The 50941-nt window shown below is 61.7% G+C and carries 37 protein-coding genes (1 of these 37 running past the window's edge); 25 read left to right on the forward strand and 12 right to left on the reverse strand.

The genetic code is table 11. From position 1 onward, the window contains the following. The 4 genes from ACTJKX_RS28515 to ACTJKX_RS28530 form a co-directional block, all read left to right on the forward strand. Positions 1-2932: the 3' portion of an amino acid adenylation domain-containing protein gene (locus ACTJKX_RS28515; protein ID WP_440727305.1), read on the forward strand. It extends 5126 nt beyond the left edge of the window; 2932 of the gene's 8058 nt are visible here — the last part of the coding sequence; the start codon falls outside the window, past its left edge; the stop codon is at positions 2930-2932. Between the two features lie 5 nt (positions 2933-2937). Next, positions 2938-5394: a condensation domain-containing protein gene (locus ACTJKX_RS28520; protein WP_440727306.1), complete on the forward strand. Its 2457-nt coding sequence runs from the start codon at positions 2938-2940 to the stop codon at positions 5392-5394. Between the two features lie 62 nt (positions 5395-5456). Beyond that, on the forward strand, positions 5457-6503 hold the full coding sequence (locus tag ACTJKX_RS28525; protein WP_440727307.1) for an alpha/beta hydrolase: 1047 nt from the start codon (positions 5457-5459) through the stop codon (positions 6501-6503). Between the two features lie 873 nt (positions 6504-7376). Next, the gene (locus tag ACTJKX_RS28530) at positions 7377-8081 is read left to right on the forward strand and encodes a response regulator transcription factor (protein WP_311935170.1); all 705 of its coding nucleotides are present in this window, start codon (positions 7377-7379) and stop codon (positions 8079-8081) included. Positions 8082-8446: 365 nt separating this feature from the next. Here the strand turns inward: ACTJKX_RS28530 and ACTJKX_RS28535 are convergent, their stop codons facing one another. Both ACTJKX_RS28535 and ACTJKX_RS28540 read right to left on the reverse strand, forming a co-directional pair. Then, positions 8447-10669, reverse strand: a complete 2223-nt coding sequence (locus ACTJKX_RS28535; RefSeq protein ID WP_440727308.1) for an EAL domain-containing protein — start codon at positions 10667-10669, stop codon at positions 8447-8449. A 223-nt stretch (positions 10670-10892) separates the two neighbouring features. Beyond that, entirely contained in the window at positions 10893-11681 is a 789-nt protein-coding gene (locus tag ACTJKX_RS28540; protein WP_311935165.1) for a response regulator transcription factor, read from the reverse strand. A 600-nt stretch (positions 11682-12281) separates the two neighbouring features. Between ACTJKX_RS28540 and ACTJKX_RS28545 the strand changes: the two genes are divergently transcribed. The 3 genes from ACTJKX_RS28545 (at position 12282) to ACTJKX_RS28555 (ending at position 19756) form a co-directional block, all read left to right on the forward strand. After that, the gene (locus ACTJKX_RS28545; RefSeq protein WP_367623083.1) at positions 12282-13439 is read left to right on the forward strand and encodes a helix-turn-helix domain-containing protein; all 1158 of its coding nucleotides are present in this window, start codon (positions 12282-12284) and stop codon (positions 13437-13439) included. Positions 13440-13631: 192 nt separating this feature from the next. Continuing rightward, the gene (locus ACTJKX_RS28550; protein ID WP_440727309.1) at positions 13632-18785 is read left to right on the forward strand and encodes a PAS domain S-box protein; all 5154 of its coding nucleotides are present in this window, start codon (positions 13632-13634) and stop codon (positions 18783-18785) included. Then, positions 18782-19756: a diguanylate cyclase domain-containing protein gene (locus tag ACTJKX_RS28555; RefSeq protein WP_440727310.1), complete on the forward strand. Its 975-nt coding sequence runs from the start codon at positions 18782-18784 to the stop codon at positions 19754-19756. Before ACTJKX_RS28550 ends, ACTJKX_RS28555 begins: the two co-directional genes overlap by 4 nt. Positions 19757-19914: 158 nt before the next feature. Here ACTJKX_RS28555 and ACTJKX_RS28560 read toward each other — a convergent pair whose 3' ends face one another. The 4 genes from ACTJKX_RS28560 to ACTJKX_RS28575 all read right to left on the reverse strand — a co-directional run bounded on the left by ACTJKX_RS28560 (position 19915) and on the right by ACTJKX_RS28575 (position 25278). Next, positions 19915-20637: a response regulator transcription factor gene (locus tag ACTJKX_RS28560; RefSeq protein WP_311935158.1), complete on the reverse strand. Its 723-nt coding sequence runs from the start codon at positions 20635-20637 to the stop codon at positions 19915-19917. Positions 20638-21308: 671 nt separating this feature from the next. Continuing rightward, positions 21309-23003 carry a tyrosine-protein kinase domain-containing protein gene (locus ACTJKX_RS28565; protein WP_311935156.1) on the reverse strand — a complete coding sequence of 565 codons (1695 nt, stop codon included), beginning with the start codon at positions 23001-23003 and terminating at the stop codon, positions 21309-21311. A 341-nt stretch (positions 23004-23344) separates the two neighbouring features. Next, positions 23345-24502: a glycosyltransferase family 4 protein gene (locus tag ACTJKX_RS28570; protein WP_440727311.1), complete on the reverse strand. Its 1158-nt coding sequence runs from the start codon at positions 24500-24502 to the stop codon at positions 23345-23347. 164 nt (positions 24503-24666) lie between these two features. Continuing rightward, the gene (locus ACTJKX_RS28575; RefSeq protein ID WP_376717656.1) at positions 24667-25278 is read right to left on the reverse strand and encodes a sugar transferase; all 612 of its coding nucleotides are present in this window, start codon (positions 25276-25278) and stop codon (positions 24667-24669) included. 944 nt (positions 25279-26222) lie between these two features. Between ACTJKX_RS28575 and ACTJKX_RS28580 the strand changes: the two genes are divergently transcribed. Both ACTJKX_RS28580 and ACTJKX_RS28585 read left to right on the forward strand, forming a co-directional pair. Next, complete coding sequence (locus tag ACTJKX_RS28580) at positions 26223-27326, forward strand: glycosyltransferase (protein ID WP_311935145.1); 1104 nt, start codon at positions 26223-26225, stop codon at positions 27324-27326. A 192-nt stretch (positions 27327-27518) separates the two neighbouring features. Then, positions 27519-28763: a polysaccharide biosynthesis/export family protein gene (locus tag ACTJKX_RS28585; protein ID WP_440727312.1), complete on the forward strand. Its 1245-nt coding sequence runs from the start codon at positions 27519-27521 to the stop codon at positions 28761-28763. Between the two features lie 47 nt (positions 28764-28810). On the opposite strand, the gene ACTJKX_RS28590 is transcribed toward ACTJKX_RS28585, so the two are convergent. Then, positions 28811-29566, reverse strand: a complete 756-nt coding sequence (locus ACTJKX_RS28590) for a 2OG-Fe(II) oxygenase (protein ID WP_440727313.1) — start codon at positions 29564-29566, stop codon at positions 28811-28813. A 173-nt stretch (positions 29567-29739) separates the two neighbouring features. After that, positions 29740-30048: a hypothetical protein gene (locus tag ACTJKX_RS28595; protein ID WP_068295966.1), complete on the reverse strand. Its 309-nt coding sequence runs from the start codon at positions 30046-30048 to the stop codon at positions 29740-29742. A gap of 498 nt (positions 30049-30546) precedes the next feature. On the opposite strand from ACTJKX_RS28595, the gene ACTJKX_RS28600 reads away from it, so the two are divergent. After that, on the forward strand, positions 30547-31380 hold the full coding sequence (locus ACTJKX_RS28600; RefSeq protein WP_440727314.1) for an aldo/keto reductase: 834 nt from the start codon (positions 30547-30549) through the stop codon (positions 31378-31380). Between the two features lie 5 nt (positions 31381-31385). On the opposite strand, the gene ACTJKX_RS28605 is transcribed toward ACTJKX_RS28600, so the two are convergent. Continuing rightward, the gene (locus ACTJKX_RS28605; RefSeq protein ID WP_440727315.1) at positions 31386-32303 is read right to left on the reverse strand and encodes a carbon-nitrogen hydrolase family protein; all 918 of its coding nucleotides are present in this window, start codon (positions 32301-32303) and stop codon (positions 31386-31388) included. A gap of 21 nt (positions 32304-32324) precedes the next feature. Next, a complete protein-coding gene (locus ACTJKX_RS28610; RefSeq protein WP_311935134.1) occupies positions 32325-32882 on the reverse strand; it encodes an Lrp/AsnC family transcriptional regulator in 558 nt (185 codons plus the stop codon). A 257-nt stretch (positions 32883-33139) separates the two neighbouring features. Between ACTJKX_RS28610 and ACTJKX_RS28615 the strand changes: the two genes are divergently transcribed. From ACTJKX_RS28615 to ACTJKX_RS28660, 10 genes are all read left to right on the forward strand, one after another. Then, the gene (locus ACTJKX_RS28615; RefSeq protein ID WP_311935132.1) at positions 33140-34636 is read left to right on the forward strand and encodes an APC family permease; all 1497 of its coding nucleotides are present in this window, start codon (positions 33140-33142) and stop codon (positions 34634-34636) included. Continuing rightward, the gene (locus tag ACTJKX_RS28620) at positions 34633-35514 is read left to right on the forward strand and encodes a universal stress protein (protein WP_440727316.1); all 882 of its coding nucleotides are present in this window, start codon (positions 34633-34635) and stop codon (positions 35512-35514) included. The genes ACTJKX_RS28615 and ACTJKX_RS28620 overlap by 4 nt, the downstream gene beginning before the upstream one ends. Positions 35515-35619: 105 nt before the next feature. Continuing rightward, a complete protein-coding gene (speB, locus tag ACTJKX_RS28625; protein ID WP_440727317.1) occupies positions 35620-36579 on the forward strand; it encodes an agmatinase in 960 nt (319 codons plus the stop codon). 109 nt (positions 36580-36688) lie between these two features. Next, positions 36689-38311: a 5-guanidino-2-oxopentanoate decarboxylase gene (locus ACTJKX_RS28630; protein ID WP_440727318.1), complete on the forward strand. Its 1623-nt coding sequence runs from the start codon at positions 36689-36691 to the stop codon at positions 38309-38311. An 8-nt stretch (positions 38312-38319) separates the two neighbouring features. After that, positions 38320-39765, forward strand: coding sequence for an aldehyde dehydrogenase family protein (locus ACTJKX_RS28635; RefSeq protein WP_440727319.1), 1446 nt, complete (start codon positions 38320-38322; stop codon positions 39763-39765). Positions 39766-39855: 90 nt separating this feature from the next. Beyond that, complete coding sequence (locus tag ACTJKX_RS28640; protein WP_415082298.1) at positions 39856-41310, forward strand: biotin carboxylase; 1455 nt, start codon at positions 39856-39858, stop codon at positions 41308-41310. A gap of 8 nt (positions 41311-41318) precedes the next feature. Then, on the forward strand, positions 41319-42335 hold the full coding sequence (locus tag ACTJKX_RS28645; RefSeq protein WP_311935120.1) for a C45 family peptidase: 1017 nt from the start codon (positions 41319-41321) through the stop codon (positions 42333-42335). 89 nt (positions 42336-42424) lie between these two features. After that, complete coding sequence (locus ACTJKX_RS28650; RefSeq protein ID WP_440727320.1) at positions 42425-43672, forward strand: D-amino acid dehydrogenase; 1248 nt, start codon at positions 42425-42427, stop codon at positions 43670-43672. Between the two features lie 4 nt (positions 43673-43676). Continuing rightward, positions 43677-45461, forward strand: coding sequence for an alanine racemase (locus ACTJKX_RS28655; protein ID WP_311935114.1), 1785 nt, complete (start codon positions 43677-43679; stop codon positions 45459-45461). 25 nt (positions 45462-45486) lie between these two features. Next, a complete protein-coding gene (locus tag ACTJKX_RS28660; protein ID WP_440727321.1) occupies positions 45487-45831 on the forward strand; it encodes a RidA family protein in 345 nt (114 codons plus the stop codon). Positions 45832-45897: 66 nt separating this feature from the next. Here ACTJKX_RS28660 and ACTJKX_RS28665 read toward each other — a convergent pair whose 3' ends face one another. Continuing rightward, positions 45898-46380 (reverse strand): Lrp/AsnC family transcriptional regulator, encoded by a 483-nt coding sequence (locus ACTJKX_RS28665; protein ID WP_415082293.1) that lies wholly within the window; start codon positions 46378-46380, stop codon positions 45898-45900. A gap of 128 nt (positions 46381-46508) precedes the next feature. On the opposite strand from ACTJKX_RS28665, the gene ACTJKX_RS28670 reads away from it, so the two are divergent. The 3 genes from ACTJKX_RS28670 to ACTJKX_RS28680 all read left to right on the forward strand — a co-directional run bounded on the left by ACTJKX_RS28670 (position 46509) and on the right by ACTJKX_RS28680 (position 48890). Next, a complete protein-coding gene (locus tag ACTJKX_RS28670) occupies positions 46509-46925 on the forward strand; it encodes a DUF2000 domain-containing protein (RefSeq protein WP_311935109.1) in 417 nt (138 codons plus the stop codon). 388 nt (positions 46926-47313) lie between these two features. Then, positions 47314-48000: a class I SAM-dependent methyltransferase gene (locus tag ACTJKX_RS28675; RefSeq protein WP_367623072.1), complete on the forward strand. Its 687-nt coding sequence runs from the start codon at positions 47314-47316 to the stop codon at positions 47998-48000. A 71-nt stretch (positions 48001-48071) separates the two neighbouring features. Further along, on the forward strand, positions 48072-48890 hold the full coding sequence (locus ACTJKX_RS28680) for an enoyl-CoA hydratase (protein WP_394308334.1): 819 nt from the start codon (positions 48072-48074) through the stop codon (positions 48888-48890). A 78-nt stretch (positions 48891-48968) separates the two neighbouring features. Here ACTJKX_RS28680 and ACTJKX_RS28685 read toward each other — a convergent pair whose 3' ends face one another. After that, positions 48969-49313, reverse strand: a complete 345-nt coding sequence (locus ACTJKX_RS28685; protein WP_311935103.1) for a DMT family transporter — start codon at positions 49311-49313, stop codon at positions 48969-48971. Positions 49314-50051: 738 nt separating this feature from the next. Here ACTJKX_RS28685 and ACTJKX_RS28690 point away from each other — a divergent pair. Further along, positions 50052-50360 carry a glutathione S-transferase N-terminal domain-containing protein gene (locus tag ACTJKX_RS28690; RefSeq protein ID WP_440727322.1) on the forward strand — a complete coding sequence of 103 codons (309 nt, stop codon included), beginning with the start codon at positions 50052-50054 and terminating at the stop codon, positions 50358-50360. Between the two features lie 23 nt (positions 50361-50383). Beyond that, positions 50384-50758: an IS630 transposase-related protein gene (locus ACTJKX_RS28695; RefSeq protein WP_440726361.1), complete on the forward strand. Its 375-nt coding sequence runs from the start codon at positions 50384-50386 to the stop codon at positions 50756-50758. Positions 50759-50941: the final 183 nt, after the last annotated feature.

Consider the following 50941-nt stretch of genomic DNA (forward strand, 5'->3'; position numbering starts at 1 on the left):
GGAGGCCTCGCCGCAACAGGCGCTGAAGATGCGGATCGAACAGGATGCCAGGAGAGCTTTCGACCTGGTCGGCGGCCCGCTGGTGCGCGGCGAACTGGTTCGGCTCTCGCCGGATCGGCACGTCCTCGTCTTTACCGCCCATCACATCGTCTGCGACGGCTGGTCGATCAATGTGCTGATCGGCGAACTCTCGGAATTCTATCGAGCCAAAGTCGAGAACAGCCAGCCCGTACTGGCCGAACCGCTCCCCTTCAGCTGCTACGCCCAGACCGTGCAGGAAGTGGCTGATGACGAAGCCTATTGGGTCGGGCAGTTCCGCACCGCGCCGCCGCCTCTCGAGCTGCCCTGTGATCGCGCGCGGCCGCCGATCAAGACCTTCAACGGTGGATCGGTCCAGTTCGCCATCGAAAGGCCGCTCTATGAGGCGGTCCGCAAGGCTGGAGCCAAACGCGGCAGCACCTTGTTTGCTACCTTGCTCGCTGCCTTCGAGATCCTGATGGGCCGTCTTGCCGGCCAGAATGAAGTGGTGGTCGGCATACCGGCCGCTGGCCAATCGCTGATCGAGGACGACAGGGCACTGGTCGGCCATTGCGTCAATCTGCTGCCGCTGCATGCGAGCTGGCAGGACGGCATGAGCTTTGCCGATTTTCTGGCCGTCACCAAGCAGAGCGTGCTGGAGGCCTATGACCATCGCAGCTGCACGCTCGGCACGATCCTGCGCAAGCTGACGCTCCCGCGCGATGCCAGCCGGCTGCCGCTCGCCGAAGTCCAGTTCAACGTGGAGCGCCTGGGCGGAGACTTGGCGTTTCCTGGGCTGACGACCGAAGTCGTTCCCAACCCCAAGCGCTTCTCCACCTTCGATCTCTTTGCGAATGTGACGGAATCCGCCAACGGCTTGCGCATCGATTGCGACTACAATGCCGATCTCTTCGACGAGGCGACGGTCCGCCGCTGGCTGGGGCATTACCGTGCCTTGCTGCAGGCGATCGCCGATGACGTGACCACGCCGATCGAGCGTTTGTCATTGCTGGCCGCCGGCGATGTGCCGGCCACCCTGGCCGGACCGTCCTTGCCTGCGCCTTCCGATCCGAACCTGCTCACCATTCATGGTCTGATCGAAGCCCAGTCAGTGGCCAATCCGGGGGGCGTCGCCGCGCTCTTCGAGGATCAGCAACTCACCTATGGCGAACTCGACCGGCGCGCCGGCCAGCTCGCTGCGCATTTGCATGATCGCGGTCTTGGCAAGGGCGCACGCATTGCCGTGCTGGTCGATCGCTCGCTGGACATGCTCGTCTCACTGCTGGCCGTGCTGAAGGCAGGCTGTGCCTATGTTCCGCTCGCGACCAATCACCCGACAGCCCGGCTCAATGGCATTCTGGCTGAAGCTGAAGTCGCCGCTGTGGTGACCCAGGCAGCCTATGAAGACATTGCTTCGGCTGCGGCCGTGACGGTCCTGGTCGATCGCGACCGTGACGCGATTGCCGCACGCCAGCCCTTGCCCGCATCGGTGGCCAGGGCGACCGGCGAGGATCTCGCCTATGTCATCTTCACTTCCGGCTCGACGGGCAAGCCCAAAGGGGTCGAAGTGACGCATGGCTGCGTCGCCAATTTCCTGGCCTCGATGCGCCAGGTGCCGGGCTTCACCGCCGAAGACCGGCTGCTGGCCGTCACCACGATCTCCTTCGACATCGCAGCGCTCGAGCTCTATCTGCCGCTGGCTTGCGGGGGCAGCGTGGTCATCGCACCCCAGAGCGAGACGGCCGATGGCCAGGCCCTGCTCAAGCGTCTGGAAGGCTGCGGCGCCACCGTGATGCAGGCAACGCCGATCACCTGGGTGATCCTGCTGGAATCCGGTTTCAAGCCTTCGCCGAAGCTGAAGATGCTCTGCGGCGGCGAAGCGATGCCGCGCAGCCTGGCGGATCAATTGGTCCAGAATGATGGCGAGCTGTGGAACATGTATGGACCGACCGAGACGACGATCTGGTCGTCGGTCGCCCATATCCGTCCGGGCCCGGATCCGATCACGGTCGGCCACCCCATCGCCAACACGCAGTTCCACGTGCTCGACAAGTTCGATCGCGTGCAGCCGCTCGGCGTGGTGGGCGAACTCCATATCGGCGGCGACGGCGTCGCCCGTGGCTATTTCCACCGGCCCGACCTGACTGCCGAAAAGTTCATTGCGGACAGTGTTTCGGGCACGCCCGGCGCGCGGCTCTATCGTACGGGAGATCTCGCCCGCCTCATGCCGGGTGGCCGCCTTCAGCTTCTGGGGCGCAACGACCATCAGGTGAAGCTGCGAGGCTTTCGCATCGAGCTCGGCGAGATCGAGGCCGCGCTCGGCAAGGCTGGCCTCGACGTCAATGCGGTGATCCTGCGCGAAGACAATCCAGGGGATCCCAGGCTCGTGGCTTATTACGAGGCGCCTGCCTCGAGCGCACCCAGCATCGAGGCTCTTCGCAATGCCCTCGGCCGGGACCTGCCTGATTATATGATACCCAGTCAGTGGGTCCGCCTTGACGCCATGCCGCGTGGGTCGAGTGGCAAGCTCGACCGCCGTTCCCTGCCCAAGCCGAGCGAGACATCCGCGAACGAGTTGTCGGGCACTTATGTCGCGCCCGGCAATCAAGCCGAAACGATCCTGGCGGACATTTGTGCCGAGGTTCTTGGACAGGGGAGAATCAGTGTGGCGGACGATCTGCTCATGCTTGGCGCGGATTCGATCCATATCTTCCAGATCGTGGCGCGTGCGAACCAGGCCGGGCTGAACCTGTCGGCCAAGACCCTGCTGCAGCAGCGCAGTATCGCCAAGGCGGCAGCCACGCTCGCGGGGGTGTCGCCGGCCGCGGAACCTTCCGAGCTCCCGCAGCTCGTTCGTGTTGCCAGGAGCAGCCGCCGTGTTGCCGCCAGCGCTCTGCAGTCTCCGGAACGGTGAAGCCGATGGCAGGTTCTGAAACAGGCAACGACATCGGTATCGGCGCCCAGGAGGCCGACACGGACCTCTATGCCTTTCCTTGTTCGCTGGCCCAGGCCCGCTTCTGGATCCTGGACCAGATCACCCCGGAAGACCCGGCGCTGAACGTTGCAGTGCGTTGGCGCCTGCGCGGCCGGCTCGACGTCGCCGTGCTCCAGCAGGCGCTGAATGCGGTGATCGACCGTCACGAGATCTTGCGCACCAGCTATCGCGACGTCGATGGAGAGCCCGAACAACTCGTTCATCCCGACGCATCGATCCAGCTTCCGGTCATCGATCTGACCTTGCTGCCGGAAGCGAGCCGTCACGAGGAAAGAGAGCGCATCAGCCAGATCGAGGCACGCAAGCCTTTCGACCTTACGCGGGTGCCCAATCTTCGTGCGACCCTGCTGAAAGTCGGGGCCGAGGAGCACATCATCCTGGTTACCGTCCACCACATCGCCTGTGACGGCTGGTCGGTGGGGATCATCGCACGTGACATGATGGAGTTCTACCAGGCCCGGCTGCGGCAGCGCGCGCCCAAACTGGCCGATCTTCCTCTGCAATATGCCGACTTCGCGGCGTGGCAGAGCGAATGGATGAAAGCGGACGCGCTCAAAAACGAGCGGGCTTATTGGACCTCGCAACTGGCCGGATTCAAGCGCTTCGATCTTTCTTCCGACAAGCCGCGCGGGGGAACGGGGGCTGCGCCGGCGCTCATTGTGGGGCGTCAGTTGCCCCGCACATTGACCGATGCGATGTCCGCCCTGGCAACGGCGGAGGGCTGCACGTTCTTCATGGTCGGGGCAGCCGCGTTGATGTGTCTCCTGCATCGCCACAGCGGTTCCGAGGACATTACGGTCGGTACGCAAATCGCCGGGCGAGATCGGGTCGAGCTCAACAACATTGTCGGCCCCTTCATCAATACCGTGCCCCTGCGCAGCAGGATCACCGGAAATCCGAGCTTCCGGCAATTGCTGGCCCAGATGCATGACGTCATCGAGGGCGCGCTGCTCAACCAGCATATGCCGATCGAAGACATCATCGCCATTGCCAAACCGGTGCGCGAGCCCGGTCGCAATCCGCTATTCTCCGTCAACCTGATCTGCCAGCGTTCGTTCATACCCACCGATGAGCGCCCGGAACTCAGCCTGATCGACATGCCGTCCGTTTCGCCGGGCGCGCTTTATGATCTGAACTTCTTCTTCGTCGAGCGCCCCGATGGCTGGCGCATGTCCTGCGAATACGACACCTCGCTCTATAACAAGGAGACTGTGGAGGGGTATCTCGCCCAGTTGCAGGACCTGCTCGACGGCCTCGTTGCCGATCTGGACCGGCCGGTTGGCGAGGGGGCCAGCCCGGCGCCCGTTCGCGCGCCTGCCCCGCAGCTGGCATCTGCGCGCGCACCCGGGCTTCCCGATGGTCATGTGCGCGTGGAAGCCGAGCTTGCGGACATCTGGGTCAACATCCTCAAGGTGCCGATCCTCAATTTGAAGGACAATTTCTTCGCGCTTGGCGGGCATTCACTCTCGGCGTTCCGCATGCTTTCGCGGGTCGAGAAGGTCTTCGGCAAACGCATTTCCTTTGACGAATTGCACAGCCACCCCACCATCGGCGAGTTGGCCAAACTTCTGGGCGGGCCCGTTATCACGGAGGCGAAGGGGGCCGTGGTCATGCAGCCGCATGGCGCGAGCACGCCCATCTTCGCTTTGCACGACACCTTCATTTACCAGGAACTGGTCAACCATCTGGGGGAGGATCAGCCCTTCATTTCGGTCCCGTTGCCGGCCTTCGTCGAGGGAGGCGCGGAAACCAGCCGGGCGGAGATGGTGGAGCACTGCGTGCGCATCATCGAAGAAGTGCGCCCGCACGGCCCCTACATCCTGCTCGGCTTTTGCGCCGCGGCTCGGCTCAATGTCGCCGTCGCCCGGCGTTTGATCGAGAGGGGGCACACAATCGAACTGTTCGTGACGCTCGATGCCTGGGCTCCCGGCTATTCGAAGCGTCAGTCGCGGCTGAAGGGAATGCTGGGACGATACTCCTATCAGATCCAGTCAGGGCTCTACTATGCTCGTTGCCTCTTCGGTGGTGCGGAACAGCGCCGACACGCCTTGAGGCGCATTCGCCTCTTCCTGAAAGCGGTGTTCGGCCGGAAATCGTTCGAGGATGGGCCGGATGACGATGCACGGATCGGCCATTGGGTGGTCGAGGCCGGCAGGGACGAAGGTGGCACGCCGCTTCCCATGCCGATCCTCGCCTTCCACAACGAGAACATGCCGCTCGGCTATTTCCTCGACAGGACCATGGGTTGGAATGCCCTGACATCGAAGGGCGTCACCATGGTTTCGGTGGCAGCGACCCATGAGGAGCTTATTCGCCGCACGGCCTCCAGGACGATCGGCGACGTCATCAACGCAACACTCAAACAGCTCTCCGGCCGCTGAGGATCTCCATGCCAGCCTCTCTCATCCGATCGCCGGTATGGTCGAGCAGAAGAAAGGGGCTCGTGGGAGTGCTTTGCCTTGGGGCGGCATTGCTCGCGGTCGGTCTCGGTGTCGCAAGCCTCGCGCGGGCCGGCGATCCCGAGGTTGCAGTTACGCTGGTGCCATTGTCGGGGTTGTGTGGCGACAAATCCGCCGCTCTGCCGCGCGATGTCGCTGATCGCCTTGCTGTCAGGGCCTGGTATGCCAAGCAGGCCGCCGGCGCCGGGGCTATGCCTCGATCGCCCGTCATATTCTTCAATGCCGGCTGGGGGGGCAGTGTCGAGGGCCATATGAACCAGATCGACGCCCTGGTTCACCGCGGCTATGTGGTGATCGGAGTCGATCAGAAAGATCCCGAAGCCTACAGGCAGTTCGTCGATTTTTCGGGCGAGGAGGCATTCGTACGCACCCGGGCGGCCGTCAACCTCAAAGCCGGTGCCTTTGCCAAGGACAATAGCATCGTCCTCGACATCCTGCGGGCAGCTGCCCCCTGTGCTGAGGACGGCGATGTCGCCTCCGTGCTGAGGAGGCTCGATTTCGAGCGGGTCGGCATCATGGGCTATTCGTTTGGTGGTGCAGTCGCCGCGGAAACCAGCAGGCAGGACCCGCGTTTCAAGGCGGCAGTCAATCTCGATGGCTGGTTGTTCGGGGATGTCGGCAGGCTCGGCTTGAGCCGGCCTTTTCTCGAAATCAGTGACGATAGCCCGTTGCCTACGGCAGCCGACCTCAATTCGAGCGATACCGTGCTGCGCATGACGTCCAAATTGACGGACGAAGACTACACGCATGTTCTGGCCAATATGGAACGATATGGCGGATATTTCCTCGTCATGGCGGGGAGTCGGCACCAGAGCTTCGTCGACGTCTCCCAACGATCGTTCCTGGCACGGCTGGCGTCAGTCTTGCCGAGCGCCAGAAACACGGTTGCGGCCGTGAACACCTATGCCGGCGCCTTTCTGGACCAGTATGTCGCCGGTGAAAATTCCGATCTCGGCAAGCTCATCGCTTCACGGGATAGTCGCGTCAAGATTGTATTCGCCAAGGCACCGGTGATGGAGGTGACGCAATGAGAGAGCGGCCAGCCATACCTCGCCGGGGCCACGATCGATGCGCGGATGTGATTCGCAGTTCGCGTTCGCGGGTCACGAAATCGCCACGAAGCGACATGTTCCGGTCCGAGGGCGCCTCTGCTGTCGACGGCAGGCGCGCCGATGTCGGAAATGGAGGATATCATATTCCCCAAAGTCTGTGGTTGGCGGGGGCAAACAAACGAGCAAAGCCTGGAAGCTCCTGCGGCGATTCTGGAAGGTTTTTCTTCTAACCTGTTGAAAGGAAAGAGCGTTTCTCAATGGTGTGCGACACGGGTCTGTAGATCGAGCCCGTTCGTATGCTTGGTGCTGTGCCTTCGACAAACAGGAATCTGTTGTTGGTGAGGAGTGCAATTATACCTGTTCGATAGGTAACACAGTGCTTCCCTAACGGCATAAGGCGAGCTAATACGTCGACGCCGTACTTTGGACGGATTGGCCTCCTAAAAGTATCACGTCGGTGTCACGGAGCCTGGGGTCTAACGTAACGCATCATACAAAACTCCATGTGCTACTTGGCATTCTTATGGAGTTTACAAAGAGGCCGATACATAGTAGTAAGTAGCTTGAAAAACTATGCTTGACTGTTGCTGCGTTGATTGGCGGCATATGGTTATTCTAATCCAAGCATAGAATAAAAATGCTCAGAATTGAGTGCGCTGGTTGCCAGAATATTGACTGCCATGGTGCTGCTTTTTCAAGCACGCGCATGGTATTTGTCGGATGACTTGTTTGGAGATTGAGACTGTGACTGATTATTCCGCGAGTAGCCAAGCTTTGATGCCATTTGCGGTAGGTTCAGTGCTGCCGTTGAAGTCATCTTCCTCTGTAGTTGAGCTTAGGAGGGAGGGACGTATGGAAGACAGCCTTCAAGATGACTCCGCTTCTGGCAAACTCGACCAGGATTTGCAAACCCGGATCGTCATCATTGATGAGAATGCTCTGTCGCGCAGCTGTCTGATGCGTTGTCTTGCTGCGAGTGAAGGAAATTTCGTTACGGAAGGATATTCGCGTATCGCGGATTGGGAAGCAGCCGGCGCGGCTGTGACCATGCCGATCGTCCTTCTCTGCGCGACGGGACGGAAGGCCACGGACACGGCCATACGGCGCGATCTGGATCTAGTCATCCAGACGGCGCCGGAAGCCCGGGTCATCCTTGTTTCCGACTATGAGGAACCGACGGAGATCGTGGCTGCTTTGGAACGGGGCGCGAAAGGCTATATCGCGATGAGCTCCAATCTCGATGTTGCGATTGCCGCCATTCGACTGGTGCGTGCTGGCGGTACTTTTGTTCCGGCTAGTGGCCTGCTGTCGTCGCGGTCTCAAAGCGTCCAGGCGAATGAGGAAGGCGAGACCAGCGGTCGTTCCCGTCAGACCGTCTTTACGCAAAGGCAGCTCGAGGTGATCGATCGCTTGCGCCAAGGCGAGTCGAACAAGCTCATTGCCTACAAGCTCAATATGGGAGAGTGCACCGTCAAGGTGCATGTCCGTAACATCATGCGTAAAATCAAGGCGCGCAATCGCACCGAGATTGCCTTCTTGACCAATGAGCTGTTCTGAGATGCCGCGCCTATCGCGTTTTGTGATTTGATGGAGTCGTCAAGAATCGTAAGGACGCGTCAAACCAAAGAGCTGGAGCAAATTCGCGTTCGGTCATGAGCGCGCTTTGTTCTAGGCGCCGACGTCGATACACCGCCCCGATGCCGTAAAGGCATCGGGGCGGATTTGTTTTGGTGGACGGGTTACCAGCCCTGATAAGAAGCGTGCGCGGTGCGCCAATTCGGATCGGGAAGGCTTGCGGCGGTAGGGGACGGCATCTCGGTGGCCGAGCAGTTCCGCATCAGTCGCCGGTCTGAAGGTTCGACTTCTCACGGCCGGACAACTCGGACCGGCCAAGTTATGCGGTCCAAGTTATGCGGGCGAAGTTATGCGGGCAGGGTCTCTGTTTTCATCCGTCGCGAAGCGGGCGGCGCACCGCCTTGCCTGTCCTGCAGCCAGGCTTCGAGATCGGCGGCTTTCAAGGGATGACTTAGCAAATATCCCTGGGCGATTTCGCAACCCAGTTCCTGCAGCATTTGCTGCTGCATTTCGGTTTCCACGCCTTCCGCGACGACCGCGATGTTGAGGCTCTGGCCAATGCTGTTGATTGCCGTCACCACGGCAAGCGCACTGGGGTCGGTTACCATTCTCTCGATGAAGCTACGATCGATCTTCAGCTCGGAGAAAGGAATATGCGTCAAGCGGCTCAGGCTTGAATAGCCTGTACCGAAATCATCCATCGACAACCCGACGCCGAGCGCCTGGATGGCGGCGATGGTTGCCAGGGTGGTTGGATGATCGTCCATCATCACGCCCTCGGTGATCTCGAGCATCAAAGTATGCTTGGGAATATCGTATTGGCGCATCAGATGGGCCACCACGTCCGGCAGATTTCGGTTGCGGAAATGCAAGGGGGACAGATTGACCGAAATCGCCGGGATGTGGTGGCCGGCAGCGTGCCAGACAGCCATCTGGCGGCAGGCCTCGCTGAGAGCCCAGATCCCGATTTCATCGATTAAGCCGATCTGCTCGGCAATCATGATGAAACGGCTGGTGGAAATGTCGCCCAGGACGGGATGTGCCCAACGGATGAGAGCTTCGACACCGTGTAGAGTGCCGTCCGCGAGATTGACTTGGGGCTGATAGAGTAAGCGTAGTTGCTCCTGCGAGACTGCTTCGCGCAAGGCCGCACCGAGGATCACCCGCTCCTGCGCGCCGTCGACAACCTCATGCTCATACAGGAAAACGGCTTCGTGCCCGGCTGCCTTGCCCTTGCAGGCGGCGGAATCGGCTCGTTTCAACAGCGTTTCGACGTCGGTGCCGTTGTCGGGATAAAGGCTGATGCCGATGCTGATGGAGATCGGCAGCAGCAGATCCGCAATCGCAAAGGGTTTGGCGACAGCGTCAACGAGCTTCCTGGCCACCATTGTGGCATAGGCGCTGTCGGCGTCGGGCAGGATGATCACGAAGACATCGCCACCGAAGCGCCCGACAATGTCGATGGGCCGAAGCTGGTTCTGCAGGCGGGTGGCGATCTGGCCGAGGATCTGGTCGGCCGTGGAATGGCCGAAGGTATCGTTGATGTCCTTGAAACGCTTGATGTCGAGGCGCAGCAGCGCCATCTTGCCTTGCTTCTCGCTGGCTTCTGCGATCGTCTGGCCGGCCTTTTGGTAGATCTGCCGGCGATTGGGCAGGCCCGTCAGCATGTCGAAATAGGCAAGGCGATTGATGTGCTCCTTGGCCTCATGTTGCTCGATCGCCAGGGCGCAGAGATGGACGCAGGCCGAGACGATCTCCTCGTGCAGATAGCTGGGGCCTCGCTTTTCGCGGAAGTAGAAGGCGAAAGTGCCGGCAACCCGACCATCCCGCAGCTTGATGGGAACGGACCAGCAGGCACGCAGGCCCAAGGGCAGCGCCAGGCCCTTGTAGGGCGCCCAAAGCGGATTGGTCTCGATATCGTCGACGAGCACGGGTTCGCCGAAATAGGCCGCCGTCCCGCACGAGCCGACGCTGGGACCGATTGCGATCCCGTCCAGAGCGTCCGAATAATATTGGGGCAGGCTCGGGGCGGCGAGGGGATGCAGCAGGCCGTTCTGATCCACCCTCAGAATGGTCGAGATGACGTCCCGCGTGATGAACTCTGCTTTCTTGCAGATGAATTCCGATACGTTCTCCAGCGAAGCGCCGGATACCAGTTCCTCCAGCACCGTGTTCTGGAGTGTCTGAATCATGCGTGCAGGGGTATTGCTGTGAATGGTGACGATCGTCTCCGTGACGTTTTCATCGATGTCGCGAATATGATCGGTATAGATCAGCAGCGTGATTTCATTGCCGAACTTGTCGTGACCGTTGATTTCCTCCAGGCCACCTCGTTTGGCATTGACGAGGCGCTCGAGGCTGAGACGAGTCGCCGAAGGGGTGGCCTTGCTGACGAGCACTGAAACCAGCGGACGGCCGATCACGTCCTCGGATTGATATCCGAGCATCTTTTTGAAGCTGGGGTTGATCCAAACGATTTCGCGCCTGGCATTGAGGACCGCTACCGCCTTGTCGCTCTCCTGAACAGAGCGTCCGAGGAGGTGAATGCCTCTGTCACGCGTAAGTGGCATGCTTGTTCCCAATGTGCCCTTGTCATGCCTGACGATCATTGGAGCATCTCGGTGCAGCAGACAACGAAATCCAGGTAGCCAATAATGCTATAGCACTCCAGCGGTCTTGTTAAGACTTCATCGGTGATTGGCATTGGGCGTATCAGAATCCGAGGTCAGGGCAGTGTTTTTCAGGCTATTCGAGACTTTCAATGTCGGTAGTTGTCAGGTCTTGATCGCGTTTTCATGACTGAAAGAGCTCGCTGGTCATGCAGACGAGTTCGGTTCTGTTGCGAGCCTGTATCTTTTTCATCATGTTTCGAACGTGAACTTTCACCGTGCATTCGCTCATGTTGAGTTTGTGAGCGATGACTTTGTTCGGATCACCCTTGCGAAGATTTTCGAGCACGGTCAGCTGCCGTTCGGTCAGCAAAGCAGAGGCACGCCTCTGCGGTTTGGTTTCCGCAGCAGGCGAACTGGCGCTCCGCGCGGAAAGCAGGCTGCTGGCGGGAATGAACGTGCCGCCGACATTGACGAGATTGACGGCGCCGATGGTCACGTCGAGATCCAGGCTCATCGGGACATAGCCCTTGGCGCCCCGTTCCAACGCAGCGACCATGCCGGAGGGATCCTCGACATCGGAGATCACGATCACCCTGGCGTCGGCTGCCGCCTGCAGAATGCTATCCAGGCCCTGGTGAAGCGCGGCTTCGGTTGCCTGGCGCCCAGTGGCGCACAGCAGGATGATCGGTGCAGCGGTTTTGGCCGCTGCATCCTGCCATTCGCGGATGCTCCCATAGGCACGGACTTCAAACTCGCTGACGGCATCGCCCAGGCAGCGGGTCAGGCAGTCGCGCGTGAAGGTGTTGTCGTTGATAATGCTGATCGTGGCCTTTTCTGCCGCGACGTCCTTGTCCTTGCGGACGGAAGGAGCTTCGACACCGCGCTCGTCGAAGACCCGCCTGTCGCGCTGGTACTGCAGGGGCCGCCGCCTGTCGAGGATGGTGGAAGCGTCTGTGAGGGCGATGTTCATGTTCAATCCGCAACGTGTTGGTACTATGCTGACTAAGGGGCAAGTTATGCGAGATCGATGATTTGGTCGTTAGCTTGGAGTCCGCAGACATAGCAGTGAGTACAAATTCCGAGGCAATCAGGCTCGGACTTGGTAGAGAAGTGACTCCAACGGCGTAGGAGCCCCCTACGCCTTGCCAGTGCTGGTGCGGAATAGGAGATCGAGGATTCGAGCTCTTTTGCCGTATATCTACCTCCCGTTCGCCTGCACCATCAGTGACTGCGGCGAGGGGGCGGGCGGAGTTTGCGACGGATTTGCGCTTCCGTATAATCGATAAGAATTTCTATGATCTGTCAGTCAGAGCGGTATGATTTTATGAAATATCCCTTGGGCAAGACGCAACCTTACCGTGCGACATGCAGCCTCGGGCAACAGGCTGGATGCGGCAATTCACTTGTGCATAAGGTAAAGGAGGGTGGGCGAAGCGTGCTGAAAAGTCTCTTTTGAAGATTTCCGTTGTTGTTCATAATAACAAGTGCGGCCGCCACCTCGAGGCGCCGTCGGCAAAGTATGTGAGCTCCCGCTTTTGGGTGAGCCTGCCGCGAAAGCGAGGAAAGCAGAATGGACGATGGCGCGTCCCGCAACGATCAGCAGCCGGCTTCAGGAGCCCAGGCGTCGCGTTCCGGCAAGGAGCGCCGTCGTTGGTCGCGGCAGCCCAGTTCATCGCAAAGTGACGGTCCACCGCCACCTCCCGCGCTGACGCCCCTGATTTTTTCGACCGAGGAATTGCCACCTGGCGAGCAGTTCGATGCCTGGCAGGTGCTCAATGCGCCGCTTGCCGATCTGACGTTGCCCGACGGCGTAACGGTGCAGGAGGGGTTTGCCGCACGTCAGGTCGCCTGGAATCTCGGTGGCATGCTGGTTGTGCAGCAGAAGGCGGCTGCCCACAGCTACCATCGTTCCGCGGCCAAGCTTCGTTCCAGTCTCGTCGACCACTGGGTGATCATCTTCCGGCGCGAGGGAAAAGCTTGGACCGAAGTCGGTGGGCGTGTCGCCGAGAGCCAGCCGGGAACGGTCGAGATCCGTTCCCTGGGCCACGCTTTCCGGGGCAGGATGCTCGAATCGCAGAGCCTGGCGCTGTATTTGCCTCGTGATCTTTTTGCCGATTCCACTGCGGTGCTCGATGCCAACAACAACCGGATTTTGTCGCGCAACCTTGCTGGCCTGCTGGTCAGTCATGTTGACAGCGTGGAGGCACGGCTGAGCGAGTTCAGCAAGGATGACCTGCTCGGCGTAGTCAATGCCACCAGGGATATGATCCTGGCTTGCGTGGCTTCCACCGAAGAGCGGGCGATGGTGGCCACCAAGCAGGGAACGGTGGCACCCATGGAACGTGCCCGGCGCTTCATCCGCAGCAATCTGCAGACGACCGCCATTACCCCTGAGCTGCTGTGCCGGGAACTCGGCATATCACGGACCCATCTCTACCAATTGTTCGAGCCGAGCGGCGGTGTGGTTCACTATATCCAGAAGCAACGCCTGCTTGCTGCCCATGCTGCCCTCAGCGATCCCTCGGACCGTCGCCTGATTGCTGAGATTGCCGAGAGTTTCGGATTTGCCTCCGCAGCCGATTTCAGCCGCGCTTTCAGCCGGGAGTTCAGCTACAGTCCTCGCCAAGCCCGCAGCGCGCCCGCGCCGAGCCGTCTGATGAAGGAGGGAACCCGGGACGCAGACGGCCTGCCGTCGTTCGAGCGTTGGCTCAGGGCCTTGGGAAGCTGAAACATTTTGCGATTTGATGCAGCCGCCTGGAAAAGGATGGGTCCACACAGGGGAGTTGGAGCAAGGCGCATTCAGGCTTGAAGGCGTTTGCTCTGGATGGCGATGGCTCGATGTCGTGATCGATTGGCCCTGACGCCGTGCCTCGCGTGATGGGCAGCTTCTCTGCGCAGTGCGTTTCAAAGGGAAGCAGGCATGTCTTCGAACAGGCGAAGCAACGATCGGCAAGGAGATGGCGCGGACGAGAGCAAGCTGGCCATTCCTGCCGCTGTTCTCGAAGGATGGGCCGCTACCGCCGATATCTTGGTTGGTCTCCTGGAGCATGCGGCTGCCTTTGTCATGCGAGGGGTCGGCGAAGGTGGCGAGATCATCGCTGTCAGCCACGGGCCGGGCCAGGCACATCGAGCCGGTTCGACGGCAAGCCAGATTGCTCTGCAGCGTTTCAGCATCGCGGTTGCACGCGAAGCCGGCGAACACGCACCAGACGGTTCCGATCGGGAAAGCCGACGAGCAGGGACCGTCATCGACATAGCGGCAGGGCAGGCTTTCCTCGGCGCGTCGATCCGTGGACCGAAGGGAGAGGTCTTCGGCACGCTGATGGTTCAAAAGCAAGGTGAGGCGGGGTTCTCGTCAGCCTACCAGCGCCTGTTCATCCGTTTCCGGAACGAGATCGAGCATGATGTGAAGCTGCTCTTCCTCAGCGGGAGCGAGATGCAGCGCGACGGCAAGCGGATCGAAACCGAAAAGCGCCTTGGCGACAATCGTTTCAGCTTGCTGCTGGAACATGTGGCTGACGATTTCTTCGTCCATGACGATCAGGGAAGATTCCTCGACGTCAACCATCACGTAACCCTCAGCACCGGTTTCACCAGGGAAGAGCTCCTGCGGATGTCGGTGCCCGACATCGTCGAGGATTTCGACCTGGCATGGGCGAGGAGCGTGTGGGCCGAGGCCGAGCCGGGCGTCGCGACGACACTCTATGCCAGGCATCGCCGCAAGGATGGTTCGGTTTTTCCGGTCGAGGTTCGGCTTTCGTGCCATCTCTATCAGGCCCGGAAGACCTTCTTTGCCACCGTGCGCGACATCAGCGAGCGGGTCGAGGCCGAGAATGCCAACCGCAGGCACAACGCCGAGCTCGAGATCAGGGTTGCGGAGCGCACGGCCGAACTGCGCAAGACCACCGATCTGCTGCAGACGGTTTTCGATGGCACCACGGATGCCATTTTCCTGAAGGATCTGGAAGGCCGCTTCGTGATGCTCAACCAGGCGACGGCCCGTTTCCTGGGACGGCCTGCGTCCGAAATTCTGGAGCGGGATCTTACGGCCGTGATCGATCCGGAAAATGCAACCCGTATCCTGCGGACCGATCGGGAGATCATGGCGCGCGGCAAGGTCGTGACCATGGAGGAAACCTTCGTCGTCAACGGCACCAGGCGCCATTTCTTCGTGACCAAGGTTCCAAGGCGCGACGAGAAGGGTGACGTGATCGGCTTGATCGGCGTTTCCCGTGACATGACGGATGTCCGCGCCACCGAGACGGCTTTGCGCCATAGCGAGGCGCGCTGGGAATTCGCGCTCAATGGTGCGGGCGACGGATTGTGGGATTGGGACCTGCGCACCGGGAATGTCTTCTACTCCCGGCAATGGAAGGCAATGCTGGGGCATGCCGAGAACGAAATCGGGCCTACGCTCAAAGAATTCATCGATCGCATCCATCCGGATGACCTGCAGGCGAGTTGGGCTGCGGTGGAACGGCACATAAGCGGCGAGGCTCCGGACTTCGTCATTGAGCTGCGCATGCGGGCCAAGGACGGATCCTGGCGCACGATTCTCGATCGCGGCAAGGCCATCGAGCGCGATGAGGATGGTTCGCCTCTGCGCATCATCGGAACCCACACCGACATTACGGCGCGCAAGCAGATCGAAATGGAATTGTCGGCGCGTGTTCGGTGGTTGTCCGAGATGATGGAAAACCTGCCGATCGGAGCCGCTTTCGTGACCGATGACGGGATCCTGGTCAACCGTGCTGCCGAAGAACTCACCGGGTACGATAGGCAAGAACTGTCGATTCCTGATGCGTGGTCGCGGCTTTTCGGTCGCGATCTATTTGAGGCTCTTGTCTCCGATTCGAGCAATGATCGGGCCGGCCGGACCTATCGCACCGGGCAGTACGGCTTTTTTCGCAGGGGCGGAGCGCCGCGCCTGGCGGAAGTGGCTGCAACCCAGGTTGGCGATCACGCCATCTGGCTCATGCGCGACATCACGGAGAGCAAGGAGCTGGAAGCCCAGCTCAGCTCCCTTGTCGACAACCTGCCGCATGGGGCCGTCTATCGCCTGGTGCAGACGCCCGATGGAAAATTGTCGTTGCCCTATGTGAGCGCCGGCATCCTGGCACTGACCGGCGTGCCGGCCAGCGAGATCATGGAACGGCGAGGGGCCTTCGTTCAAACGATCCATGAAGACGATCTGCCTCGCTACAACGCATTGCTCGAAGATTCGCTCTCGCGCGGCAGCGTCTTCGACTGCCAGTTCAGATCTCGCACGCGGGACGGCCGGATTCTCTGGCTCCATTGCCGTTCCGCTCCCCGCTACCAGGCCGATGGCACGGTGATCTGGGACGGTGTCATGCAGGATATCACCGCCCGCAAGCAGGCCGAGGATCTCATCGTCGCCCTCAAGGAGCGTATGGAGCTTGCGATCAAGGTCGGCGGCGTCGGCATATGGGACATGAACGCCCAGGACCAGAAATATATCTGGGATGACCAGATGTATGTCCTCTACGGGCTGGAGCACGACGCTTTCGACGGTAGCCTCGAGCGCTGGCTTTCGTTGCTCCATCCCGACGACGTCGACCGCGTGCTGACACAATGGCAGGAGGCCATCGCCAGGACGGGAACGTTCGAAAGCGAATTCAGAATCGTGCACCCCGATGGCGCCATCCGGCATATTCGAGGCCAGGCCGAGGTCTTTCGTGCCGATGACGGCTCGGTACTGCGCGCTCTGGGCATCAACCAGGATGTCACCGAGGAGCGGCGCACGGCCCAGGCTCTGATCCAGGCTCGCAAGGCCGCAGAAGCCGCCCAGGCGGCCAAGGGCGAGTTCCTGGCAGTGATGAGCCACGAAATCCGCACGCCCATGAATACGGTGCTCGGCATGACCCGGCTGGCACTGCAGGCCGAGCGGGACCCCAAGCAGCGCAACTATCTCGATAAGATCAGCGCATCGGCGCAAACGCTGACCTCCATCCTCAACGATATTCTCGACTACTCGAAGATCGAAGCCGGCAAGCTCGAGTTGGAGGAAAGCGAATTCAGGCTGGAGGCCGTGCTTGAATCAGTCTCCGCCGTGACGGCCATGAAAGCCGAGGAGAAGGGCATCGAGATCATCTATGCGGTGGCGCCGGATGTGCCCTCGCGCCTCGTCGGTGACTCGCTCCGGCTCGGCCAGGTGCTGATCAATCTGGTGAACAATGCCGTCAAATTCACCCACAAGGGCGAGATCGTGGTGTCGGTCGACGCCAAGCAGGCCGCTGCCTCAAACGCCGTCCGGCTGCAATTTGCCGTGCAGGATACGGGGATCGGCCTCGGCGCCGATCAGGTCGCCGGCCTGTTCCAGGCTTTCGCCCAGGCGGAGAGGCACGTCTCGCGTAAATATGGCGGAACCGGCCTCGGACTGGCCATCTGCAAGCGCCTCGTCGAAGGCATGGATGGGCAGATCTGGGTATCGAGCACGCTGGGCAAGGGCAGCACCTTCTATTTCACGGTCGAGCTCAGGTCACCGCGGCGCGCTGCCTCCCATGATGGGACCCTGCGTTCGGGGGAATTGAAGGGCAAAAGGGTCCTGATCGTCGATGACAATGCCAGTGCCCGCGAAACATTGGCAGGGATGGTGCATGATTTCGGCATGGAGAGCCATGTCGTCGATTCCGGCAAGGCCGCGTTGGCGGCGCTGAGCCAGGCCCGCGAAGAGGGACGGCCCTTCGAAGTCGTTCTGATGGATTGGCGCATGCCCGGCATGGACGGCCTGGAAACCGCAGCGCGGATCAAGACCGATGCAAGGCTCAAGAGCACGCCGGCCGTTCTGATGGTGACGGCCTATGGTCGTGAAGAGGTACTTCGACGAGCCGAGCAGCTCGGTCTGCACGGTGTGCTCGTCAAGCCGGTCACCGTGTCGGTGATGTTCAACACCATCGTCGGGGTCTTTCACGATGCCGCAAATGGGCCCCCTGTCGTTCTTGGCGAGGAAGCGGGCGAGATCTTGCCGCCGCAGGCGCAGGACGAGATCCTGGCGGCACTCGCGGGCCGGCGTATTCTGGTCGTGGACGACAATGCCTTCAATCGGGAGGTCGTCGGCGACTTCCTGCAATTGGCCGGCATGCATGTGGACACGGCGGTGAATGGCCGGGACGCTCTGGACAAGCTGGAAGCGGCGGCCTACGACGCTGTCTTGATGGACGTCCACATGCCTGAAATGGACGGTCTGACGGCCACACGCAGGATTCGCGCACAAGAGCGCTGGGCTTCCCTGCCCCTGATTGCCCTGACCGCTCAGGCCCTTACCAAGGATCGTGAAGCCAGTCTCGCGGCAGGCATGAACGCGCATCTGACCAAGCCGATCGACGAATTGGCTCTCTATAGGACATTGATGGAATTGCTCCCTGCGCCCTCCCTCGCACAGGATGCCGCAAACGAGACGCCAGACATGGCGGAAGGGCGTGTTTCGGGGGATATTTTCGCGTCAATGAGCGGGGTGGATCTATCCGCGGCCCAGAAACGCCTGGGCAATAGCCGCGAGCGATTGCAGCGCCTGCTCCAAGGGTTCGTTCGCGATTTCAGGGAGGCTCCCGCGCAGCTTGATCAGGCGGCACTGCGAGGGGATGCCGCAGCCGTTGCAGCGCTCGCGCATGCCGTCAGGGGGGCTGCTTCCTATCTGGATGCCCATGAGTTGTGTGCGACAGCAGCTGGTATCGAGGAGATTTCTCGCGGTGGGGACGTCGATGAGGTCCGGCGTCTTCTTCCCGCGTTCCGGGATGACCTCGCATTGCTGCTCAGCCAGCTCGATCGTGTTGCCGCACAAGCTACGGCTGGAGGGTCAGGGCCAGTGAGGGGCGGTCTGCGCAACGTTCTTGACCTCATCGCAGCCGCAAAACCCTTGTTGCAAAGCGGTGACTATGCCGCTTATGCCATTCTTGGTGATGTTGTCGCCGAGCTCTCCGGAACTGTCGAAGCCGAAAGAGCAAGAGCGATCCTGGGCCATTTCGAGGAACTTGAACTGGTCGAGGCAGAAACCCTATTGCAGCAATTGAACGCCGATCTGGAACAACGGGTGTTTGAAAGATCTCAAGAGTGAGCGACGCTTTTCCGCAGACGGTGCTGATCGTCGACGATGACCGGATCAATCGGACGATACTGGCGGAGCTGCTGCAGCGTGAATGTCGAATACTCCTGGCGAAGGATGGGCCGAGCGCTCTGCAGCGTGCGCAGGACGAACGAAGCATCGACTTGATCCTGCTCGATGTCTCAATGCCGGGTATGGACGGTTACGAGGTTTTGCGTCGACTGCGTTCCGAGCCCCAGACCGTCAATATCGCAGTGATCTTCATCACTGCCCTTACGGATGAACAGGACGAAGAACGCGGGCTTTCGCTGGGCGCTGCCGACTATGTCTTCAAACCGATCAGTCCCGCCATCGTCAGGGCCCGCGTGCGCAACCATCTCAAACTGGTGGCGCAACGCAATGAACTGGAGCGCCTGTCGGAAAAGGACGGCCTGACCGGAATCGCGAACCGGCGCTATTTCGACAAGGCGTTCGAGCTGGCCTGGCGGCATGCCGTCCGCTCCGGCGATCCGCTCAGCGTGGCCATGATCGATGTCGATCATTTCAAGGAATATAACGACCATTACGGTCATGGCGCCGGCGACGAAGCGCTGAGGCAGGTTGCCCAGGCCCTCGCGCGGGCCGCCGGCCGCCCCTATGACGTCGTCGCCCGGTATGGCGGCGAGGAATTCGTGATGCTGCTGCCGGGACTGCATGAATTGGAGCCACTGCTGGAGAGACTGAGGCAGGCGGTGCTCGATCTCGATCTGCCGCATGCCAGGTCACGTACTGCCGAAGCGGTAACCATCAGCTGCGGCGGGGTGGTGGCGTTCGTGTCGCAGACGGACAAGCCTGCCGCATTGCTGGGCTGGGCCGACAAGTTGCTGTATCGGGCCAAGCAGCAGGGCCGCAACCGGGTGCTGGTCTGGCAGGGGCAGAAGGAAGGCCTCTTCCTTCCCGTGGGACAGGGTGGAACAAGCAAGCCACCAGGAAAGCCGCTGTGAGGCAGTACCGGGTAACCGGTACCACCAGCACGGCGAGAGTAGGGGAGAGCCCGCCGCCAAAAGCCTGCGGCTCTGATGGCGGACGGAACAGTGATCATCGAGTTCCGCTGCCGGATGCCCCTCTCTGGCCCGACGGGGCGAAGAAAAGCGGCTGCCTGTCAGGAAGACCGTGCGATGTCCAAGGTGAGGCGCTGCATGTCCGAAGCACTATTGAGCTCATAGCCTTCAGCGCGCAGAATATCACGCGATTTGTGGGCAATTGCAGTCCGGCTCTTCACCTTTAGTTTCTTCATGATGTTGCGGATGTGAACCTTGACCGTGCTTTCGCGCAGATTGAGCTCCGTCGCAATGGCGGCATTGGACTTGCCGCGACTGACCGCGGCAATGATCGACAATTGCCGGGGGGAGATGCGCGGGTAGTTCCGGCCGGGCTGCTCCTGGCGGACGAGGGCAGGTTCGGTCGCCGCCCGGATCAGACTGGCGGCGGGCACAAAGACGCCGCCCGCGATGACCAGGCGTGTTGCCTCGATGGCCACCTCTGCACCGAGCGTGCTGGGAATGTAGCCTTTCACACCGAGGTCGAGAGCCCTGAAAATACTGGCTGGATCCTCGGAGTCCGATAGAATGATGATTGCGGCTGAGGGCATATGCCCGGTTGCTGCGGCCAGCAAGGTCAGATCACTCGGATCGTCACCCTCGCAGATGATGACGAGCGAGACTTCCTCATGCTCATCGGCAACAGCATTCCATTCGTCCAGACGGGCGAATGGCAAAATTTTTCGTTCAGGAAACTCTACCGCCAGGACACGGCTGATGCAGTCGCGCTGTAATGTCCTATGGTTTATAAGGGCGATTTGTCCTGGTGGACTGTTTACTACCATGGTGGGGCCATATGATTGACCAAGCTGCCTCAAGGGCACCGAGGGAGATAGATCTGTAGATTGCAATTCGGACACTTCACACAACATATAAACGGATAAGGTAAGACTGAATTCCGGTCAGGAAACAGACAGCTACTGTCAGGGATGACAGAATGAAGAACGCATCCCCTGGATCATGAATTCGACCGATGTCCGTTGGTCATGCCTGACAAAACCAGGATGTTCCGCGAAGGAAAGACTTGTGAATTGCCGCCACCTCGACGATTCACTCTGGTATTTCCTTGGTCTAGAGCACTGCAATGCCATCATGAGCATCTGCAGAATGTTGCAAGCTCTGCTCTGATTCAATCTAGCAATGTTGATAGGAAGCGAGTGAAAGTCGGGACCGATTTAGGTACTCTCTAACTCAAAGGCGGTACCCCGAAATGAACCGAGGCGAACGTTGGGGTAAATGGGAAAGCCGATTGGCTCGGTTGCGATGGCAAATGGCGTCGCAACCAGCAGCCATCGGCCAAACGGCGAGCGGGTTGGTTTCCTGCTGCCTCGGTCGTACGAGCAGGCTCCCCCGAGAGGGAAGCTGGCCTGGATCGTAAGGACGGCGAAGCAGCATCCCTGAATTGATGAAAGGCGAACGCTGAGGGAGCGGCCCCGATAGACCCCGGTGTGCCAGGTCAGGCGCGCGGGCGGCGTAGGAGCACCGGCCAGTCGCGCCTCGGCACCTTGTTGAGCACGGCGCCCATCACCTTGCCATTGGCCTGCTGCAAGGTATCGAGCGCCTCGGTCACGTCGTCGCTGGTGGTGCGGCCCGCCTCGATGACGAAGATCATCGTATCAAGGAGCGGTGCCACTGCCTTGACGTCGGAAGACAGGCTCATGGCAGGCAGATCGACGATGACGCAATCATAGGCGTTCAGCGCGTTGAGCTGTTCCTGCATGACGGATGAACCGATGAAGAGATCGATATCGACCGAGCCGCCAGCCCTGTTCGCGGGAATGAAGTCGAGACGAGGAACCAGATTGATCGCGGAGGCGGTGATCTGCTTGCCACGCTGTTGCAAAACTTCGCTCAGGCCATAACGGGCATCCGGAGCGTAGTGACGGCTTAGTGCATCGTCGCGCAGATCGCAGTCGATCAGCATGGTGTGGCGGCCGCTCGCGGCGAACAGATGGGCCAGGTTGGCGGCGATGGTGGACTTGCCTTCATGGGGCAGACACGATGCAATGCCGATGACTCGCGCGCCGGAACTCTGCTCCTTGCCCATGATCGCCGTGCGCACGGCTCTCAGGCTTTCGGCGAAGGGGGAGAGCATGCCGGCCTTCGAGGTGGCATAGGCAAAGTAGTTGTCATCCGAATCGGTTCGGCGCCGCCTGAATAGCCGCAGCGATTTAATCGCGGCAACCAGCGTTTTCGGCAGCTTGGCGAGATCACGGCGGAGGTCTGCAAGGCTGTGCGGCAGGCCGGAGCCGCGCTCGTCGGTCGCAAAGGGGATGATGCCGATGCAATTGAGACCGAGCTCGCGCTGCACATGCCGCTTGGCGCGCAGCGTGCGGTTGAGCGTGTGAAAAATACTGACCGCACCGAGACCCGTCAGCAGGGAGAAGGAAGCCGCCAGCAGCAGAATCAGTTTCGTCTGCGGATAGGCTTTCGAAAGGGGCTCGGCGGCAGAACTGATGATACGGGCGTCGGAGGCGGAGAACTGGCGATCAGGCAGGACACCCTTGCGTACCGCTTCCTCGATGGCCTGTTGCTGTCCCTTGATCTCGTCGATGCGCCCTTGCAGCCATTCATTGTTGCGCTGCATGGACAGAGACCTGGCATCGATCTGGTCGCGGATGAAGGCGGCGGTGATCGAATTGGCGATCGAGGCGGCCTTGGCGGCGGATTTCGAGCGATAGCCGATCTCGAGCACCAGGGATTGCCCGATTCGACGTACCGTGACGCGGTCGCTGAAAGTGGTGAAGGCCGCTGCATCATGGCGTTTGACCAGATCCGGCGTCACGCCCTGGGCCGGCAGCGGGCCGACGAATTCGGGATCGTTCTGCAGATTCAGCGTTTGGAACACCAGGCGCAGAACCCGTTCGGATTTCACGATCTGAATCTGGCTCTCGATCTGCGAATTGTCGAGATTGGTCTGCAGAAGGCCGGGATCCACCCCCTGGGAACTTGAGAAGGAGCTTCTGGGCTCCAGAATCACGAAGGAGGCTGCGTAATATTCCGGCGGGGTGCTGACGATGTAGATGATCGCGGCGAAGACGCAGAGGATGAACCACAGCACCAGGCCGCGGGCATAGCGCATGATCTCGACGAGAATGTCGCGCAAGCCGAAACTCGTGGGCTGATCATTCAGCGGCCTGAGATAGAGCATGTCAGCGGCCTCGAACCTTCAACAAAATCCATGAACAGGGCGACATTGGAACGACGGGATCGCGGGCAATCCCAACGATCCGGTTCGAGCGCGCTCGAACATGTCACATTGCGGAAAGCCTGGAGGCAGTGCGCTGCCGCGCGGCTGGTTCCGCGCAGGCAATGCAGAGTTCAGGTCGAATATCGCGCTTATAGAGTTAGGGAAGGCAAGTCGCAATGCTTGGCTCGCAATACTATTGGTCATGATGGTGGAAGGTTTGGCTCACGCCCGTTCGCGGCAAGCCAAGCTCAAATCATACGGTGGAAACATGTTGTGGCGACGGCATGACTTCCAGGAATACGTCATGCTTTTCCGGACCGCCTCTCGCGGATGAGGTCGAGATAACCTTGGGCCGATTTCCGCCATGAATAGGCCTCGACGCGCTTGCGCCCTCGTTCGGAGAACGTGGAACGCAAGGTATCTGAGCCGGCCAGACTCTCGATATGGCGGAGCCAAGCAGCAGGTTGGTCGGGCGGCGCCAGCAATGCCGCATCGCCGCACACCTCCGGCATGCTGGCCTGATCGGATGAGATCACGGGACAGCCGAGCGCCATTGCCTCGACGATCGGCAGGCCGAAACCCTCGGTGAAGGAGGGAAACAGCAGGCACAACGCGCCCTGCAGCAGGGCTGCCAGGTCGTCATCATCGACGAAGCCCATGAAACGTACGTTCGGCGCGGGGGCCCGGTGTTCTTCCGCGGCAAAAATGCTGGATTGGCCGCCAGTCACGACAATGTCGATGCCGCGCTCGTCGAGGGCTTGGGCGAGATCGAGCACCATCGCGACATTCTTGTGGCGGGCGCGGCTGCCGATGATGAAGACATAGGGCCGTTCGAACCGGTGCTTGGTGCGAATCGAGGAGCGGGATGCGTTCCAGCGAAAGACATGCTCGTGGCCATTGGGCAGAACGACGATATCTTCGCGGGCGATCGGCAGATGACGGGCAAGCTCTCCCGCCGAGAAATGCGAGACGGTGGTAATCGCGGCGGCGCGCCGAACCAGCAGGGGCAGGAGCGTCCCGTAAACGGCACGAAAGGCCCGGCTGTAGCTCGTCGGCATGTTGGCGACATTGGCATCATGGATGCAGACGACCTGCCTGCTGCGGGCGACCGGTCCCAGATTGCATAAATTCAGCAGGAAGCGGCGATCGAGCAAGGGCAGTTCCATCTGCTCCCAAAAATGCCCTCGCAAGCGTTGGGACCGTCTGGCCTGGATGGCCCGGTAGGCGGGAACGTCACCGCTGTCCGGCAGATAGAGGCTGGCCTGCCCTCCTTGCTGATGCAGGAGTTCGTCGAGATGGGCAGTGATTTCCCGCGCATAGCGCTGCACGCCGGTGACCGGTTGGGTGAGGAAGCGCCCGTTGATCGCAAAGGAAAGCGGATCGATCATGGTTGCCGAAAGAGCTCGTGAGGCGGGAGCCGGGTCAATCGCGCTCGATTGCGGCAATGTGTCGACGTTCATCGCAGGCCTTCCCTTTCGATGCAAGCGACCTGAGGACCAGCGTGCGAGGCGTCGGCTGAACAAGCCACAGCAGTCAAAAAAAGACGCCCGAAGTCGGTGGTGCTTCGGGCGCAAGGCTGACAGTTACTCGATCGCTTGAACTGCGGCCGACTCTTGAACCAAGCTCAATAGGAGCCGGAGGGACGCAACACGGCCGGGATCGTCTTCAGGATGATGACGATGTCGCTCCACAGGCTCCATTCGCGCACATAGCGGACATCGAGGCTGACACGATGCTGATAGGACACATCGCTGCGGCCGCTGACCTGCCACAGGCCGGTGAGACCGGGCCGCACCTTGAGATAGTCCTCGATATGGGCGCCATAGCGCACCATTTCGTCGCGGACGATCGGCCGGGGACCAACGAGGCTCATGTCACCACGGATGACGTTGAGGAGCTGGGGCAGCTCATCGATGCTGGACTTTCGCAGGAACTGGCCGAGCGGGGTGATGCGCGGATCGTTCTTGAGCTTGTGGGTCTCTTCCCATTCTTGGCGGGCCGCACTATTGGCGGCCAGATGCTCGCGCAGCACCTCGTCCGAGTTCGTCACCATCGAGCGGAACTTGAGGCACGGAAAGAGTGCGCCGCCACGACCAACGCGGTTGTGCCGAATGAAGATCGGCCGGCCCTGAAGGACGAGCAGCACGCCGAGCAGCAGCATGAAAAGTGGCAGCAGGAAGACGAGTGCGGCCGAGGCAGTGACAATGTCGAGCACGCGCTTGCCTCCCTTTGCCATTTCAAGGGATAGGCCGCTTCTTTGCTTGTTTGATTTGAACAAGGAAGCATCGTCTTTGCCGGGTATACGGCTAAGACTGTTCGAGCTAGCCAAGTTTTCCATCTCTCGCCTCGGTCAGAGTGCTGCGTTACGCTATGTTATTCATCCCGGGTGGAGTTGCCGTTCAGCATGTTGCGCTGCGGCAACCAAAACAAAATCGGGCTTGGTGCGGCGTTTGGAAGTTTTTGCCGGCGTTTGTAAACACAAGCCGAAGCGTGTTTTGATTTGGATGAATTTATTGATCCTGAATTGCTGAATTTCGTGTTGGAAATCAAGGATTAGGGCTGTTGGAATTTGGGGGGGTTAGTACCTACCGTTGCGTTGAGTTAGAGGCATACCCCTATCCAAAAAGGATAGAGTTTGATTAAATCCATACCGTTTAGGAGGTAGGTGAAGGGGGATGCTGCATCGCAGAAACGGGTTAGGTCTATCTCTTTGGAAGGTTGGCTGGCTTAATTTTCTGCTTCTCCGCCGTATTTTTCCCTATCCTCGGGGAGTGTATGGGTAGCCTATCCTAGACTCTCGAATAGGATCGCCCCGCTTTCGGCACCGCCGGGAGAGCATCATCGTCATGGGAGGCGCCTTCAAAGGGAGAGAAAGGATAGTATCGAAAGCGCAATCTCGCGGGACTCGCTAGGAATTTGGCGGGTTTCAGGCCAAAAATGGCCGAATAGCCCACCCAGGCGAGATGTGTGCTAGAACGCACATCGTGGCCGGCTCGCATGTGCTAATCCGCAAAGCTTGCGGTCACCCCGTCGCAGTTTGCCGGGCGTTTCGCGCTCCGGCGGGATGGGGCGGATTACCCCCTTCGTCGTACGCCCGAATGCTTTGGTGCGAGCTGCGAAAACTGTATTTGTGCTTTGAATTGGGCATTCGACTTGGGGCCCGCAGGAAGAATTGGTGCAATGCGAGTTGCAATCGTACATTACTGGTTCGTCGGCATGCGCGGCGGCGAAAAGGTCATCGAGGCGCTTTGCGAGCTTTTCCCTCAGGCCGACATCTTCACCCATGTCTATCGGCCCGACGCCGTGTCGCCGGTGATCCGACGCCATAAGGTATCGACGTCCTTCATCAGCCGCTTGCCAGCCGCCCATCGCCTCTACAAGTCCTATTTGCCCCTGATGCCGATGGCCCTCGAGAATCTCGACCTTCGCGGCTACGATCTGGTGATCAGCAGCGAATCCGGGCCTGCGAAGGGCATCGTTCCGCCGGCGGATGCAGTTCATATCTGCTATTGCCATTCGCCCATGCGCTATATCTGGAACATGTTCCACGACTACCGTGAGCGTAGTGGCTTCCTGACACGCATGATGATGCCCCCGATCGCGCATTATATTCGCAACTGGGATGCAGCCTCTGCGTCACGCGTTGATCATTTCGTCTCGAATTCGAAGACCGTGGCTCGCCGCGTCCAGTCTTATTATCGACGCGATTCAGATGTCATATTCCCGCCCGTTGATACGGCGGCGTTTCGCCCCGTCGAGACGTCCGAACTCGAAGACTATTATCTGATGGTGGGTGAACTGGTCAGCTACAAGCGGCCGGACCTGGCGGTGGAGGCCTTCAACCGAACCGGCAGGAAACTCGTCATCATCGGTGGCGGCGAGATGTTCGCCAAGGTCAAGGCCATGGCGGGGCCGACCGTCTCGGTCCTGGGGCCGCAGCCCTTCAGCGCGCTGCAGCATCATTATGCCCGTTGCCGGGCTCTGGTGTTCCCGGGCGAGGAGGATTTCGGCATCGTGCCGGTGGAGGCCATGGCCAGCGGGCGTCCTGTGATCGCCTATGGGCGGGGAGGGGCGACGGAAACCGTGATTGCCGACAGGACCGGGGTGTTCTTTCAAACCCAGAGCGTGGAAGCCATCATTGATGCGATCGAGCGCCTGGAAAAGACGGATATCGACCCCTCGGCGATTACGGCCCATGCGGCGGGTTTCGGCAAGGAAGTCTTCACTGAGAAAATGCGCGCCTATGTCGAGCGGCGCGTGCATGAAAAAAGCACGCAGGCATAGTCGATGTGAGAGCATCACTGCGTTATTTCAAAGCAGACCGGATCGGGCCTTCCCGTAAGGCCCGTTCATTGAAGGACGGTATTGAACCCCATGAGTTTCTCAGCATTTCACAGGGCCTCGTTTTGCCGCAAATCACGACGTGCAAGCCTGCGTCGCCTGGTGACAGGCCTGCTGACCGCAGTGGTTGTCACGATGGGGATCGCGACGACGGCGCTGGCCGAGCCCTATCTGCTCGGGCCGGAAGACAAGCTCAAGATCAGGGTCTATGACTGGCGCGCTTCCTCGAGCGAGGTGCATGAATGGGCTGCGTTGACAGGCGAATTCGTCGTGGGCGCGTCCGGCAACGTATCCCTGCCGCTCATCGGCGAGGTTCCGGCGGCCGGCAAGAGCACGGGCGACCTGTCTGTCCTGATCGGCGAGAAGCTGCAGGCCAGCATCGGCCTTTCCAATCGGCCGGATGCCTCGGTGGAAGTGTCGACCTACCGGCCTTTCTACATCTTGGGCATGGTGACCACGCCCGGCCAGTATCCCTATAAGCCCGGCCTCACCGTGCTCCAGGCCATCAGTACGGCGGGGGGGGTGCTGCGTGTCTCCGATTTCGGGCTTCTCAGCTTCCAGCGTGAGAGCCTGGTCAATCGCGGCGATCTGCGGACCCTGGCGGTGGAACGGCTGGGGCTGCTGGCGCGCGAGGCGCGCCTCGATGCCGAATTGCGGGATAGCGACACCATAGCCTTCCCCAAGGAACTGATGAGCCAGGCCGACACGCCGCAGATCGCCCAGATGATGAAGGAGGAGCAACTTCTGTTTGAGGCACGCAAGCAGGCATTGCGCTCACAGGAGGATGCGATCAACCAGACCAAGAAGCTGCTCGGCTCGGAGGTCGAATCTCTCAAGGCCAAGAGCCAGTCCCTGGAGCGCCAGCTCGACTTGGCCAAGCAGGAACTGGATAACGTCAACGGCCTGGTGTCCAAGGGTTTGGCTGTCGCCTCGCGCAAACTGGCGCTGGATCAGAACGTCTCGCAATTCGAAAGCAACCGCCTGGATATTGATCTACTGATCTTGCGTGCGCAGCAGGATATCTCGAAGGCCGAACGCGATGTCGTCGACCTGCACAACAAACGGCGCAACGACATTCTGACCGAGATCTCGGACGTCCGCAGCAAGATCTCGGTGAATGCCGAGAAGACGACGACGACGCAGGGGCTCATCTACAACGCCGAGGTGCAGGCGCCGCAGGCTGTCGTCTCCCAGATCGGCAACATCAACAGCAAGCTGACCTTTGCCATCATCCGGCGGGTCGGAGACAAGACGCAGACTATCGAGGCGAATGAAGCCGACCCGGTCTACCCCGGCGACGTGGTGAGAGTGGATCGCATCGGCGCAGCACCCAACGGCCAGGAGATCGTGCCGCGCTCTTCCGCTTCGGCGCAACCTTGATTGCCAGGCACCGGGAAGGCGGAGCATGCCGCCTTCCCGGTGCCGTCTTATCGGGCATCGTGGAAGATGAGGCCCAATGTGTGCCTCTGTCCCGAGCGAACGCGGCTGACGCCGTGGCGCAGATTGACGCGATAGGACCCTCTGCTGCCCTGGACCGGCCGGTTATGCACGGCGAAGGCGACGGCATCGCCCTGGCGCAGGGGCACGACCTCGACCCGGCTCTGCATGCGAGGCCGCTGTTCGGTGAGGACGAATTCGCCACCGGTGAAATCGCGGCCGGGCTCAGAGAGGAGAATGGCAACCTGGATCGGAAAGGCCAGGTCGCCATACAGATCCTGGTGGAGACAATTGAAGTCTCCGGGCCCATATTGCAGCAGCAACGGGGTCGGGCGGTTCTGACCGGCTGAGTGGCACGCCTTTAGAAAATCGGCATGTGCGGCCGGATAGCCTGCCTCAATTCCCAGGCGCCGGTTCCAGGCGTTGGCGGTTGCGGCAAGATGCGGATAGAGTGCGGTTCTGAGCTCGCCGATCAGCGCCGGTAGAGGATAGGCGAAATAGCGGTATTCGCCGCGGCCGAAGCCGTGCCTCGCCATATGGACATGGCTGCGGAAATGCGTCTCCCGCACATAGAGATCGGCGATGCCCCGGCATTCCTCCGGCGAAAGCAGGCCATCCAGCACGGTGCAGCCATAATCATCGAGTTCGCGGGTCAGCCCCTGCCAATCATAGGCCGCGACCCGGTCGACACCATAGGCGTTGGGAACAGGCAGGGAAGCAGGCTGGGGGCGTGGCAGGCCGGACATGGGCTTGTCCTTTCGTCATCATGATGGGTTCACGATGACTTTAGACCGGCCCGGCCGAACCGACATTCCGATCTCTGCTGCCCGCCTCTATACTCCACCATAAGCCATCAAACATGACGACACCGCGTGCAAGGGCGCGCGGTGCGGTTCGGAGCCGTTCGGACGTATCGGGATCAGTGCTTGGTCTGTGTCTTGGCGAAGCGGCACTCGGCTGCCATGGCGGCCGCATCCAGGCGCACCATGGCATCGGTGATGATCCTGCGGGCCTCGATCGGAATCTTGCCACGCATGGCCAGGAAATCGCCGGCGCGGCGATGGTCGGATTCGGGTAGGGCTTCGAGTTGCAACAGGGCGTCGGCCCAGCGGAGGCAGGCCTTGACCTTTGCCGGGGATCTACGGTCCCTGAGATTGGCCATCGCGTCATGCGTCGCGAACTCATATTCGAGTGCCGCTGCGATGGCCGGGTCTTTCGGCTCTTTCATGGATGCCTAGCTCACTGGGGTCGTTCAAATGGAAGGTAGATTGCTCCCAGACAACTTAATGAAATCGATCTCAAAATGCAGACCGGCAAATTTGCGGGGTATTTCTGGGGTGGTGCGGGAAAAACGTTTTTCGCCTCGGCCGAAAGTAGCAATCCATTCCACCATGCGGCTAGGAGACGTAGCTGTCATGCTGCCGTCACAGTGCCGGATGACGTAAGGAGAGGCCGGGAGGAGTTTAACGGCTGCCACAGCCTGTCGGTTCCTATCGCCGGCATGGCCTTTCCGTCACCCCTTTTTTCCTCCTCATCTACCGCAAAGAGGTATGGGAAACCGGTGGTGTCGAGGTGGAATGGGAGGGTAAGCGCCGATTTTTACATCGATTTTCCTATCTTGGACGGTGATCGGCGGGCAAGGGTCGAAATCCGGCGGAGCGGACGATAGGATCGTCGCTGCGGCAGGGACCGCAGTGTTCCTGGTGCCGCTACGAGGAGTAAGACCATGACGATTTCCACCACCAGGCTGCCGGATGGTTCCGCCATGCCCGTATTCGGGCTCGGCACCTGGGGCATGGGCGAGGCGAGGCGGGAGGCCGGAGCCGAGGTCGCCGCCTTGCGTGCCGGGCTCGATCTCGGCATCGGCCTGATCGATACCGCCGAAATGTATGGTAGCGGCGGTGCCGAACAGGTGGTCGGACAGGCAATCGCGGGACGGCGCGATCAGACCTATCTCGTCTCCAAGGTCCTGCCTTCGAATGCTGGCCGCCGCCAGGCGGTTCGCGCCTGCGAGGAGAGCCTCAAGCGGCTGGGCACCGACCGCATCGATCTCTATCTCCTGCATTGGCGCAGCTCGACGCCGCTCGAAGAGACGATTGCGGCCTTCGAGGACCTGAAGCAGGCCGGCAAGATCCTACGCTGGGGCGTTTCCAATTTCGACGTCGACGATATGCAGGAGATCGAAGCGATCAGCCCGGACTGCCAGGCCAACCAGGTGCTCTATAATCTGACGCGGCGCGGAATCGAATATGACCTGACGGGCTATTGCCGCGAGCGGTCCATGCCGATCATGGCCTATTCTCCCATCGAGCAGGGAGCACTGGCCAGGCACCGGGTGCTGGACGCGATCGCGCGCGACCATGGCGCCACTCCCACACAGATCGCGCTCGCCTGGGTACTCGACAAACCCGGGATCGTCGCCATTCCCAAGAGCCGTCATCCCGAACGGGTGAAGGAGAATCTGGGATCGTTGGCGATCAAGCTGAGCGATGCCGATCGCGCCAGCCTCGACGCGGCTTTCCCGCCACCACGCCGCAAGCAGGGTCTGGAGATGCTTTGAGCCGGTCAGGACCAGTCGCGCTTGCGCATCGGAACCAGGGGACCGAGGCTGTCGAGATAGGCCGAGCTTCCATTGTCGGCATAGGTCGACAGCACGACATTCTTGTCGCGGAAGGACTTCAGGACCTGCCCGAGACCATTGGCCCCCTCGGCCCGGACCTGCCTGACCAGGCCGAGATCGATATTGATCGGGAAGATCTCGGTGGCCTGGCCGCATTGATGCAGCACCACACCGGTCGGATCGACGACGAGCGAGCGGCCGACACCACCGCCATCCAGGCCGTTCACGTCGAAGACGTAGCAGGAGAACATCACCGCGGTAGCCTGGACGATGGCAAGCTCGGCCTGGCGATCGGTGGTACCGGTCAGCACCGGGTGGATCAGCACCTCGACGCCCGCCGAGGTCAAGGTGCGCGTGGTCTCCGGGAACCAGATATCGTAGCAGATCGACAGGCCGAAACGACCGACCTCGGGCACGTCGAAGACCAGGAACTCGCTGCCCGCGGTGACACCGGCCTCGAACGGCATGAAGGGAAACATCTTGTCGTAGCGCCCGACGATCTCACCGGCAGGATTGATCACCACGGCATGGTTGAAGGTCTTGCCGTCGCGCTCGACGAAGACGCTGCCCGGAATGATCCAGATGCGATGCTTGGCAGCTAGCGCCTGGAAGAAGGCCTCGTCGGCCAGGGGATCGGCTGAAGCGCAGGCATGCAGCGGTCCATGCGCGGCAAGCTCGCTGAACACCACCATGTCGACGCCGGGATAGAGCGCGACCGCCTTTTCCAGCTGCGCGGCCATCGCCGCGATGTTCTGGCCGGTGACCGGCACAGGCATCTGGATGCCGGCGATCAGGAAACGGGAATTGTCCCGCCGCGGCAGCGGGGCCGATGCGTCGTTCACCTCGGGGTGAAGGCCTGACATGTTTTTCCGGTTCTCATGGGTTCACTCCACTTGCCGGGTAGCCGTTTTCGCGGCGGAATCCAAGCGGAGCATGGAACGCGGCTGTGGAGCGACGAGATCGTCGAGGGCCACGCCTTTGAAGGGTTTGGTCGATTTCAGCACGATATAGCTCGACAGATTGCCGATCTTGGGCCCGAGCTTCAGCAATTCATCGGACAGCATCTGGTAGGAACCGATATCGGGGCAGACGAAGCGTACCAGATAGTCGATCGGGCCGCTCACCTTGGTGCATTCCACCACATAGCGCATGCCCATCACCATCTTTTCGAAGGTGAGAAAGTCGTCGAGGCCATGGCTGTTCAAGGTCACGGCGGCGATGACGTCGACATGCCGGCAGACTTTGGCGATGTCGATGCTGGCATGGTAGCTTGAGATCACACCGGCCTTTTCGAGGCGTTTGACACGCTGGAGGCACGGGCTGGGCGACAGGCCCACCGCATCGGCCAGTTCCTGGTTGGTGGCGCGGGCATCCGCCTGCAGACGCGCCAGGATGCGCAGGTCGACCTGGTCGAGCCGGATCGAGCCATCATCGTCTTTCATATGCTTCGCTCCCTGCCGCTCGACCTCCCGCCGCGATTCCGGCGGGCCCGCTTTCAAGGCGGCATGAGGATACCTTGCGGGTGATCTCGTCAAGACGGAGCGCGGGCTCCGAGCGGCACAAACTTGCGTGTCGCCATGCTCCGGCAGCAGCAAGTGTTGAAATGTGACAGAAATTTGGCAGCACTTTTGCTGGGCCGGGAGCTACACTGGCGCACAATAAGAAGGCACCGCAAGGGCAATCCAGGGGAAGTGAAAGCATGGCGTCATCCCTCATCGAGCGGCTCACCCGCAAGAAGCCAGTCAGTCGATTGGTCGCCGATACCGCCGACAGCGGCGATGGCCACGGTCATCTCGGCCGTTCCATTACTTTGTTCCAACTCACTATGTTCGGCGTGGGTGCCACGATCGGTACCGGCATTTTCTTCGTGCTGAGCGAGCAGGTGCCCGTGGCCGGCCCGGCGGTGGTGATCTCCTTCGTCATCGCAGCCGTCACGGCGGGGCTGTCGGCGCTGTGCTACGCCGAGATGAGCTCGATGATCCCGGTCTCCGGCTCCTCCTATTCCTACGCCTACGCCACGCTGGGCGAGGGCGTTGCCTTCTTCGTGGCGGCTTGCCTGGTGCTGGAGTATGGCATCTCTGCCGCAGCGGTAGCGGTCGGCTGGGCCGAATATGTCGAAAAGCTCCTGAGCAACCTGACCGGTATCGTGCTGCCGGGTTGGATGACCAAGGGACCGATCACCCTTCCCGATAGCGACAACCCGTTCGCCATGGCCTTCTTCGGTGATGGTTCAGGCCTGATCAACCTGCCGGCCGTGATCCTGGTGGCGCTGTGCTGCCTGCTGCTGCTGCGCGGTTCCAAGGAATCGGCGCGCACCAACGCCATCATGGTGCTGATCAAGCTGGCGGTGCTGACGCTGTTCATCGTGATTGCCGGCAGTGCCTTCAACGCCGCCAATTTCACGCCCTTCTTCGGGGAGAAGGGCTTCAACGGCGTGCAAGCGGCTGCGGCCTCGATCTTCTTCACCTTCGTGGGCCTCGACGCGGTGTCGACGGCGGGAGAGGAAGTGGTCAATCCCAAGCGCAACCTGCCGCTCGCCATCATTTCGGCCCTGGTGATCGTCACGAGTTTCTATGTGCTGGTGGCCGTTGCTGCCCTCGGCGTGCAGCCGGCCAGCCAGTTCGGCGGGCAGGAGGCGGGCCTTGCCACCATCCTCCAGAACATCACCGGTGCAGCCTGGCCCGCCAATCTCCTGGCGGCCGGCGCGGTGATCTCGATCTTCTCGGTGACGCTGATCGTACTCTATGGCCAGTCACGCATCCTGTTCGCGGTGTCTCGCGACGGCATGCTGCCGGCCATCTTTCATGACGTGAACCCGCGCACCATGACCCCGGTTGCCTGCACCATCATCGTCTCGGTCTTCGTTGCGCTGATCGCCGCCTTCGTCCCGGCCGGCCTGCTATGGGATCTCACCAGCATGGGCACGCTGGTCGCCTTCACCGTGGTCTCGGCGGGCGTGCTCATCCTGCGCTATACCCAGCCCGACATGCAGCGCGGCTACCGGGTTCCGTTCGGTCCGGTCCTGCCAATCCTCTCGATCATCGCCTGCATCTATCTCATCCTGAGGCTGAGCGGCATCGTCTTCGCCATTACCGGCGTCTGGATCGCCATCGCCGCGCTGCTATACTTCACCTATTCGGCCCGCCATTCGCGGCTGGAGGCTCCTGACAACGCAGTCGGCGAGGCAGCCCAATGAAATATCTGGTTGGCCTTTCCGCCGATCAGGGCGGGCGCGAGGCGCTCGCCCTCGGTGCGGTGCTGTCGCGTTCCTGCGGCGCCTCCCTGGTCGTATGTACCGTCACGCCCGACACCTGGGGTCCGCCGTCGCCGGCCCGCGTGGATGGCGAATACGGCAGTTTCCTGCACCAGCATGCTACCAAGGCGCAGGAGAAAGCCAGAGCGAGCCTGCCTCCCGACGTGCAGGCCGAATTCGTCATCGTCTCTGCCCCGTCGGCGCGTGAAGGCCTGTTGCAGGTCGCTTCCGACATCGATGCCGATTGCCTGGTGCTGGGGTCGACCCGTGCCGCCCCGTTGGGGCGTTTCGGGGAAGGACATGTGACCACCGATGTGCTGCGCTCGGCCCATCTGCCGGTTGCCGTGGCGCCGAGGGGCTATTCGGCCGATGCGAGAACACAGGTGCGGCGGCTGAGCTGCGCCTTTGCCGGCAGCACCACCTCGCCGGGGCTGGCGCGGCGCAGTGCCGACCTGGCCCAATTGCTCGGCGTTCCCCTGCGCCTGGTGACGTTGGTGGTGCGTGACAAGCAGATGTATCCGACCGGGGCAGGCTATGATGCCGAGAACATCGTCTCCAACACCCTGCGCGAACAGGCGAGCGCCGCACAGGCTTCCGTTCTCGAACATTGGGACGGTCCCGTCGCGATTTCGGGGGAGATCGGCGACGGCAAGAACTGGAAGGCCGCCTTCGATTCGCTGCTTTGGGCGAATGCCGAATTGCTGGTCGTGGGGTCGAGCAGCCTCGGGCCCGTGATGCGGGTGTTCCTCGGCTCAAATTCCAGCAAGATCGCGCATAATTCCCCGGTGCCCTGCCTCATCCTGCCGCGCGTGGACGAGTAGGGGATTACCGGCTACCAGAAACTGGGGGCCTTGTTCCCAGTTACTCGAAGTTCAGGATGCGGGCGGTCGCGGGAGTGGCGAGCGCCGGCTCCATCGGAGGAAGTCATGACAGCCAAATCCTTCAACCAGCCGCTCGGTGGAAACGAGATGCCGCGTTTCGGCGGCCCCGCCACCATGATGCGGCTGCCGACGCAGCCGACCACGGAGGGGCTGGACGCTTGTTTCGTCGGCATTCCCATGGATATCGGCACCTCGAACCGGCCGGGCACGCGTTTCGGGCCGCGCCAGATCCGTACCGAATCCTGCATGATCCGCCCCTACAACATGGCGACCCGGGCCGCCCCGTTCGACAGCCTGCAGGTGGCCGACATCGGCGACGTCGCCATCGATACCTTCAACCTGCCCAAATGCGTCGACATCATCACCGATGCCTATCGGGGGATCATCAAGAATGGCTGTCGGCCGCTCACCTTGGGCGGTGACCACACGCTGAGCTATCCGATCCTTAGGGCCATGGCCGAGAAATACGGCCCCGTCGGCCTGATCCATGTCGATGCCCATGCCGACATCAACGAACATATGTTCGGCGAGGCGATCGCCCATGGCACGCCCTTCCGCCGGGCGGTCGAGGCAGGCGTGCTCGATACCAAGCGTTGCGTGCAGATCGGCGTGCGCGGCACCGGCTATGCCGCCGACGATTTCGACTGGCCGCGCGAGCAGGGCTTCCGCGTGGTGCAGGCCGAGGAGTGCTGGCACAAGTCGCTGACGCCGCTGATGGAGGAAGTCCGCGCCCAGGTCGGGAACGGCCCGGTCTACCTGACCTACGACATCGACAGCCTCGATCCCTCGATCGCTCCTGGCACGGGAACGCCGGAAATCGGCGGCCTCACCACCATCCAGGCGCTCGAGATCATCCGCGGCTGCTGGGGCCTCAACCTGGTCGGCTGCGACCTCGTCGAAGTGTCGCCACCCTATGATCCGGCCGGCAACACCGCGATCACCGCGGCCAATCTCCTGTTCGAAATGCTCTGCGTGCTTCCGGGCGTACAGAGGCGCAACGCCTAGGGGCGAATTGCGAGTTCGCAATTCTTCCTAGCTCCCTGTCTTGACGCATTTTCTCGATCGTAAAGTCTGCCGACTTTTCTGGAAAATGCTTTTGCAAACGGTACATCACATGTCAGGCCAGTCCCTCACCACGGGCGAATACCTTGTCAGGCTGCTGGAGTCCTATGGCGTCGATCTGATCTTCGGCATACCCGGCGTGCATACGGTGGAACTCTATCGCGGCCTGCCGGCCACGAAGATCCGCCACGTCACGCCGCGCCACGAGCAGGGCGCCGGCTTCATGGCCGACGGCTATGCCCGGGTGACGGGCAAACCTGGCGTGTGTTTCATCGTCACCGGTCCGGGCATGACCAATATCGCCACCGCCATGGGCCAGGCCTATGCCGATTCGGTGCCGATGCTGGTCATCTCGGCGGTTAATGCCCGCGACCAGCTCGCGATGGGGCAGGGGCGGTTGCATGAACTGCCTTCCCAGCGCAACCTGGTGGCCGGGGTCGCCGCCTTCAGCCATACGCTGCTCGATCCCGACCAGCTTCCCGAGGTGATGGCACGCGCCTTTACCGTGTTCAATTCGCAGCGCCCGCGCCCCGTGCACATCGAGATCCCTCTCGACGTCATCGTCGCACCCGCCGATCATCTGTCGAGTGAGGCCTGGCCCCTGCCGGCCAAGGCTGCCGCCAGCGGCGCCGCCATCGAGAAGGCGGCCGGCATTCTCAAGGCCGCCAAGCGGCCGCTGATCGTGGCGGGCGGTGGGGCCGCCGATGCGGCGGCTGAAATCGCGGCGATCGCCGGCAAGCTCGACGCGCCTGTCTTCACCACCATCAATGGTCGTGGCATCCTCGAGCCCGGCCACCCGCTAGCCCTCAACGGCAATCTCGGCATGGCTCCGCTCCTGGCCGAACTCGCAGCCAGTGATGCGATCCTGGCCATCGGCACCGAGTTCGGCGAGACGGAAATGTATCCCGAACCCCAGCCGCTCAAATTCGGCGGGCCGCTGATCCGCATCGACATCGATCCGCTGCAGCTCGCCGCCGGACTGCGTTGCGACCTGCCCATCGCCGCCGATGCCAAGCTGGCAGCTGCGGCCTTGCTCGCGGCGCTCGGCGAGGCACGGCCGGCCGGCGAGGGCAAGGCGCGTGCCAGCGCGGTGCGCGCCAAGGTCGAGGAGGGGCTGTGGCCGGCCTGCCGGACCCATGGCAAGCTGATGGACATCGTGACGCGCACCCTGCCGCAAGCCGTGGTCGCCGGCGACCAGACCGAGCCGGTCTATGCCGTCAACCAGTTCTACCAGGCACCGCAGCCGCGCTCCTATTTCAACTCCTCCACCGGCTATGGCACGCTCGGCTACGGCCTGCCTGCCGCTTTCGGTGCCAAGCTCGGTGCGCCCGACCGGCCCTCAGTCTGCCTGATCGGCGATGGCGGCCTGCAATTCTCGCTGCAGGAAATGGCGAGCGCCGTGGAGGCGAAGATCGCCACGGTGGTGATCATCTGGAACAATACCTCCTATGGCGAGATCAAGGCCTTCATGGCCGACAGGGACATCCCGCAGATCGGCGTCGACATCTTCACGCCCGATTTCGTCGGGCTGTCCCGCGCGCTCGGCTGCGCCGCGGCTTTGCCTGAAACCATCGAGGAACTGACGCGCGAACTGGCCGCCTCCTCGGGCCGCCAGGTGCCGACGGTGATCGAGATCCGGGCCGGCTCGCCGCTCGCCTTTGCCTTGGCCCAGTGAGGCCGGCCATGCAACACCAGCTCTTCATCGACGGTCGCTGGCAGGATCCGGTCGAGCCCGGGCAGATCCCGGTCTTCGATCCCTATCGGGGGGCCGCTTATCACCAGGTCACGGCTGCCGGCCCGGCCGATGTCGCCAAGGCGGTCGAAGCAGCGAAGGCAGCTTTCCCGGCCTGGCGTGCCGCTGGGGGGCGTGAACGGGGACGCTATCTCAAGGCCATTGCCGGCAGGCTGACCGAAAGGGCGGAAGAGCTTGCCCGCATCTCCTCGCTCAACAATGGCAAGCCGCTCGGCGAGGCGCGCATCGACATGGCGGATGCGGCCGCGTCCTTTGCCTATTATGCTGAGCTGGCTGCCGATCTCGAGGCCAGCCAGAACCGAACCGTACCGGTGCCGGATGCGGCCTTCGGCGCGCGCCTGCGCCGCGAGCCGGCCGGCATCGCCAGCCTGATCGTGCCTTGGAATTTCCCGCTGGTAACGACCTCCTGGAAGGTGGCGCCCGCGCTGGCAACCGGTTGCACCGTGGTGCTGAAGCCGTCCGAGATCACGCCGGTGGTCGAGCTCGAGCTTGGCGTCATCGCCGCCGAGATCGGCCTGCCGCCCGGCGTGCTCAACATCATCACGGGCACCGGCGAGCGGGTGGGCGCACCGATGACGGTGCATCCCGACGTGGCGAAGATTTCCTTCACTGGTTCCAATGCCGTGGGTGCCCGGGTGATGGCGGCCGGCGCACCCGGCACCAAGTCGGTCAGCCTGGAACTTGGGGGCAAGTCACCGATCGTGGTCTTCGACGATGCCGATTTCGACCAGGCGGTGGAGTGCGTGCTGGGCGGCATCTTCTTCAATGCCGGCCAGATGTGCTCGGCGACTTCGCGCCTGCTGGTCGAGCGCTCGATCGCGCCCAGGCTGATCGAGGCGGTGGTGGCGGCCGCGCGTGCCCTCAAGCCGGGCGATCCGCTTGACGAGGGGACGCAGATCGGCCCGATCACCATGAAGGCCCAGCATGACAAGGTGCTGTCCTATATCGAGCGTGGCAAGGCGGATGGATTGAAGCTGCTCACGGGTGGCGGCAAGCCGGCAGGATTGGATCAGGGCTGGTTCGTCGAGCCGACCATCTTCGGGGACGTTCCCGTCGACAGTCCGCTTTGGCGGGAGGAGATCTTCGGTCCCGTCTTGTGCATGCGCAGCTTCGACAGTGAAAGTGAAGCCATTGCACTCGCCAATGACAGCGATTTCGGCCTGGTCGCCACCGTGGTCAGCGAAGACCTCGACAAGGCCAACCGCGTCGCCGATGCGATCGAGTCCGGCCATGTCTGGATCAACAGTCCGCAGGCGATCTTCGTGCAGACCTCCTGGGGCGGCTTCAAAGCCAGCGGCATCGGGCGCGAACTCGGGCCCTGGGGAATGTCGTCCTATCTGGAGGTGAAGCACGTCACGACGCGCTTGACACGATAGCGAGCAAGTTTGCTAGGTTCTGACTGTATGCCGAAGAAAAAGCATAAGAAGAAGCACAAGATAAGATCAGGAAAGCATAAGGGGTTCGCAATGAAGACCATTCGGAATGTCGCCGATCTACGCGTTGTCATGCATCGCAACGAGCAGCCGATCTATTTCATATCGGCGACGAATTTCAACCTGATCGGCATTGATGAATGGGTCAGAAACTTCAAATTCATTAGCTATATCGACTGTTTCGACGGACGCCACCCCAATGTCTTCGTTCCCAGCGAGATCCCTCACGCTGAATTCGAAAGTATCGAGGACATCAACAACTATCTTCTTCAGCACAAGGAAGTGATCGACTACATCAAGCGCCGCGGCGGGCGCGCGGTTGCGACCTTCCTGATGTTCGACGAGACGACCGAGGAGATCTGCAACGACCTCGGCATCGAGGTTTGGTTCCCCAAGGCGTCGCTGCGCCAGCGCTGCGACAACAAGATGGAGACCGTGCGCATTGGCAACAAGGCCAAGGTGCCGTCCGTGCCCAATACGCTGGCCGGCGCCAAGAGCTATGAAGAACTGCTGGCTGCCGCCAAGAAAGCCGGTATTGGCACCGATCTCGTCGTGCAGACCGCTTTCGGCGATAGCGGCCACACCACCTTCTTCATCGCCAGCGAGGACGACTACAACAAGCATGCCAAGGAGATCTCGGCCGAGGACGAGGTCAAGATCATGAAGCGGATCAAGTGCCGTGGCGCGACCATGGAGGCCTGCGCCACCAAGTCCGGCACGCTGGTCGGCCCACTGCTCACCGAAGTCGTCGGCCAGCCTGAGCTGACGCCTTACAAGGGCGGCTGGTGCGGCAACGAGATCTTCCCGGGCGCCTTCTCCGAGACCATCCGCGCCAAGGCGCGCGACATGGCCTATCGCTTCGGCAACCAGTTGGTGAAGGAAGGCTATCGCGGCTATTTCGACCTCGATTTCCTGATCGACATCAAGGACAACGAGGTCTATCTGGGCGAGCTCAATCCGCGCATCTGCGGCGCCTCTTCGATGACCAATCACGCGGCCTTCGCCTATGCCGACGCGCCGCTGTTCATGTTCCACCTGATGGAATTCTCCGGCATCAAATACAAGATCGATGTCGAGGAACTGAACAATCGCTGGGCCCAGAAGGAGTTCATCGATAGTTGGTCGCAGGTGGTGATCAAGGCGACCGACAACATCGTCGATATCGTCACCCATGCGCCTTCGTCGGGCATCTATCGCATGGCGCCCGACGGCAGCGTCTCCTATGACCGCTTCGACTATCACCGCCAGGCGATCGAGAACGAGCAGGAGGCCTTCTTCCTGCGCATCACCGGACCCGGCGATTACCGCTATGAGGGCGCCGATCTCGGCATCCTCATCACGCGTGGTAGGGTGATGAACGACGAGTTCGACCTGAACGAGCGGGCACTGAACTGGATCAAGGGCATCAAGCGGCTTTATGCCACCAAACCCCTGACGGAAGTCCAGCGCGACGACACCCCGTCGGCCGGCTCCTTCAAGATCCTGTAAGCGCGATCATGGATCTCCTGTTCGAAGCCGTGGACGAGGACCAGCCGGGTGCCAAATGGCGCCAGCTGTTCGATCGTCATTGGCACGCCTATAGCCGCTGGTTCATGCGGGACGGCATCAGGGCTCGCCCGACCTATCTGGCAAGCCTGAAGGCGATGCGTGCCCATATGCCGGAACTGTTGCCGGCCTATGAGGCGATCGTCTCGGCAGCCGGTGACGGCGACCTGGAAGCCCGCTTCCTGTCGATGTGGTGCCCGCCTGTTTATGTCGGCGGTTGCTCCCAAGCGATCATCACCGATCCCGAACCGGCACTCATCCGCAATTACGACTACAGCCCGCGCCTGCTGGAGGGCTCGTGGCTCGCCACCCGCCTCAACGGCAAGCGGGTGGTGGCGGTGGTCGATTGCCTGTGGGGCGTGCTCGACGGCATCAACGAGGATGGTCTTGCCGTCTCGCTCTCCTTCGGAGGGCGGACCGCGGCAGGACCGGGCTTCGGTATTCCGATCGTGCTGCGCTATGTGCTGGAATTCGCCTCTGATACCGCAGAGGCGATCGAGATGCTGCGGCGCATCCCGGTGCACATGTCCTATTCGGTGGCGCTGATCGATCGCGAAGGTCATCACGCCACCGTCTATGTCAATCCCGACCGTCCGGCCGAGGTCGTGGCCAAGCGTGTCAGCACCAACCACCAGCATGGCGTGGAATGGGCGCGCCATGCCCAGACCACCAAATCGGTGGAACGGGAGGCGGCGCTGGAGAAGGCGCTGGCCATACACCAGAGCACCGAGAACGTCCTGGCCGGCTTCCTGCGCCCGCCCGTCTACCAGACCTCGTATGGCAGAGGCTACGGCACGCTCTATACGGCGCTCTATCGGCCGCAGGACGCCTCGGTCGAACTGGTCTGGCCCGGTGTGATCTGGCGGCAGTCCTGCGCCGAGTTCCAGGAGGAAGCGCGCGTCATTCGCTTCAATGACGGCGATTCCGGTGGTTTCGCGCCGACCTTCAAGCAGGGGACTGTGAGCTGACCGCGTCTCCTGCCAAGGATAAGGAAGAAGATCCACCTGGTGCGATAATAAGTTGATAATACGGAGGAAAACTCCGTAGGGGAGGCGTAATGAGGGTTGTCGTTCTGGGGGGCGGTGTCGTCGGTACGGCGGCGGCCTGGTATCTGGCAAAGGACGGCCACGAGGTCACGCTGATCGAGCGGCATGCCGATGTTGCCTGCGGGACCAGCCAGAGCAATGCCGGTCTTGTATCGCCGGGCGACTCGACCGCCTGGGCGTCGCCGGCCGCGCTCGTGACCTTCATCAAGTCGCTCTACAAGCCCGACATGGGCATCAAGGTCCGCTTCAACCTCGATCCGAATTTCCTGGCCTGGACCTGGCGCTTCCTGCTGCAATGCACGCAGGCTCGTGCCAATGCGAACACGGAAGTGAAGCTCAGGCTCGCCTTCTATGCCCGCGAATGCATCAACGCGCTGCAGGACGAAACCGGCCTTGCCTATGACGACAAGCGCAAGGGCATTCTCTATTTTTATCGCTCGCAGCAGAGCCTTGAGGCCGGCGCCAAGCATATGGGCTACATCGCCGAACGCGGTCTGAAGATCGAGATCGTCGACAGGGAGCGCCTGGCCGCGCTGGAGCCGGGCCTCGCCGCCGTCAAGCACCAGATCGCCGGCGGCGTCTATTCGCCGATGGACCAGACCGGCGATTCCTGCCTGTTCACCCGCGGCCTTGCCGAACTTGCGCGTGAGCGGCATGGCGTGCAATTCCGCTTCAACACCACGGTGACCGGCCTCGATGTCGAGGGCGACCGGGTTAAGGCCGTGCTGACCGACCAGGGGCCGGTGGCCTGCGATGCCGTGGTGGTGTCGCTCGGGCCCGAAAGCTCGCTGCTTGCCCGCAGGATCGGCATCGACGTGCCCGTCTATCCGGTGAAGGGCTATACCGCCACCATCCCGGTCAACGACGACAAGGGACCGACCATGGGCGGGGTCGACGAGGACCGGCTGATCGCCTATTCGCGCCTCGGCAACCGGCTGCGTATCGCCTCCACCGCCGAATTCGCCGGCTATGACCGCAGCTACAAGCCGGCTGACTTCACCACCATGTTCAAGACGGCGCACGATCTTTTTCCCGGCGCGATCGACGAGAGCAAGGCCGTGCTCTGGGCTGGCCTCAGGCCGATGATGCCGGGTTCGGTGCCGGTGCATGGCCGGGCGCGCTATGCCAATCTCTATCTCGATACCGGCCACGGCCATGTCGGCTGGACGATGGCCTGCGGGTCGGGAAAGCTCACCGCCGACCTTGTCGCCGGGCGCCGCCCGGAGATCGACACCACAGGCCTGCTCTACCGGAACTGAAGCGATGCCGGATCCCCAGATTGCCATCGATCTCGCCAGGATCGAACACAATGCCCGCACCATCGTCGAGACCTGCGCCAAAGCGGGCATCACGCCGTTCGGCGTGACCAAGGGCACCTGCGGCATGCCGCAGGTGGCGCGTGCCATGCTGCGCGGCGGCGTGGCCGGCATTGCAGAGTCGCGCTTCGAGAACATTCGCCGCCTGCGCGATGCCGGCATCGATTGCCCGATCATGCTGCTGCGCAGTCCGCCATCCTCGCGGGTCGAGGAATTGGTGCGCACGGTCGACATCAGCCTGCAATCGGAACTCCAGCTGATGCGCGAGATTTCGCGCGTGGCCGAGCGGCTGGGGCGGGTGCACGACGTCATCCTGATGGTGGATCTCGGCGATCTCCGGGAAGGGATCTGGCCGAGCGACCTGATCCCGACGGTGGAAGCGGTGATGGAATTGCCGGGCATACGCATTGCCGGTGTCGGCACCAATCTCACCTGTTTCGGCGCCATCATTCCGACCAAAGAGAATCTCGACCAGCTGGTGGCCCATGCCTACAAGGTCGAAAGCGTAACCGGGCGACATCTCGACTGGGTGTCGGGCGGCAACTCCTCCTCATTGCCTTTGCTGCTGGCGGGCGGCATGCCGGCGGGCGTCAACAATCTGAGGATCGGCGAGGCGATCCTGCAGGGCGGCCGCGACACTTTCCTGGAACAGCCCTGGGAGGCGCTCGATCGCGATGCCTTCGAACTCACCGGCGAATTGCTGGAAGTGAAAGTGAAGCCATCCATGCCGATCGGCAAATCCGGCATCGACGCCTTCGGCAACGTGCCCGTCTTCATCGACGAGGGCGACCGCCTGAGGGGCATCGCCAATATCGGACGCGAGGATGTCATCGCCGAGGGCCTGATGCCGACTAGGGCCGGCGTGAGGGTGCTGGGGGCCTCCAGCGACCATCTGGTGCTCGACCTCACCGAGGCCGATCCGCCGCTCAAGGTGGGCGAGGATGTCAGCTTCCGGCTGAATTACGGGGCGCTGTTGACGGTGATGACGTCGGAATATGTGGAGAAGGTTCCGATGCGGGACGTGATGGAGCAGGGGCAGAGCCGGAGTTATGCGGTCGAAACGGATGAGGTCGGCGGCGCGGTGCTTTCTGCCCATAATGTCGCCGCACGCATCGAGCGGCTCGGTTTCGAGGCAGGTGGAGCGCAGGCATCTATCGTGCTGTCCACCGGCGCAAGGCGAGCCGACATCATGCCCTTCATCGAGACGGCCGGACGTCGCTACGATGCGCTGGGGCTGATCTGGATCGATTCCGACGCGGCGATGATGCCGGACGTGGGGGAGGCAAAGCCTGCAGAGAACGCGGTGCTGCGGCATCTGCTCGCCCGTCTGCCGCCTCATATCACGGCGGAAAACGTGGTTCTTCTCGGCCTGCGCGAAGCCGATCCGCTGGAGGTTGAGGCGCTGAAGGCCTCGCGTATGCGCATCTTCACGATGGCAGAGATAGACGCGGTTGGTCTGCGCCATGCCATGCGCGAGGCGATCGCCATCGCCTGTGCCGGCACGCGAGGCTTTCACCTGTGCTACTCGCCGACCGCCACCGACATGTCGGATTGGAGTGGCGGCATCGGCGGCATCACTGTGCGCGAGACCCATTCGGCCATGGAGATGGCGGCGCTCAGCGCTCGGCTGCGCTCGCTCAGCGTCTCGGGCATCGATAGCGATCTGCCCCCCACCATCGGTGCCGAATGCGCCAATTTCATCCTCTCAGCTTTCGGCAAGACCATTCTCTGAACGCTTATCCCAACAGGAGACTTCCATGATCAAGCGTCTGCACCCCGGCAAGCGGTTCTGCGAGGCCGTCATCGTCAACGGCATCATCACCACCGCCGGCATCACCGGCCGCGATGAGACCGCCGATACGGTCGGCCAGACCAGCGACATTCTTGCCCAGATCGACGCGCTGCTGGCCGAGGCCGGCACCTCCAAGTCCAAATTGATCAGCGCCAGCATCTGGCTGCGGGACATTGCCCATTTCGACCAGATGAACGAAGTCTGGGACCAATGGGTCGACAAGGACAATTTGCCGGTGCGCGCCACGGTGGAAGCGCGCCTGGCCGCGCCCGAACTGCTGGTCGAGATTCAGGTCAGTGCAGTCGTCTAAAGCAGTTCCTCCCGCCCTTGCCCGGCATCGGCGGGAGGCTTGCAAACCGGATGAGACGAGCAGGCTTCAAGGTGCTGCCAGCCCGACCGGCAGGGAACGGAGCGGCTTGATTTCCTTGAGCACGAAGGTCGTCTGCATTTCCTTGATGCGGGGCAGGCGGCGTACGGTGGCCATGGCGAATTGCGCATAGGCGTCGAGATCCGTCGCTACGACCTGCAGCAGGAAGTCTGCGTCGCCGGCGATCGAATAGCAGGCTATGACCTCCTCAAGCCGCAGGACCTCGTTGGAGAAGGCCTCGGCTTCCGCCTCGCTGTGGCTGTCGATCTTGACGCGAATAAAGGCGAGCACGCCGAGCCCAAGCCTGCGGCGGTCCAGCACGGCCTTGTAGCCCTGGATGACGCCGTCCTCTTCCAATTTTCGTACGCGTCGCCAGCAGGGCGAGGTCGAGAGTCCGACCTTGTCGGCCAGGTCCTGATTGGTGAGACGCCCGTCCTCCTGCAAGGCTGTCAGGATTCGGGTATCGGCGGGTTCAAGGTCAGGATGAGGCATGATCTACCTATTGATATAGAAAATGAGGTACGAGCTACCAAAATTATCAAAAATATAGAACAGAAAGGTAAAATTGGTCGGCGGAATTGCGCTATCCCTGCCTCTTCGAGATCAGCGAGGAGACTTCCGTGAGCGACGACATTCGCCTGGCCATCATCGTCAACCCCGCTCTGCCGATTGGCCTGGTTGCCAATACTGTCGGCGCTGTCTGTGTTGGTCTCGGAGCCCGGATGCCGGTGCTGGGGGCGACCCAGCTCGCCGACCGTCAGGCGCGGCGCATCGACGTCAGCGCCAATCGGCCCGTGCCCGTGCTGCAGGCGGATGGTGAAACCATCCGCGCGATCATGCTCAAGGCATTGCCCGCCGCCGATGAACGGGCAGTGGTGCCCTTTCCCGCCTTTGCCCGCAGTCTGCATGTGTTCGCCGACTATGGCATCTCCATGCCCGCGCGAGATCTCGCTGAGGAGGAGGTCGATGGCCTCGGCCTTGCGGGTCCCACGAAATGGATCCGCTCACTGACCGGATCGCTGAAGCTCCTGCGCTGAGCCGGGCGGCGGCAGTCTCGACAGGGAACTGCAGATGACTCCGCGAGTTTTCCAATAATCGGCCGGGCTGCGACATTGGATCGGCAGGGCGAGCATTCGAATCCTTGACTCTCCGCGGCATATTTTGAAAAGAAAGAGGCGTAAACAGACTAGGTGCCATGCCGTCGTGCAGGAGGCGCCATTCGGATGCCTCGGAAATCGGCATTCGGCTCGGGAGGCGGGCGCCGGACGGAACCGGTCATCACCCGCGAAAGCGTCTTGCGATTTGGCTTAATCGGTGAGACGTCGAAACAAGGGGGCGGCAAGGCGTCGTTTTCAACGAAGCACGTTTTGCGCCAAAGATCATGAACACCTTTCGGCTGGGCCGGGTGGTGCCGTGGTCGGCAAGGTGAAAGGGCTTTTCCCGATGGAATGGGCTGGGAGAGACAGCAATACGGCTGCGGAGCCGTCCTACGCACGCACCTATTATCGTTGGGCTCGTTTCTACGACCTCTTCTTCGATTGGCCGTTCCATCCCGGGCGCCTGGCGGCGGCGCGGGCCGTCGCCCAAGCCGCCGGCAACAATGGCGAGGTGCTGGTCGCGGGTGTCGGCACGGGCCTCGAGCTTGCGCTGATGCCGGATAATCTGCGCATCCTCGGCATCGATCTCGCCCGCCCCATGCTCGACATTGCCCGCGAACGGGTCAAGCGCAAGGGGCTCGACCAGGTCAAGGCACTCAGGGTGATGGACGCGCAGGCCCTGGAATTCCAGGAAGGCCGCTTCGACGTGGTGCTGGCGCCCTATCTTCTCAGCGTGGCGCCTTCGCCCCAGCAAGTGCTCGAGGAAATGTGGCGGGTAACCCGGCCGGGCGGCGAGATGATCATTCTCAACCATTTCTCAGCCGAGGACGGCTGGCGCGTACGGGCGGAGAAGGCGCTGATCGGCGCGGGCGGCTGGCTCGGCTGGCGGCCTTATTTCCCCTATGCGGTGATGACCGACTGGCTGGCCAGCCGCCCCGAGGCGCAGCTGCTCGAGCGCCGTGAAGTGGCGCCTGCGCGCCTGTTCACCGTTCTGCGTATCCGCAAGCCGGCCTGAGAAAACCAGTCTGACATTGCGGGCGTGGCGGCCGAGCGCGTAGACTGGCCGCCCTGTTGCGGAGTGTTGCCATGACTGTCGCCGTCTCGATCCAGAACGCGCCGTTGGAGCGTCCCTCGGAGCCGATCCTGCTGCGAGAGGACAAAGGTGGGGTGACGACTCTCACCCTCAATCGGCCGCAGCAGTTCAATGCGCTCTCCGAGGGTATGCTGGAGGCGCTGCAGCAGGCACTCGACGCGATCGCTGGTGACCGCACCATACGCTGCGTCGTCCTGGCGGCGAACGGCAAGGCCTTCTGTGCCGGGCATGATCTGCGCCAGATGCATGCCAACCGTCGGCTCGATTATTATCAGGCCCTGTTCGCGCAATGCAGCCGGGTGATGCAGGCAATCCAGGCGCTGCCTGTGCCGGTGATCGCCCGCGTGCATGGCATTGCCACGGCGGCGGGATGCCAGCTGGTGGCGAGTTGCGATCTCGCCATCGCTTCGCAGGCGGCGCGCTTTGCTGTTTCCGGCATCAATGTCGGGCTGTTCTGCTCGACCCCGGCGGTTGCCCTCTCGCGCAATGTCTCGGCCAAGCGCGCCTTCGACATGCTGGTGACCGGCCGCTTCATCGATGCTGAAACGGCGGCAGATTGGGGCCTGATCAACCAGGCGGTGGCCGAAGCAGACCTCGATGCCGCCATTGCGGCCAAGACGGCGGATATCCTGGCCAAGAGCCCCACAGCGGTGCGCTATGGCAAGCAGATGTTCTACCGCCAGCGCCAGATGGCGCTTGGCGAGGCCTACGGCTTTGCCGGCGAGGTGATGGCGCGGAACATGATGGAGGAGGATGCTGCCGAGGGCGTCGAGGCCTTCCTGGAGAAGCGGCCTGCACGGTGGGGCGCTTGAGCTCGCCCGGAGCAGAGCGCATCGTCTAGACGGAAACGCATTGCGATTCTTGGTGATTCCGCCAAATCTCAAAACGCCCTAGTGGCTGATCGATTTCGACATCAGGTTGATGATCACCACACCGGCGAGAATCAGGCCGATGCCGATGATGGCCGGCAAGTCGAGCGACTGGTTGAAGGCGACGAAGCCGACCAGCGAGATCAGCACGATGCCGATGCCGCTCCATAGCGCGTAGGCGATGCCGACCGGCATGGTGCGCAGCGTATAGGAGAGGAAATAGAAGGCGGCCATATAGCACAGCCCCATCATCACCGTCGGCCACAACCGGGTGAACTGCTCCGAGGCCTTGAGGAGCGAGGTGGCGATGATTTCGAGAACCACGGCGATCACCAGGGCTGCGTAGGTCGTGACGGCTGGGCTCAATGGGAGGTCCTCGGAAAGGTGCGTCGCCGACGCTGCGTTGGGGAGCGCGGGGCAGGGCCGCGAGACCTGCGATAGCCAAGGCGCCTTCTTCTGTAAAGGATCGGCCCTGCCGTGGAACCGTTCTGCGACCATGCGTCCGAGGGAGTGCCGTTCGAGAGGCGGAGGAGGGCGTGAGCTCGTCGTCTCGGCGAACAAGATGCTTCGAGGTGGCGGCAGCATGCCCGCGCTCTCAAAGAAGGCCGCATCGATCTTGCCCTGGGGTTGTCAGCGAGGGGAGCAACGAGGCTCTAAAACGGCACCGGCGCGCGAATTGCTTCGCGCGCCGGCCGGTTCTTGCGGATGACGGGAGCACCGAAGCGCTCACCCTTTCATCCGGGGATGATCCAGATTTTCGGTAGCTGGAACGTCAAGTGGCGGAGACCACCTTGGCTGAGCCAGCGCAAATTTCCAGGATCTTCGTAAGGTTAGACACTGGATCACCTCCTTTCGTGGGTTGCGAACCCTTTGAGCATGGCGGCGATGGCCGGGGATGTAAAGAGCTCGAGGTCAGAAGGGCAGAAACTGGCCCGGAAATGCCCCTTTTTTGAGCTTAAAACCCAGAATATCCTCCGTTGGAGCCCAAGATATTGGCAAATCCTCTCAATGAAGGCACTCCGAAGTCCATGAACCCTGTGTCTTGATTCGGGCCATGTGAGTTTGTTGGCCGGAGCTTGGGCGTGTCCTGGGAGGAGAAAAGCGGTGACCGAGGCATTCGTCGTCTATGGAGCAGCAGGCTCAGGATCGGTTCCGATCGAGGCGGCTCTCGACCTACTCGAATTGCCTTATCACGTGCAGGAATGTTCTCCCTGGGAAGGGCAAGAGGAGGCAGACAAACTCGCCCCTATCAATCCCATGCTGCAGGTGCCGGCCCTGGCACTGCCGACGGGGGAGGTGATAAGCGAAAGCGCCGCGATCCTGATCTGGTTGGCCGATCGCTATCCCGACGCACGGCTAGAGCGTCGTGCGGGAAGTTTGAGTCGAGGGATTCCCTTTTGGGTGGATTCGTGATTCACCGTGTTAGGAGGTGGATCATGGCCCATTCTGACGACTTACGCGTTCGAGTGACCGATGCGATTAGCCAAGGGCAGTCGCGCCGAGCGGCGGGGCGGCGTTTTGCCGTGAGTGCCAGTTCGGCGATCCGCTGGGCTTCACGAGTGGAACGGAGCGGGCAAGTCAAGGCTTCGAAGATGGGGCGGCCGGCGGGCAAAGGGCCGCTGTCGGATCATCTGGACTTCCTCATCGCTGCAGTGGAGGAGACGCCGGACATAACCATGCCGGAGCTTGCCGAGCGTCTCCAGCAGGCGAGCGGGATTGTTGCTCATACCGCTTCCCTGTCGCGCCTTTTGTGCCGGGCCGGGTTCACGTATAAAAAAACAGCTGATGGCGTCGGAGTGCGCACGCGCTGACGTGGCCGAGAAGCGTCGTGTCTGGATCCAGAAGCGTCAGCCCCGGATGCGCCGCCAGCCAGGCCGCCTGGTCTTTATCGACGAGACGAGCCTCAACACCAAAATGACCCGCCTGCGTGGCCGCGCCCCTCGCGGTCGCCGGCTCAAGGCCCGTGCCCCCTTTGGCAAATGGGGGACCCAGAC

This window comes from Labrys sp. 22185, from assembly GCF_052045555.1.
GTDB classification, from domain to species: Bacteria; Pseudomonadota; Alphaproteobacteria; order Rhizobiales; family Labraceae; genus Labrys; species Labrys neptuniae.

What these genes read in the sequence shown, in the direction of transcription:
- ACTJKX_RS28665 (WP_415082293.1), bottom strand. Translation starts at nt 46,380, where the DNA reads ATGCCTCATCCTGACCTTGAACCCGCCGATACCCGAATCCTGACAGCC.
- ACTJKX_RS28655 (WP_311935114.1), top strand. Translation starts at nt 43,677, where the DNA reads ATGCCGGATCCCCAGATTGCCATCGATCTCGCCAGGATCGAACACAAT.
- ACTJKX_RS28620 (WP_440727316.1), top strand. Translation starts at nt 34,633, where the DNA reads ATGAAATATCTGGTTGGCCTTTCCGCCGATCAGGGCGGGCGCGAGGCG.
- ACTJKX_RS28570 (WP_440727311.1), bottom strand. Translation starts at nt 24,502, where the DNA reads ATGAACGTCGACACATTGCCGCAATCGAGCGCGATTGACCCGGCTCCC.
- ACTJKX_RS28520 (WP_440727306.1), top strand. Translation starts at nt 2,938, where the DNA reads ATGGCAGGTTCTGAAACAGGCAACGACATCGGTATCGGCGCCCAGGAG.
- ACTJKX_RS28695 (WP_440726361.1), top strand. Translation starts at nt 50,384, where the DNA reads ATGGCCCATTCTGACGACTTACGCGTTCGAGTGACCGATGCGATTAGC.
- ACTJKX_RS28630 (WP_440727318.1), top strand. Translation starts at nt 36,689, where the DNA reads ATGTCAGGCCAGTCCCTCACCACGGGCGAATACCTTGTCAGGCTGCTG.
- ACTJKX_RS28585 (WP_440727312.1), top strand. Translation starts at nt 27,519, where the DNA reads ATGGGGATCGCGACGACGGCGCTGGCCGAGCCCTATCTGCTCGGGCCG.
- ACTJKX_RS28615 (WP_311935132.1), top strand. Translation starts at nt 33,140, where the DNA reads ATGGCGTCATCCCTCATCGAGCGGCTCACCCGCAAGAAGCCAGTCAGT.
- ACTJKX_RS28535 (WP_440727308.1), bottom strand. Translation starts at nt 10,669, where the DNA reads ATGCCACTTACGCGTGACAGAGGCATTCACCTCCTCGGACGCTCTGTT.
- ACTJKX_RS28660 (WP_440727321.1), top strand. Translation starts at nt 45,487, where the DNA reads ATGATCAAGCGTCTGCACCCCGGCAAGCGGTTCTGCGAGGCCGTCATC.
- speB (WP_440727317.1), top strand. Translation starts at nt 35,620, where the DNA reads ATGACAGCCAAATCCTTCAACCAGCCGCTCGGTGGAAACGAGATGCCG.
- ACTJKX_RS28565 (WP_311935156.1), bottom strand. Translation starts at nt 23,003, where the DNA reads ATGCTCTATCTCAGGCCGCTGAATGATCAGCCCACGAGTTTCGGCTTG.
- ACTJKX_RS28530 (WP_311935170.1), top strand. Translation starts at nt 7,377, where the DNA reads ATGGAAGACAGCCTTCAAGATGACTCCGCTTCTGGCAAACTCGACCAG.
- ACTJKX_RS28610 (WP_311935134.1), bottom strand. Translation starts at nt 32,882, where the DNA reads ATGAAAGACGATGATGGCTCGATCCGGCTCGACCAGGTCGACCTGCGC.
- ACTJKX_RS28650 (WP_440727320.1), top strand. Translation starts at nt 42,425, where the DNA reads ATGAGGGTTGTCGTTCTGGGGGGCGGTGTCGTCGGTACGGCGGCGGCC.
- ACTJKX_RS28645 (WP_311935120.1), top strand. Translation starts at nt 41,319, where the DNA reads ATGGATCTCCTGTTCGAAGCCGTGGACGAGGACCAGCCGGGTGCCAAA.
- ACTJKX_RS28595 (WP_068295966.1), bottom strand. Translation starts at nt 30,048, where the DNA reads ATGAAAGAGCCGAAAGACCCGGCCATCGCAGCGGCACTCGAATATGAG.
- ACTJKX_RS28635 (WP_440727319.1), top strand. Translation starts at nt 38,320, where the DNA reads ATGCAACACCAGCTCTTCATCGACGGTCGCTGGCAGGATCCGGTCGAG.
- ACTJKX_RS28560 (WP_311935158.1), bottom strand. Translation starts at nt 20,637, where the DNA reads ATGGTAGTAAACAGTCCACCAGGACAAATCGCCCTTATAAACCATAGG.
- ACTJKX_RS28545 (WP_367623083.1), top strand. Translation starts at nt 12,282, where the DNA reads ATGGACGATGGCGCGTCCCGCAACGATCAGCAGCCGGCTTCAGGAGCC.
- ACTJKX_RS28680 (WP_394308334.1), top strand. Translation starts at nt 48,072, where the DNA reads ATGACTGTCGCCGTCTCGATCCAGAACGCGCCGTTGGAGCGTCCCTCG.
- ACTJKX_RS28575 (WP_376717656.1), bottom strand. Translation starts at nt 25,278, where the DNA reads ATGGCAAAGGGAGGCAAGCGCGTGCTCGACATTGTCACTGCCTCGGCC.
- ACTJKX_RS28600 (WP_440727314.1), top strand. Translation starts at nt 30,547, where the DNA reads ATGACGATTTCCACCACCAGGCTGCCGGATGGTTCCGCCATGCCCGTA.
- ACTJKX_RS28540 (WP_311935165.1), bottom strand. Translation starts at nt 11,681, where the DNA reads ATGAACATCGCCCTCACAGACGCTTCCACCATCCTCGACAGGCGGCGG.
- ACTJKX_RS28550 (WP_440727309.1), top strand. Translation starts at nt 13,632, where the DNA reads ATGTCTTCGAACAGGCGAAGCAACGATCGGCAAGGAGATGGCGCGGAC.
- ACTJKX_RS28640 (WP_415082298.1), top strand. Translation starts at nt 39,856, where the DNA reads ATGAAGACCATTCGGAATGTCGCCGATCTACGCGTTGTCATGCATCGC.
- ACTJKX_RS28605 (WP_440727315.1), bottom strand. Translation starts at nt 32,303, where the DNA reads ATGTCAGGCCTTCACCCCGAGGTGAACGACGCATCGGCCCCGCTGCCG.
- ACTJKX_RS28590 (WP_440727313.1), bottom strand. Translation starts at nt 29,566, where the DNA reads ATGTCCGGCCTGCCACGCCCCCAGCCTGCTTCCCTGCCTGTTCCCAAC.
- ACTJKX_RS28580 (WP_311935145.1), top strand. Translation starts at nt 26,223, where the DNA reads ATGCGAGTTGCAATCGTACATTACTGGTTCGTCGGCATGCGCGGCGGC.